Annotated in this window: 44 protein-coding genes and 2 pseudogenes (1 of these 46 running past the window's edge); 25 read left to right on the forward strand and 21 right to left on the reverse strand. The window is 70.3% G+C overall.

The window, feature by feature from the left end; genetic code table 11:
• Window positions 1-89: 89 nt before the first annotated feature.
• From ACWDA7_RS22210 to ACWDA7_RS22270, 13 genes and pseudogenes are all read right to left on the reverse strand, one after another.
• Window positions 90-677 (reverse strand): annotated as a pseudogene (locus tag ACWDA7_RS22210) (ISAzo13 family transposase); the annotation flags it as partial.
• 54 nt (window positions 678-731) lie between these two features.
• A complete protein-coding gene (locus tag ACWDA7_RS22215) occupies window positions 732-1,529 on the reverse strand; it encodes a GNAT family N-acetyltransferase (RefSeq protein WP_450605967.1) in 798 nt (265 codons plus the stop codon).
• Between the two features lie 306 nt (window positions 1,530-1,835).
• Entirely contained in the window at window positions 1,836-3,605 is a 1,770-nt protein-coding gene (locus ACWDA7_RS22220; protein ID WP_450606004.1) for an MFS transporter, read from the reverse strand.
• 62 nt (window positions 3,606-3,667) lie between these two features.
• Window positions 3,668-4,132, reverse strand: coding sequence for a MarR family winged helix-turn-helix transcriptional regulator (locus tag ACWDA7_RS22225; RefSeq protein ID WP_450605968.1), 465 nt, complete (start codon window positions 4,130-4,132; stop codon window positions 3,668-3,670).
• A gap of 325 nt (window positions 4,133-4,457) precedes the next feature.
• The gene (locus ACWDA7_RS22230; protein ID WP_450605969.1) at window positions 4,458-5,048 is read right to left on the reverse strand and encodes a LutC/YkgG family protein; all 591 of its coding nucleotides are present in this window, start codon (window positions 5,046-5,048) and stop codon (window positions 4,458-4,460) included.
• A gap of 2 nt (window positions 5,049-5,050) precedes the next feature.
• Entirely contained in the window at window positions 5,051-6,472 is a 1,422-nt protein-coding gene (locus tag ACWDA7_RS22235; protein WP_450605970.1) for a lactate utilization protein B, read from the reverse strand.
• Window positions 6,469-7,215, reverse strand: coding sequence for a (Fe-S)-binding protein (locus ACWDA7_RS22240; RefSeq protein WP_450605971.1), 747 nt, complete (start codon window positions 7,213-7,215; stop codon window positions 6,469-6,471). Before ACWDA7_RS22240 ends, ACWDA7_RS22235 begins: the two co-directional genes overlap by 4 nt.
• A gap of 222 nt (window positions 7,216-7,437) precedes the next feature.
• Entirely contained in the window at window positions 7,438-9,618 is a 2,181-nt protein-coding gene (locus ACWDA7_RS22245) for an FUSC family protein (RefSeq protein WP_450605972.1), read from the reverse strand.
• Between the two features lie 99 nt (window positions 9,619-9,717).
• Window positions 9,718-9,936, reverse strand: coding sequence for a YozE family protein (locus tag ACWDA7_RS22250; RefSeq protein ID WP_432935109.1), 219 nt, complete (start codon window positions 9,934-9,936; stop codon window positions 9,718-9,720).
• 630 nt (window positions 9,937-10,566) lie between these two features.
• Window positions 10,567-11,490 (reverse strand): LysR family transcriptional regulator, encoded by a 924-nt coding sequence (locus tag ACWDA7_RS22255; protein ID WP_450605973.1) that lies wholly within the window; start codon window positions 11,488-11,490, stop codon window positions 10,567-10,569.
• 54 nt (window positions 11,491-11,544) lie between these two features.
• Window positions 11,545-13,299: an FUSC family protein gene (locus ACWDA7_RS22260; RefSeq protein WP_450605974.1), complete on the reverse strand. Its 1,755-nt coding sequence runs from the start codon at window positions 13,297-13,299 to the stop codon at window positions 11,545-11,547.
• Window positions 13,300-13,528: 229 nt separating this feature from the next.
• Window positions 13,529-15,232 carry an NAD-dependent malic enzyme gene (locus tag ACWDA7_RS22265; RefSeq protein WP_450605975.1) on the reverse strand — a complete coding sequence of 568 codons (1,704 nt, stop codon included), beginning with the start codon at window positions 15,230-15,232 and terminating at the stop codon, window positions 13,529-13,531.
• A 319-nt stretch (window positions 15,233-15,551) separates the two neighbouring features.
• Complete coding sequence (locus tag ACWDA7_RS22270; RefSeq protein WP_450605976.1) at window positions 15,552-16,772, reverse strand: molybdopterin molybdotransferase MoeA; 1,221 nt, start codon at window positions 16,770-16,772, stop codon at window positions 15,552-15,554.
• Window positions 16,773-17,375: 603 nt separating this feature from the next.
• On the opposite strand from ACWDA7_RS22270, the gene ACWDA7_RS22275 reads away from it, so the two are divergent.
• Entirely contained in the window at window positions 17,376-19,664 is a 2,289-nt protein-coding gene (locus ACWDA7_RS22275) for an FdhF/YdeP family oxidoreductase (protein ID WP_450605977.1), read from the forward strand.
• A 100-nt stretch (window positions 19,665-19,764) separates the two neighbouring features.
• Complete coding sequence (locus ACWDA7_RS22280) at window positions 19,765-20,742, forward strand: LysR family transcriptional regulator (protein ID WP_450605978.1); 978 nt, start codon at window positions 19,765-19,767, stop codon at window positions 20,740-20,742.
• 372 nt (window positions 20,743-21,114) lie between these two features.
• Here the strand turns inward: ACWDA7_RS22280 and msrA are convergent, their stop codons facing one another.
• From msrA to ACWDA7_RS22295, 3 genes are all read right to left on the reverse strand, one after another.
• The gene (gene msrA / locus ACWDA7_RS22285) at window positions 21,115-21,627 is read right to left on the reverse strand and encodes a peptide-methionine (S)-S-oxide reductase MsrA (RefSeq protein WP_450605979.1); all 513 of its coding nucleotides are present in this window, start codon (window positions 21,625-21,627) and stop codon (window positions 21,115-21,117) included.
• Between the two features lie 210 nt (window positions 21,628-21,837).
• Window positions 21,838-23,337, reverse strand: coding sequence for a long-chain-fatty-acid--CoA ligase (locus tag ACWDA7_RS22290; protein WP_450605980.1), 1,500 nt, complete (start codon window positions 23,335-23,337; stop codon window positions 21,838-21,840).
• A gap of 388 nt (window positions 23,338-23,725) precedes the next feature.
• Complete coding sequence (locus ACWDA7_RS22295; protein ID WP_450606005.1) at window positions 23,726-24,007, reverse strand: nuclear transport factor 2 family protein; 282 nt, start codon at window positions 24,005-24,007, stop codon at window positions 23,726-23,728.
• On the opposite strand from ACWDA7_RS22295, the pseudogene ACWDA7_RS22300 reads away from it, so the two are divergent.
• From ACWDA7_RS22300 to ACWDA7_RS22315, 4 genes and pseudogenes are all read left to right on the forward strand, one after another.
• Window positions 24,002-24,247: pseudogene (locus tag ACWDA7_RS22300) on the forward strand (ABC transporter substrate-binding protein); the annotation flags it as partial. The gene ACWDA7_RS22295 and the pseudogene ACWDA7_RS22300 sit on opposite strands and share 6 nt — an antisense overlap.
• 99 nt (window positions 24,248-24,346) lie before the next feature.
• The gene (locus tag ACWDA7_RS22305; protein WP_450605981.1) at window positions 24,347-25,147 is read left to right on the forward strand and encodes a thioesterase family protein; all 801 of its coding nucleotides are present in this window, start codon (window positions 24,347-24,349) and stop codon (window positions 25,145-25,147) included.
• Between the two features lie 194 nt (window positions 25,148-25,341).
• A complete protein-coding gene (locus tag ACWDA7_RS22310; RefSeq protein WP_450605982.1) occupies window positions 25,342-25,893 on the forward strand; it encodes a beta-class carbonic anhydrase in 552 nt (183 codons plus the stop codon).
• 135 nt (window positions 25,894-26,028) lie between these two features.
• Entirely contained in the window at window positions 26,029-26,823 is a 795-nt protein-coding gene (locus ACWDA7_RS22315) for an acyl-CoA dehydrogenase family protein (protein WP_450605983.1), read from the forward strand.
• Window positions 26,824-26,908: 85 nt separating this feature from the next.
• On the opposite strand, the gene ACWDA7_RS22320 is transcribed toward ACWDA7_RS22315, so the two are convergent.
• Window positions 26,909-27,598 carry a GntR family transcriptional regulator gene (locus tag ACWDA7_RS22320; protein ID WP_450605984.1) on the reverse strand — a complete coding sequence of 230 codons (690 nt, stop codon included), beginning with the start codon at window positions 27,596-27,598 and terminating at the stop codon, window positions 26,909-26,911.
• Window positions 27,599-27,886: 288 nt separating this feature from the next.
• Here ACWDA7_RS22320 and ACWDA7_RS22325 point away from each other — a divergent pair, with 288 nt between their 5' ends.
• From ACWDA7_RS22325 to ACWDA7_RS22350, 6 genes are all read left to right on the forward strand, one after another.
• Entirely contained in the window at window positions 27,887-28,366 is a 480-nt protein-coding gene (locus ACWDA7_RS22325) for a formate dehydrogenase subunit gamma (protein WP_359407494.1), read from the forward strand.
• Window positions 28,363-29,976 (forward strand): formate dehydrogenase beta subunit, encoded by a 1,614-nt coding sequence (locus ACWDA7_RS22330; protein WP_450605985.1) that lies wholly within the window; start codon window positions 28,363-28,365, stop codon window positions 29,974-29,976. The genes ACWDA7_RS22325 and ACWDA7_RS22330 overlap by 4 nt, the downstream gene beginning before the upstream one ends.
• A complete protein-coding gene (gene fdhF, locus ACWDA7_RS22335) occupies window positions 29,973-32,792 on the forward strand; it encodes a formate dehydrogenase subunit alpha (RefSeq protein WP_450605986.1) in 2,820 nt (939 codons plus the stop codon). Before ACWDA7_RS22330 ends, fdhF begins: the two co-directional genes overlap by 4 nt.
• Window position 32,793: 1 nt before the next feature.
• On the forward strand, window positions 32,794-33,006 hold the full coding sequence (locus tag ACWDA7_RS22340) for a formate dehydrogenase subunit delta (protein ID WP_359407485.1): 213 nt from the start codon (window positions 32,794-32,796) through the stop codon (window positions 33,004-33,006).
• A gap of 241 nt (window positions 33,007-33,247) precedes the next feature.
• Entirely contained in the window at window positions 33,248-34,261 is a 1,014-nt protein-coding gene (locus ACWDA7_RS22345) for a 2-dehydropantoate 2-reductase (RefSeq protein ID WP_450605987.1), read from the forward strand.
• A 238-nt stretch (window positions 34,262-34,499) separates the two neighbouring features.
• A complete protein-coding gene (locus ACWDA7_RS22350) occupies window positions 34,500-35,435 on the forward strand; it encodes a LysR family transcriptional regulator (protein WP_359411234.1) in 936 nt (311 codons plus the stop codon).
• A 445-nt stretch (window positions 35,436-35,880) separates the two neighbouring features.
• On the opposite strand, the gene ACWDA7_RS22355 is transcribed toward ACWDA7_RS22350, so the two are convergent.
• A complete protein-coding gene (locus ACWDA7_RS22355; protein WP_450605988.1) occupies window positions 35,881-37,473 on the reverse strand; it encodes a FadD7 family fatty acid--CoA ligase in 1,593 nt (530 codons plus the stop codon).
• Window positions 37,474-37,741: 268 nt separating this feature from the next.
• Here ACWDA7_RS22355 and oxc point away from each other — a divergent pair, with 268 nt between their 5' ends.
• Both oxc and frc read left to right on the forward strand, forming a co-directional pair.
• Entirely contained in the window at window positions 37,742-39,493 is a 1,752-nt protein-coding gene (gene oxc / locus ACWDA7_RS22360) for an oxalyl-CoA decarboxylase (RefSeq protein ID WP_450605989.1), read from the forward strand.
• A gap of 250 nt (window positions 39,494-39,743) precedes the next feature.
• Complete coding sequence (gene frc / locus ACWDA7_RS22365) at window positions 39,744-41,000, forward strand: formyl-CoA transferase (RefSeq protein ID WP_450605990.1); 1,257 nt, start codon at window positions 39,744-39,746, stop codon at window positions 40,998-41,000.
• Window positions 41,001-41,148: 148 nt separating this feature from the next.
• Here the strand turns inward: frc and ACWDA7_RS22370 are convergent, their stop codons facing one another.
• A complete protein-coding gene (locus tag ACWDA7_RS22370) occupies window positions 41,149-41,589 on the reverse strand; it encodes a PAS domain S-box protein (protein WP_450605991.1) in 441 nt (146 codons plus the stop codon).
• A gap of 269 nt (window positions 41,590-41,858) precedes the next feature.
• Entirely contained in the window at window positions 41,859-42,221 is a 363-nt protein-coding gene (locus ACWDA7_RS22375; protein WP_450605992.1) for a hypothetical protein, read from the reverse strand.
• Window positions 42,222-42,442: 221 nt separating this feature from the next.
• On the opposite strand from ACWDA7_RS22375, the gene ACWDA7_RS22380 reads away from it, so the two are divergent.
• From ACWDA7_RS22380 to ACWDA7_RS22425, 10 genes are all read left to right on the forward strand, one after another.
• On the forward strand, window positions 42,443-43,087 hold the full coding sequence (locus ACWDA7_RS22380) for a hypothetical protein (protein ID WP_450605993.1): 645 nt from the start codon (window positions 42,443-42,445) through the stop codon (window positions 43,085-43,087).
• 484 nt (window positions 43,088-43,571) lie between these two features.
• Window positions 43,572-44,831: a serine hydrolase domain-containing protein gene (locus ACWDA7_RS22385; RefSeq protein WP_450605994.1), complete on the forward strand. Its 1,260-nt coding sequence runs from the start codon at window positions 43,572-43,574 to the stop codon at window positions 44,829-44,831.
• A 421-nt stretch (window positions 44,832-45,252) separates the two neighbouring features.
• Window positions 45,253-47,346: an elongation factor G gene (gene fusA, locus ACWDA7_RS22390; RefSeq protein ID WP_450605995.1), complete on the forward strand. Its 2,094-nt coding sequence runs from the start codon at window positions 45,253-45,255 to the stop codon at window positions 47,344-47,346.
• 386 nt (window positions 47,347-47,732) lie between these two features.
• Window positions 47,733-49,196, forward strand: a complete 1,464-nt coding sequence (locus ACWDA7_RS22395; RefSeq protein ID WP_450606006.1) for a hypothetical protein — start codon at window positions 47,733-47,735, stop codon at window positions 49,194-49,196.
• 190 nt (window positions 49,197-49,386) lie between these two features.
• Window positions 49,387-49,920 (forward strand): hypothetical protein, encoded by a 534-nt coding sequence (locus tag ACWDA7_RS22400; protein WP_450605996.1) that lies wholly within the window; start codon window positions 49,387-49,389, stop codon window positions 49,918-49,920.
• 547 nt (window positions 49,921-50,467) lie between these two features.
• Complete coding sequence (locus ACWDA7_RS22405) at window positions 50,468-51,274, forward strand: DUF2690 domain-containing protein (protein WP_450605997.1); 807 nt, start codon at window positions 50,468-50,470, stop codon at window positions 51,272-51,274.
• 170 nt (window positions 51,275-51,444) lie between these two features.
• On the forward strand, window positions 51,445-52,089 hold the full coding sequence (locus tag ACWDA7_RS22410) for a hypothetical protein (RefSeq protein WP_450605998.1): 645 nt from the start codon (window positions 51,445-51,447) through the stop codon (window positions 52,087-52,089).
• Between the two features lie 212 nt (window positions 52,090-52,301).
• Window positions 52,302-54,134: a phosphatidylglycerol lysyltransferase domain-containing protein gene (locus tag ACWDA7_RS22415; protein WP_450605999.1), complete on the forward strand. Its 1,833-nt coding sequence runs from the start codon at window positions 52,302-52,304 to the stop codon at window positions 54,132-54,134.
• A gap of 129 nt (window positions 54,135-54,263) precedes the next feature.
• Window positions 54,264-55,280 (forward strand): permease, encoded by a 1,017-nt coding sequence (locus ACWDA7_RS22420; protein ID WP_450606000.1) that lies wholly within the window; start codon window positions 54,264-54,266, stop codon window positions 55,278-55,280.
• The gene (locus ACWDA7_RS22425) at window positions 55,277-56,056 is read left to right on the forward strand and encodes a TIGR03943 family putative permease subunit (protein ID WP_450606001.1); all 780 of its coding nucleotides are present in this window, start codon (window positions 55,277-55,279) and stop codon (window positions 56,054-56,056) included. Before ACWDA7_RS22420 ends, ACWDA7_RS22425 begins: the two co-directional genes overlap by 4 nt.
• Before the next feature lie 28 nt (window positions 56,057-56,084).
• Here the strand turns inward: ACWDA7_RS22425 and ACWDA7_RS22430 are convergent, their stop codons facing one another.
• The gene (locus tag ACWDA7_RS22430) at window positions 56,085-56,666 is read right to left on the reverse strand and encodes a TetR/AcrR family transcriptional regulator (RefSeq protein WP_450606002.1); all 582 of its coding nucleotides are present in this window, start codon (window positions 56,664-56,666) and stop codon (window positions 56,085-56,087) included.
• A gap of 315 nt (window positions 56,667-56,981) precedes the next feature.
• Here ACWDA7_RS22430 and ACWDA7_RS22435 point away from each other — a divergent pair, with 315 nt between their 5' ends.
• Window positions 56,982-57,671: the 5' portion of an MFS transporter gene (locus ACWDA7_RS22435; protein WP_450606003.1), read on the forward strand. It continues 762 nt past the right edge of the window; the window shows 690 of its 1,452 coding nt (coding positions 1-690); the start codon lies at window positions 56,982-56,984; its stop codon lies beyond the right edge, outside the window.

Consider the following 57,671-nt stretch of genomic DNA (forward strand, 5'->3'; position numbering starts at 1 on the left):
GCCTTGAGCACTGGCCAGGAACACGCTGCCGACGTCAGTCGTCGAGCCTCTGACCAGCGCATTCACTCATCTCGTGCAGCATCGTGTCGCACCTCTTTCTTCTTGGTGTCCACGCTGATGACCGGCTGGCCGGCGTCCCTGTGATCGCGGGCCTGCTCGTTGAGATAGCGGAAGGGGGCATCCCGGTCCGGGTGCTGGCTGCCCTCGATTGTCTTGGCATTGGCCTGCAGACTGAACCCCTCCTCCCGCAGCAGGTCGGCGACGGTGTCGGCACTGACGCGGTGCCCGGCCCGGGTCAGCTCCTGCGCAAGCGTGCGAGTGGACTTCACCGTCCACCGCAGCGGAGACGTCGGGTCACCCCGCACATCCGGCTCAACCAGCGCCAACAGTGCCGGCCGCAGCCCCGGATTCAGATCCGCGACCCGCTTGCGGCCCCCCCCCCCCCCCGGGCGCCGCACCCGCCCCAGAGGCCCCTCACCGGACTTGAGTTCCAACACGCCCTTGTGGACCGTCGTCTCGCTGACCGCAGCGGCCTGCGCCACGGCTCGAACACCGCCGTGCCCCAGGCCTCGGGCCTCCGCAGCCATCAGCAGCCGTCGCTGCCGCTCGTCCAGATGTGGAAGCAACCCCGCAAACTTCACGACGAGTTGGTCTCGAGTCTCATCCGGGATGCGCACACCACACCAACGAGCTTCAGGACGAGAAGCAACACCTTGATTCCCTGCAAACCCTTAGTCCGTGAAGTAGGTCCAGTGCTCCGCCACGGTGAAGCCGAGCGAGGCGTAGACCGGGAGGCCCATGTCGCTGGACCGCAGGTAGGCGGTTGAGGCTCCGGCGGCATGCCCCCGGGCGACCGCCTCCTCCGTGATGCGCCCGCCGTAACCGCATCGACGGTGGTCAGGACTGGTGGAGATGTTGAAGATCCCGACGTGCCCCTCCGTGACAACGGTCATCGCTGTGCTGACCACCTCCCCCCGTACCTCGCCGACGTAGGCGGTGACGTCCGGGGCGGCGTCCAGCACCGGGGGAGTGAACAGCGGCGCGAACAGCTCCTTCGGGACTCCGAAGCCGTCGGCGAGGGCGCGTACGTAGAGGTCCTGCTCCGCTCCCGAGATGGCGCGCACCGTCATCGCGCCCGCGTCACCGAGGACCGGAGGGGCGCTCGTCAGGTCCCTCACCATGAAGGGCTCTTGACTCTGCTTGGTGAGTCCATGCCTCAGGGCCACGTCGCGGACGCGGTCGCCGGGGTCCGAACGCACCTGCACGCTCCACGGCAGCGTCCCGGGAAAGGACCGGGCCGCGTCGGCCGCGCGGGCCGCGAGACGCTCTATCTGCGCTGCGTCCGGCGTGCGGTCGAAGGCGTACACACCGTTGAGGCTGTAGGTCGGGCTCCCGGTGACGACCATGTACGTCTCGTTCGCCCCCGCCTCCTGGCGTACGCGCGGTTCGGCGACGGCGATGCGCCGCAGAGCGGCACCCCAGGCGCGGGCGGCGGCGTCGATACGGGCATCAGGCAAGTTCGAACTCACCACCGGACTCTAACCCGCCTCCGCAGGGTGAGGAAATGTCTGGCGGGTTGACGAACTCCGCGGCGGTCAGGGGCGTGTGCCCGTGCGTGAGTGGCGTTGCGCGGAGCACTCTGAGGCCGACCGCGACGGGCGTGCCCGAGGTGCCGCCAGGATCTCTACGGCAAGTGCGGTACATGAGCCACTGCCTCAGGCGGCCTGGTCGAGCCCTCTTTCGCGCTCCGTCCGCGGCCTTGGCCTTGAAGAAGAACCCCGGCGCGGTGACGAAGCGCCGGGCCGGGGTGGGGGCGTGTGGCAGGTCGGCCGCCGTCAGGGTGTGTTGCGGGAGTGCTGCGCAGTCTCCTGGGTGCCGGTCGTGGCGGGTTGCCTGCCGCTGGGCGGGGTGTCGTGGGCGGGACGGTGGCTGCCGCGCAGGGCCGAGGCGAGGGCGGAGACGAGGGCCATGCCCGCGGCGACGCTGAAGACGATGGTCAGCCCGTGGTGGAACGGGCCGGAGACCAGTTGCGGGAAGAAGGTGTGGCCCGTCAGGGCGGCGCGCTGGGCCCCGGAGAGGTGGACGCTCGGGTCGGATGTGAGCAAGTGCTCGATGGGGTTGTTGCCGAGGAACGTGGCGAAGAGCGTGCTCACCGGTGGCAGTGACGCGGCATGCGCGGCCGCGCCGGCCGGGACTCCGTGCGCCTTGAGTCCGTTGCTCAGTGCCGCCGGCAGCGACGAGGCCAGGCCGGAGACCATCAGGGAGAAGAACACACCGATGGACAGGGCGGTACCGGAGTTCTGGAAGGTGGAGCGCATACCGGACGCGACACCCCGGTACTCCGCGGGCACGCTGCCCATGATGGAGGACGTGTTCGGCGAGGAGAACATGCCCTGACCCAGCCCGTTGAGTAGGAGCAGTGCGGCGAACGCTCCGTAGTCGAAGTTGATCGGCAGCACGAGCAGTCCGAAGAAGGACGCCGCGACGATGATCAGACCGGCCGTGGAGAACATGCGGGCGCCGAATCTGTCCGACAGATAGCCGGACAGGGGACCCGCGATCAGGAAGCCCAGCGTCAGCGGCAGCATGAAGATGCCGGCCCACAACGGGGTGTCCTCGAACGCGTAGCCGTGCAGCGGCAGCCAGATGCCCTGCAGCCAGATGATGAGCATGAACTGCAGCCCGCCGCGCGCGATCGCCGTCAGCAGGGCGGCCACATTGCCCGCCGCGAACGCGCGCAGCTTGAACAGGGCCAGGTTGAACATGGGTTCGGCGATGTGCGTCTCGACGTAGCAGAAGACCAGCAGCAGGACGGCACCGCCGATCAGGCCGCTGAGAACCCACGGGTTTCCCCAGCCGGTGGCGCTCGATCCATAGGGCTGGATCCCGTAGGTGATGCCGGCCAGCAGGATTCCGGCGCCCGCCGCGAAGGTGAGGTTGCCGAGCCAGTCGATGTGGCCACGACGGCCCGCTGCGGTCTCCCGCAGGCTCAGGTACGACCAGATGGTGCCGGCGATGCTGACCGGGACGCTCACCCAGAACACGGCGCGCCAGTCGACGGCGGCGAGCAGTCCGCCCGCGAGGAGGCCGAGGAACTGGCCCGCGAGCGCGGTTATCTGGTTGATGCCGAGGGCCATGCCGCGCTGGCGGGCCGGGAAGGCGTCGGTGAGGATGGCGGCCGAGTTGGCGGTCAGCATCGAACCGCCGAAGGCCTGCACGATCCGCCACAGGATCAGCCACAGGGCGCCCGCCCCCGCGCAGAAGGGGTCCAGGGACAGCGCGACGGAGGCGCAGGCGAAGATGAGGAAGCCGATGTTGTAGATCCGTACCCGGCCGAACATGTCGCCGAGCCGGCCGAGGACGACCACGAGTACGGCCGAGACCAGCAGGTAGCCCAGGATCATCCAGAGCAGGTAGCCGATGTTGCCCGGGGCGAGCGGGTCCAGCCCGATGCCGCGGAAGATCGCCGGCAGCGAGATGATCACGATGGAGGCGTCCATCGTCGCGATCAGCACGCCGAGCGTGGTGTTGGACAGGGCGACCCACTTGTAGTTCGGGCCGGCCGGTGCGTCCTTCCCGCCCGCGGATCGCAGGGCACTCAGCATGGACGGGCGGCCGCCTCGGGGACGGCTCCCGTGCTGGTTGCCGTCAGGGGTGCTGCGCACGGTCACAGTCGCTCCACCAGTCGGTCGAGGAGTGGCAGGGCGGACGCGAGCGTGGCGCGCTCCTCGGCGGTGCACTCGTCGAGCGCGGCCGAGAGGCGGTGCACGGACTCGGAGCGTCGCTCCGCCAGCATGGCTTGTCCTTCCTCGGTGATCGCCACGATGCTCCGTCGCCCGTCCGTCGCGTCGGGGGTACGGCGAACAAAGCCACGCTGTTCCAGGAGGGCGAGCGTGCTCGCCATCGCCTGCGGACGTACACGCTCCATCTCGGCGAGGGAGGTGGGGGAGTCGGGGCCGTCGGAGGAGAGTCGCGCGAGTACCGACACGGCGGAGAGCGAGACGTCCCCCACGGCGTGAGCCTGTCGCAGTCGCCGCGTCACGCGGCTCACAGCGAGCCGTAGGTCGGACGCGAGTCGGGCGGTGTCGCTCAGGTCGTGGCCGAGATCGCGGCCGACTTCTGTAACGTTCACAGATACTTACAATAGACTTATCAGTCTGGGCTGCTCAATCTGTTGTTAGTAAATTAGAGCCGCGAGGACTGGCGCCTGCCCGGGTGGAACTCCCAGTGACGGCCTGGTTGCGTTCGATGACGGACGGAACGCTGGCGAGGACCACGACCTTCAGATCGCGGTCCTCGTCGCGTGCCATACGGCCGTGCCGCTTCCCCCCTGGCCCGCCCGGCCGTGGCCGGCGTCGCCACCCGACCCGTGTCCATAGCCCGGCCCCGCGGTGCACGGGCGTCCCGGCATCGGAAAATCCCCGGAGGCGTGACGTCACGCGTGCAGCGTGTCCGTCTCAGTTCCCGTGGCGGGCTGCCAGAACCACCGTCATCGTGGTGACCCCCTGCGCGGGGTGCACGGTGACCCCGCCGATGTCGGCGGAGCCGGACGGTCCGGAGAGCAGTACCGCGTAGGCGGTCTGCTGGAGGCCGGGGTGTCGGTAGGCCATGTGGATGTTCTCGACGATGTCCGCCGGGTCGAGCAGCACGACCAGGTGCTCGGCCAGGACGGCGATGGTGTTGACGCCCAGTTCCTTCTCGGTGAGGAGGATCGAGCCGGTCTCGGCGACACCGAGCGGTGTCCGCACGACCGTGACGTCCACGTCGGAGGGAGCCGACCAGTCGGAGAACTCCGCGACGGTGACCGTGCCGGTCACCTCGGGAGCAATGGAGCAGATGCGGCGTGCCTGCGGGAATGTCGCGGTCGTCCACTGCTGCAGATCGACGGGCGGCTCGGTGACCGTGGAACCGTCGAGCCGTTCGAGGGCGGCGGTGAAGAGGCCGACGAGGTCGGCGGACCCGCGTCGGAAGTCGGGTACCTTCGGCCGTTCCCGCGGCGCGGGGCCGTGGCTGCGGATGGCCTGCAGGATGTCCTCGCGTGCCGCCATGGTCAGCCTCCTGTGGTCCCGTCGCTGCCGTGTTCCGGGTGGTCGGCGGGATGCGGCCCACGGTTTCGGGCGTACCACTCGTGGAAGGTCTCATCCGGTGGTTCCGGCAGGTCGCGACGCCGGCCCCAGGCGTTGAGCCGGTTGTAGAGCGCGAAGTGCGGCAGCACCTTCAGCGCATCACCGCCGACTTCCGCGGCCGCCCGGTAGGCCTCGGGGCGGCTGAGCACCGCGCCCGCCACTCTCATGGCCGCCTTCTTGGTGGTGGAGAGCTGTCCGGCGGCGTCCATCACCTCGCGCCACTGGTAGATCTGCTCGTGGATGTTGATCTGCACTGGGCAGACGTTCGAGCAACTTCCGTTGATGGTCGAGGAGAAGGGCAGCTCGCGGTAGCGGCGGACGTCGACCATGGGCATGGTGATGATGCCGATGGGGCCCATGTACGTGGCCCCGTAGCTGAGTCCGCCGCTGCGCCGGTAGACCGGACAGGTGTTCATGCACGCCCCGCAGCGGATGCACTTGAGCGACGGCCAGAACCGCTCGTCGGCCAGCCGCTGGGTACGCCCGTTGTCGACCAGCACGACATGCATCTCGCCGTCGGCGCGGGGGCCGGCGAAGTGCGAGGTGTACTGGGTGATGCGCTCTCCGGTGGCGCTGCGGGTGAGCAGCCGGATGAAGACGGCGAGTTCCTCGGTGCCGGGGACGATCTTCTCGATGCCCACCGAGCAGATCCGCAACCTCGGTACGTTCCCGGAGAGGTCGGCGTTGCCCTCGTTGGTGACCGTGACGACCGCCCCGGTCTGGGCCACCGCGAAGTTGGCACCCGTCATGCCCGCGTCGGCGCCGAGTATCAGAGGGCGGGTGTTCTCCCGCATCACGCGGGCGAGGTAGACGGGGTCGGCGTTGGCGGCGTCGGAGCCGAAGACGCGGTGGAAGAGTACGGCGACGTCCTCGGTCGTCTTCTGGAAGGCGGGGCCGACGATATGGCTGGGCGGCTGGTCGTCGACCTGCTGGATGCGTTCGCCCAGGTCCGTCTCGGTCACCTGGATGCCGCGCCGTTCCAGGAAGGCCCGGGTGTCGCACTCCTCGGTCAGCATCGACTTGGACTTCACCAGGCTGCGCACATGGTGGGCGTCCAGGATCTCGTGGACGATCTGGTTGTGCTCGTGCGCGTCCCGTGCCCAGTGGACGTGTGCGCCGTTGCGGGTGGCGCGCTCCTCGAACACCTCCAGATAGTGGGCGAGGTTCGTGAGGGTGTGTTCCTTGATGCGCGAGGCGAGTTCGCGCAGCTCCTCCCATTCGGGCACCTCTTTGGCCGCCGTGTCGCGCCGTTCGCGCAGGCCCCAGATCAGCTCGTCGAAGGCACGCTCGTGAGGCTCGTCCTCAAGGAACGCGAGGGCGTTGTGTGCCTGGTCCACCGCTTTCATTCGGCGTCTCCGTTCAGTACCTGCGCCAGGTGCAGGAAGCGGAACTCGTCGCGGTTGCGGTGTGCGCAACCCTGAAGGTGCATCAGGCAGGACATGTCGGGGGAGACGATGTAGCGGGCGCCGGAGGCGCCGATGCGTTCCAGCTTGTCGTTGCCCATGGCGACGGAGACCGCCTCCTCGGTGACGGCGAACGTCCCGCCGAAGCCGCAGCATTCGTCGGGCCGGTCGAAGTCGCTCACGGTGACGCCCTTGACCGACTCCAGCAGCTTTCTGGGCTTGGAGAACCATGGGTCGTTGGGCCGTTCGCTCATCGCCTGCTCGTCGAGTCCGCGGATCGCCGAGCAGCTGACGTGCAGCGCGACTTCATGGGGAAACTCGGCCCACGGGAAGTGCTCGACCTTCAGTACGTCGCAGAGGAACTCCGGAAGGTCCCATACGTGGGCCCGGACGTGCCGGCGCTCGGGCGTGTCGTCGGCCGCGGTGAACTTGTTGCGGATGTGGTGCACGCAACTTCCCGACGGCGCCACGACGTACTCGTATCCGGAGAAGTTCCGGACGAACAGTTCCTCGGTGGCCTTCGCTTCCCGGTAGGCGCCGCTGTTGGCCATCGGCTGCCCGCAACACGTCTGGTCGAACGGGTAGTCGACGTCAACGCCCAGCTTTTCCAGCAGTTCCAGCGTGGCCACGCCGACCTGCGGATAGAACGCGTCGACGTAGCACGGAACCATGAGAGCTACACGCACCGTTCGACCTCTCCTGGGCGTCCCGGCGCGCGACCGGTGCAGCCCCGACGGCGAGATAAGGGGTTGTGCGGCCGGTGGGGGTGTTGTGCGGCACGCAGCACCTGGAGGCAGGGGCCCGCATGGGCACCAGCCCTGCACGGGGACCGGACGCTCACGGCGCTCCCTGCAAAGCAGCGCCATTTCAGGCTAGCCACCGGGCAGCGGTCGCGCGACTTCGCTCCTCTACGGTGCGCGGCCTCGCCCTTGGGCCGCTTGATCCTCGACCAGCCGGCGCACCACGTCGGTGAGCGTGTCCGTGGCGTCGACCAGACAGTCCGTGAGGACGACGGTGTGATGACCGGCCGGCAGTGGCTGGTCGCGCAGTGCCGCCTGAAGCCTGCGCAGGGGAGGAAGGCCGCGCGGCGTGTCGAGGGTGACCAGCGACCCGGCCAGCGTCTCCAGCGTCGTACCGAGGGCGGCGCCCAGGGCGTCCAGCGGGGTGCGGCGGCCGTCGTCCTGGCGCTCTTCGCGTTGGACGGCTGCGGGGCGCTGGACGACCAAGGCATGCAAGGCGAGCTCCGCATGCGCCAGGCGCATGACCACGGCGACCAGGGTCCGGGCGACGGCCGGGGTGAGGGGCGGCTGCGGAGGCTCGGCCGTCAAGCGCACCGTGGACGCCTCGGCGTCGGTGCGGGCACGGCGGGCCGCGGTCTGCAGGACGTGGAGCTTGGCGGGGTCGAGCTGTGCGGGGTGGGCGAGCTGCTGGAGCAGACAGATGGCGTACCGGCTGTGGGAGGTCAGCAGCCGGGTGAACTTCTGCTGCGCCGAGAGACCCTCCCAGGTGGGCCACAACGTGTAGGCGATGATCGCGAACGCCGCCCCGACAGCGGTGTTGGCCAGGCGGGCGGTGGCGGTGGCGTCTGCCGGCAGCCCGAGGATGTCCAGCAGGACCACGATGAAGACGGTGAGGGAGACGCTGAAGAGCAGGTAGTTCACGTCGAACAACGCGTAGGCCGCCGCGACGGCGATGGTGGCCGCGACGATCAGCCCGCTGTCGTCTGGGCGTGCCAAGGTCACCGCGGCCGCGCCCAGACCGGCTCCGACGGCCGTGCCCACCGCTCTGTGAACGCTCCGGGACAGCGTCGAGGCGAAGTCCGGCTTGAGCACCAGAAAGATCGTCAGGACGACCCATCTGCCCTCGTAGAGACCGCCGGCCTGGACCACGAGCTCGGCGACGCCGGTCACTGCCGCCAGGCGGAGTGCGTGTCGCCCCGTCTCACCGGCCGCAGTGAGGTTGGCCCGCACCGTCAGGGCGGTCCACTCCACGCTCCTCCCGGGAGCGGGCCGTCCCTGCGACCCGGATCCGGGGTGCACGGCGGGTACGTTCTCCGTACCCGCCTGATCCAGGATGCGGTCCACGGCCCGCAGCTGACCCAGGAGCGCCTCGGCAGCCCACTGCCAGCCGCTGTCGCCGGCGGCGGCCTCTGCGGCGGATTCCCTGTCCGGCATCCGTACAGGTGGGGCACGGTCTTCCGGTCTGGCGTCCAGCGCGTCGGCGATGCCGTCAAGGGCCCGGGCGGTGCGGGCGGCGAAGCGTCGGGCGGCGGCCCCACGAGGGGCGTCGGCCGTGTGCGCGGCCAGCGCCGCGAGTGAGGCGCGAATGCGCTCGGCCTGCTCCAGCAGGTTGAGCGCATTCGCACGTACGGCCTCCGGGAGCAGCGGATTGGGGTCGGCGACGACCCCGGTGGCAGCGAAGGCGGCTGGTGGCGGTGGACCTGCGTTGCCGGCGGCCAGGCAGGCGGCGTAGGTGGACAGGCTGCGGTAGGACTCGGCGAGTGCGGCCCGCTCGACGGCGCCGGGCCGCACCGTCCAGGAGACGGCGACCAGCGCGCACTGGAACAGCCCCCCGGCCAGCACCAGACCGGCGCGCAGCGCGGACCCCGAAGCACTCTGCGGGATGCCGACCGCAACCAGGAGTGCCACAGGCCACTGGAGGACCGCCACGCTCACCCACTGCCCCAGAGAGACGGCCAGCCCGGTCACATAGCCCCACAGGGCCACCACAGGCACCAGCAACCAGGGGGCCGATTCCGCAACGAAGCCGCCCACGAACGTGGACACCGCCATCCCCGCGCTGGCCGCCGCCACAGCGAGGACACGCGTGCGGGCCATCCCCTGGAACGAGGCGAACCCCGCGGGCAGGGCGCCCAGCGACGCGAAGGCCCCATAGTCCAGGCGCCCGGTCAGCGCGCCCGCGACGAGCGGCACCGCCACACCCACCGCGACCCGAAGAGCCCTGCCGTACGCGAGTTCGTGCCAGTGGAAAGGGCCGAGCCGCCACATCCCCTGCCACTGGTCCCTTCCCAGGCGGGTGGGGAAGAGACGAGCCGTCGGCCGCGTGCCGCGGCGCGCGATGCCGAGCATGTCCGCTCACCACTCCAGGGCGGTGGTGTGCCACTGCCGAGTCGGACGATGGTCGGCTTGGTGCGCTGCGCTCACAGAACTGCCCTGCCTTCGGCGTCCTCACTGAGGCAGGGACTGGAACTCTGCCCAGGCCTTACGCAAAGTGTCGATCAGCTCCGGAGGCGCTCCGCCGTCCTCCAGATAGTCCCGGTACGTCTCGAGACTCCCCGCCGTGGGCCATCGAGGGTCACTCGCGATGGAGCGAGCGAGATCCCCCAAACGGTTCAGCTCCCCGACGTGGCCCATGAGCCACCGCGTGAAGTCGGCTGTGCCCTTCATCGCGTGTCCTCTCGCAGAAGGAACGCCCGCGAGTAGTCGCCGCGCCGCACACGGTCAGTGACACAAGAGGTCGGGCGCCCGGCATCATCGGCCTCGGCTTCGTCCGGCCGCGCCGTGTCCGGTGCTCGCCCTGCCGGTTCAGGTCTCTCCAGCCTCCCACGCGTGCACAGCAAGTCAAACCGGTCATTCGAACGTCAACCGGGCGCACCTGCCACCGGGCGCTCGCCGAAGTGCGGTCGCTTTCCATGAGTGAGATACCTGAGGCACGCATGCGGTGTGGGTTCCCGCCGGTCTTTCGGCCCTGTGCCTGGTCCTGCTCATCCACGACGAGCATGCGGATGGGCGTCATACGACATCTCACAGCGAGGCCGGCTGAACCGGACTCCCGCGGCTGACTCCTGCGGGGGACCATTCCGCGGCGGGTCCCCGGTGGGCAATGGAGCCGTCAGGTTCGTCGGCCCACAGTGCCGCACAGGCGGCGCGGCCGCCCGGCCAGTTCCTCGGCCGACACACGCACGTGCCGCTGCCAACTCTCCGTCTCCACCACGATCTCGAGCATGCCCAGACCTTGGCACATCCCTCTGACAACGGATCCCACGGGGCCCGCGACGCCCATGCTGCTCGAGTCCGTCATGAGTCGGCCGCGGTCGATGTGCGACTGCCGGCCGTCGCCTCCAGGGCGTGGTCCATGAAGCGCCGGGGCGCCGGTGGAAGGGTCCGGGAGGCCAGCCAGGCGATGCCGATGTCGCGGGTGGCAGGCACGTCGGTCACCTTGAGATAGCGGATGGGCAGGTCTGGGTTGGCCTCCGGCGCGGTGGTGCCGGACGAGGCGGGAATCAGGGAGACGCCGAGGCCGGCCGCGACCAGGCCGCGCAGGGTCTCGACCTCCTCGCCCTCGAAGCCGACCAGCGGGGAGAAGCCGGCCTGGCGGCACAGGGTTTCGGTGACGCTGCGCAACCCGTAGCCGGGCTTGAGCACGATGAACGGTTCCTCGGCGACCTCCGCGAGGCGGATCCGGTGGCGTTGGGCCATGCGGTGTCGGGCGGGGACGGCGAGCCAGAGGGGTTCGACCAGCAGGCGGCGCCAGGTGATCAGGGGGTGAGCAGGGTCCTTGCCGGTGATGATCAGGTCCGCGGTGGAGTCGAGGAGGTGCTGGGTCAGGCTGATCTCGTCGTTCTGGTGGAGCTCGAACTGGATCTGGGGAGAGGACTCGCGGAAACCGGTGACCAGCCTCGGGACCAGCCAGGTGCCGAGGGTGTGCAGAAAGGCGAGGGACACGATCCCCGCATCGGGATCGACGACCTCGGCGACGGCCCTAAGGCCGCGGTCGTAGCTGTCCAGCACGGCATCGGCGTACTCCTTGAACACCCGTCCCGCGGGGGTGAGTTGGAGGACGCGGCCGACGCGCTGGAAGAGCTCCGCGCCGACCTCCTCCTCCAGCCGGTTCAGGGCCCGCGACAGGGCGGGCTGGGTGATGCGTGCTTCCGCCGCGGCTTCGGTCACCGTCGTGCCTTCGGCCACGGCCTGGAAGGAACGAAGTACCTGGAGTTCCATCCCCCTATTCTCGCATCACATTGATTGAGGAGTATTCAGGCGGTGAGGGCATGACTAGGGACCGGCGTCGAGAGAGCGGGCGGTCACGGCGTCGCACAGCTGTTCCGCCGTCGTGATGGTCTCCTCCCAGTCCGGCTGAGTCCGGCCGTGCCGAACCGGTTCGCGGCGGGCATGGGCGGCGGCCCTGCGTGCGTCGGCCAACTGCCGGTAGGCGGTGCGGCGCAGGGCCTGGCGCTCGGCAGAGGTGACGCCGGGGGAGAGGTCGCGGTAGCGCGAGGCGGCGGCCAGAGCGGCCTCGGTCTGGATGTCCGCGCGGCTCGTGGCGGAGTCGCGCCAGACGGCGAAATGGATGACGAGGACGATGGCCGCGGCGAGTGCCGTGTCCAGGATGCGCGGCCCGTACAGCGACCGGTGGTCACCGAGCAGGTCGACGAGGACGAAGACGACGGCGGTCAGCCCCGTTGTGGCGAGCGCGTAGTGGTGGCGTACGCCGACGGCCATGAGAGCGCCGAAGAACGCCACCTCGCCGATCAATGCGTACGTGCTGTGTGCCGGCAGCGACACCGCGCCGATGGCGGCCACGCCGACGACCGTGCCGACACAGCGGTGCAGCGCCCGGCGGAACACGGGGCCGAAGTCCGGCTTGTAGACGAAGACGACGGTCATGGGCAGCCAGTAGCTGCGCGGACCGTGCAGCAGTTCGGCACACACCTGCGCGGCGAGCACGCAGCCCGCGAGCAGGACGGCGTACCGCAGGTGTACCGACCGGCCCGGGCGTGGAGAGGCCGCGACATGCAGGGCCGCGTCGTCGATCCGTTCGCCGTCGGCCGTCGCGTACACGTGCGCGAGGGCACGCAGGCCCGGCGAGTCCGCCTCGAGGTCCGGCAGCCCGGGTACGGTCCCGTCTTTGCGGTCCGGCAGTCCGGGCACGGTCCCGTCCTGGCGGCCCGGCAGCAGGCGTACGGCCATCAGCATGGGCACGCTCGTCACCACGGCCGGGAGTCGGCGCCCCTCCCACAGGAGTGTGGTCACCGCCTCGGCCAGCCGCACGGCGAGGTGGAACGCAGTGACCAGACCGTCGACCCGTGCGTCCGACGCCGGACGTTGACGGGGCGTCCGATAGCGGCCCATGACGTGCTGGGCGTTGTCGAGGGCGTCCGTGAGCCGCCGCCGGGCATCAGCGGCACCGGAGGTACCGGCCGCCCCCAGCGCATCGGACGCCGCACGGTACACGGCGAACAAGGCGGCCCGCTCGACGTGGTGGCGCCGCCACAGCCACGGGGTCGCGGACAGGACGAGAACGAGGCCGACGCCGGCGAGGAGCGCGAGGGGTGCCTGCCACCAGGGTCCCGGCACCGGGATGCCGCTGCCGATCGTGGCGCCGAGCAGGAGATGCATGCCGGCCACCGACGCCACCCGTCCGCGCAGGCTGAACGCGCCGGCGACCAGCGCGGTCACGCCCAGGCAGGCCGCCACGGCTGTCGACTGCCCGCTGCGCAGGGCGACTTCACCGGCGGTCATGCCGACTGTCGCGGCCAGGCCCAGCGCGACGAACCGCAGGACGCGCGACCGGTAGGGGTCGGAACCGTCCTGGCCCACGCCCCACAGGGCACCGATCGCCGCGATCACAGAAGGGATCACCCATCCCGTGAACACGCCGACGAGCAGCGGCAGGGCGAGTGCGACGGCTCCTCGCACCGCCGCAGCGACGGGCAACGAGGCGAGCAGCGGGCGGACGGCGCGACGCAGCCGGGTCGGCGCAAGCCTTCCCGGTTCGTGGTCGGGGCGTGTGCGTACTGCCGGTGTCACGCGGCTGTCTGCCTTTCACGGTGCGCTGGCGGGTGGTGCCCGGGTACCCAGCTTGTCGTCCGGGTGACCAAGACGCCTGCGCCGGGGCCCGAGTGAGACCGGATGCAGAACACTTCGGGACGGAGTATCCGACCGGGTTGACGATGGGTGGAAGGGCGATGGGCGGGGGGACGAGGCCGACGACGGCGAGGCCGACGAGGGCGAGGCCGATGGCCTTCTGGCCGGAGTGTCACACGGCCTTCACCGGCGGGTAGACCGGCTGCCACATGGCGGCGCGGACGCGCTCCTCGATCGTGTCGTCGACCGTTTCGCGGGCCACGCCGTCGTGGGCTGCGGCCCAGGCCACGGCGACCGCCACGGCGACCGAGGTCTCGTGCAGCTGGTCGATGAGGGGGAGGATCGGGGCGCCGGGGGCGGTGGCGTCGGTCCGCCGGGCGACGGCGTGGGCGGCCGCGACCAGCATCCGGTCGGTGACGCGGTCGGCGCCGGCGACGATGACGCCCAGGCCCAGGCCGGGGAAGACGAGTGCGTTGTTCGCCTGCCCGATCCGGTAGGTCACGCCCTGGTGCTCGACCGCGGCGAAGGGGCTGCCGGTGGCGATCAACGCGCGGCCGTCGGTCCAGGCGAGTAGGTCGCCGGGGACGGCCTCGGCCAGCCGGGTCGGGTTGGACATGGGCAGGATGATCGGGCGGCGGGTGTGCGCGGCCATGGTGCGCACGATCTCTTCGGTGAAGGCGCCGCCCTGTCCGGAGGTGCCGATCAGGATGGTCGGGCGCACCCGCCTGACGACCTCGGCCAGCGGGATGCCGCCCCCCGCGTCGTCCCGTTGCCAGTCGGCGACCTCGGAGGAGTGGCGGGCGTAACGGATCTGGAAGTCGCGTATGCCGTCCTGGCCCTGGGTGAGCAGGCCGTGCCGGTCGACGGCCCAGATACGGGAGGCGGCCTGCTGCGATGAGAGGCCTTCGGCGACGAGCGCGTCGTGGAGCTGGTCGGCGATGCCGATGCCGGCGGTTCCGGCGCCGAAGACGACGATGCGGTGATCGCTCAGCGGGACACCGCCGGCCCTGACGCCGGCGAGCACCGCGGCGAGGTTGACGGCGCCGGTGCCCTGGACGTCGTCGTTGAAGGTGAGGACCTTCTCCCGGTAGCGGTCCAGGATGCGGCGGGCGTTGGCCGGGCCGAAGTCCTCCCAGTGCAGCATGGCGCCCGGGAACAGCTTCGTGGCGGCGGTGACGTAGGCGTCGATGAAGGCGTCGTAGGTGGCCCGGTCGACGCGTTCGTGCCGGTTGCCCAGGTACAGCGGGTCTTCGAGGAGTTCCTTGCGGTCGGTGCCGACGTCCAGCATGACCGCCAGGGTGCGGTTCGGGTGGATGCCTGCGGCGGCGGTGTAGACGGCGAGCTTGCCGACCGCGATGTCGATGCCGCCCACGCCCCAGTCGCCGATGCCGAGGATCGCCTCGCCGTCGGTGGCCACGATCAGGTCCAGGTCGTCCGGACCGAGCCCCGTGGCCTTCAGCGCACCCTCGATGTCCTCGGGCGCGTCGACCGACAGATAGACGCCGGCGGGGCGGCGGTACTCGTAGCTGTAGCGCTCGATGGCGGTGCCGACGGTGGGGGTGTAGACGACGGGCAGCATCTCGGCGAGGTGGTCGCTGAGCAGCCGGTGGAAGAGCACCTGGTTACGGTCGTGCAGTGCCGTGAGGTAGACGTTCTTGGCCAGGTCGGTCGGCTGCGCCTCGTACTGCTGGTAGGCGCGGGCCGCCTGCTGGTCCTGGGTCAGCACCTGCGGCGGAATCAAGCCCACCAGGCCCAGCTCCCGCCGCTCCTCCTCAGTGAACGCCGTTCCCCGGTTCAGCCGGGGATCGGCCAGCACGGCACGCCCCCGGGCCTTCGTCTCCAGTTGTCGCTCCGTGCTGTTCCACTTCGTTGCCATGATCGGCTTCCTTTGGTCTCCGTCGTCCGATGTGACCAGAGTCGGGGGGAGCCAGACATGAGTCCAATGCCTCAGTTTCCCACGATCCATGAATCTGGAGAATTGAACGTCTTTGACGTGCGCCTTTTGCCGAAAGCCGGGCGCTTGCGGGGGAACGCGGTGTGACGGAGACCGCACGTCGCTGCCGTGGTCATCCTCCCTTCCATTACCTGCCGGCATGGTTGTCCCGTTCGCGGTGCATGTCTTCCTCGCCTGCCGGGCTGCCCGATGTCGCCGCCCGAGGCCTGCCCGGCGGGGGCGGACGCGGCTGGGGCGGGGCTCATCGGGGAAGCGGGAGCACCTCCACCAAGGAGCCGGTTGTGGTGCCGCCGGGCGGTACGACCGCCAGGCCGTCGGCCGCCGCGATGCCCCGGAGCATGGCCGAGCCGTCGAACGCGAGGGCCGCGGCACGTCCGGCTTCGACCTTCACCGGGACCAGGCGGACGTCGTGCGCGTGGCCGTGGATCGGCGTGGCCGCGGCACAGATGTCAGGGGCGGTCTGCGGATGGCCGCCGAGGCGGGGCAGCAGGGGAACCGCGAGCGTCACCATCCCGGCGACGGCGGCGAGCGGGTTGCCGGGCAGTCCGACGAGCCACCGCCCGATCCCGTCGGTGGCCGGCGGGAGCTCGGCCAGCAGCATGGGATGCCCGGGCCTGACGGCGACGGAGTCCACGATCACACGCGCGCCCACCTCGCTCAGCAGCTCATGGAGAAGGTCGGTCGGGCCGACGGACGTTCCTCCCGTGGTGATGACGACGTCGGCCGACGAGCGCTGCAACTGCTCCCGCAGCGGTGCGGCTTCGTCGCCGGTCAGACGTTGTCCCGACAGCCGGGCACCACAGGCACGCAGCGAGGGAGCCAGCATGGGGCTGAGTGCGTCACGCACACGCCCCTGGGCGGGAAGTCCCGAACTGACCAGCTCGCCACCCGTCACGAGCAGCTGAACCGTCGGCTGCCGGTGGACGCGCAGATGGTCGTGTCCGGCTGCCGCAGCCGCCCCCACGACCGCCGGCGTGACCGTTGAGCCGGCCTCGAGGAGCATGGCCCCCGCGACGCATTCCTGGCCGCGAGGGCGGATGTCCTGGCCCCGCGGCAGCGGATGGGCGCAATGAACGAGACCATCGGCCTCGACACCGCGCTCCCGGCGCAGGACGGCGGTCGTGCCTGCGGGAACAGGGGCACCGGTGGCGATGCCTACGGCGGTTCCCGCGTGCAGGGGCGCGGGCAGTTCGCCGGCCAGGACGCGGCCTTCGAGCACCTTCCAGGGACCGGACCCGCACACGGCCCAGCCGTCCATGGCCGAGGTGTCGAAAGCGGGGAGATCCGTCAGTGCTGTCAGGGGAGCGGCCAGAGCATGCCCGATTGCGCCGGACAGCGAGCGGATGACCGGCGGCAGGGGCGTGGCGGCCGTCCTGGCACTGGAGCGGGCCTGCTCCCAGGAGACGTGTGCTGTGCCGGTGGCCTCCTGCCGGCCCATGGGGGTGGCGTGCTGCACGGGCATGGTCGCGACTCCTTCAGGGGTTTCAGGTATTCGTCCGCCCGAGGGGGAAATGCCGGAAAGGCGGCCGATCTATTCCGGAAGGCAGCGCCCTTGACCAGCGGTTCGCCTCCGGTGATCCGAATGGGTCGAAAGCCGAGTCGGGCGACCGCGATGCGCGCGAGACGGTGGATCTCGTCGTCGGTCAGGGGCCTGTCACGGAAAAGCGGATCCAGCTCTTCGGTCGGCGTGCAGTACGAGCGCCGGAGGTCGCACCGGTCGGTCACGGAGAGCCGCGGATCGGTGTGGACCCGGTCGAACCCGTCGACGAGGCGTGCGCCGCCGTGCCCGTCCGGAGCGGCGGCGCACGGCGTGCAGTGCGGCGGAATACGGCGAGCGGCTCTCCATGAACAAAGAGCCTGGAGTCTTTCCGGTGAGAAAGTCAAGAAAGCGTGCGGTGGTGAGGTCTACGCGGCTTCACGGACGAAATGTGGTTTCATCGGCGGTGCCTATCAGGGGAAAGGGGAGGCCTCTTTGACGGCGTTTCCGGGGCGGGTTTAGTTTCTCCGGGAGAAATGCATTCACGTCGGTTTCTTCGGGTCGGAAGCCGGGAAGGCAGGCCGCATCATGGGTGCTCTGGAAGACCCCACTGACGATCGCTTGGAGATTACGCCGCCCAAGACCTGGGCGACCGGCGTCCCCGCGGTCGCCCACGCCCTGCAGTACTCGCTGAGCCAGACGTCGCCCCGCAGGACGATGCTGACCCTGCTGAACATCAACCAGGCCAAGGGCATCGACTGCCCCGGCTGCGCCTGGCCGGAGCCCGGCAAGCGGCACATGAACGAGTACTGCGAGAACGGCGCCAAGCACATCAACGACGAGGCGACCTCACGGCGCGTGCGCCGTGAGTTCTTCGAGCAGTACACCGTCGAGGAACTGGGCCGTAAGTCCGACTACTGGCTCAACCAGCAGGGCCGGCTGACCGAGCCGATGGTCAAGCGGCCCGGATCGGAACACTACGAGCCCATCGAGTGGGACGCCGCCCTCTCCCTGATGGCCGAGGAGCTGCGCGGCCTGGGCTCTCCGGACGAGGCCCTGTTCTACACCTCAGGCCGGCTCAACAACGAGGCGGCCTTCCTGCTCCAGCTCTTCGCCCGCGCCTACGGCACCAACAATCTGCCGGACTGCAGCAACATGTGCCACGAGTCCAGCGGTTCAGCGCTGATGGAGACCCTCGGCATCGGCAAGGGCAGCGTGAGTCTGGACGACATCCACCAGGCCGATCTGATCTTCGTCGTCGGTCAGAACCCCGGTACGAACCACCCGCGCATGCTGTCGGCCCTGGAGGAGACCAAGCGCAACGGCGGGAGCGTCGTCGCCGTCAACACGCTTCCCGAAGCCGGGCTGATGCGGTTCAAGCACCCGCAGCGGCCCCGCGGCGTGGTCGGCCGGGGCACGGTCATCGCGGACCAGTTCCTCCACATCCGCGCCGGCGGCGACCTCGCCCTCTTCCAGGCCCTCAACCTGCTGCTGCTCGAGGCCGAGGACGCAGCCCCTGGCGCCGTACTGGACCACGACTTCATCCAGAAGAACTGCAGCGGCTTCGAAGCCTTCGCCGAACACGCGCGCAAGACCTCCTGGGAGGATGTCCTCGCGGCCACCGGTCTCACCCGCGAGGAGATCGAGGAGGTCCACGAGCGGGTCCTGAAGGCCAAGAGCGTCATCGTCTGCTGGGCGATGGGCGTCACCCAGCAGAAGCACGGCGTGCCCACCATCCGTGAGATCGTCAACTTCCTCATGCTGCGGGGCAACCTCGGTAAACCCGGAGCCGGTGTATGTCCCGTTCGCGGTCACAGCAACGTCCAGGGCGACCGCACCATGGGGGTGTGGGAGCAGATGCCGCAGAGCTACCTCGACGCGCTGGGACGGGAGTTCGGCTTCACCCCGCCCACGAAGCGCGGCTACGACTCCGTCAACGCCATTCGTGCCATGCGCGACGGCAAAGCGACGTTCTTCCTGGGCGTGGCCGGCAACTTCGTCCGGGCAACCCCGGACAGCGAGGTGACCGAGCAGGCCATGCGCCGCTGCCGGCTGACGGCCCACATCTCCACCAAGCTCAACCGCTCCCACACCGTCTGCGGCGAGACCGCGCTGATCCTGCCCACCCTGGGCCGCAGTGACCGCGACATCCAGGCCGGCGGCGAGCAGTTCATCACGGTCGAGGACTCCATGAGCATGGTCCATGCCTCCCGAGGACGGCTCACCCCGGCCTCGGACGGCCTGTTGAGCGAAGTGGCGATCATCTCGAGGCTGGCCCGCAGCACCCTCGGCCACTCCCCGGAGATCCCCTGGGAGGACTTCGAGGCGGACTACGGCACCGTCCGGGACCGCATCTCGCGTGTCATCCCGGGATTCGAGGACTTCAACGAGCGCGTCGCCGAGCCCGACGGCTTCCAGCTGCCCAACCCGGTCAACTCACTGACCTTCCGCACCCCGACCGGCAAGGCCGTCTTCACCTGCAACGACTTCGAGATGCTGCGGCCGCCCGAGGGGTATCTCATCCTGCAGTCCATGCGGTCACACGACCAGTGGAACACCATCCCGTACGCGATGAACGACCGCTACCGCGGTATCCACAACGGCCGCCGGGTGGTCCTGGTCCATCCCGAGGACATCAGCGAACTGGGCCTGAACGGAATGCAGATGGTGGACCTGGTCAGCGTGTGGCACGACGGCAGCGAGCGCCGGGCCGAGTCGTTCCGGCTGGTGCCCTACCCCACCTCTCGCGGTTCGGCCGCCGCCTACTACCCGGAGACCAACGTGCTGGTCCCCCTGGACAGCGTCGCCGACATCAGCAACTGCCCCACTTCCAAGGGCATCGTGGTGCGTCTGGAGCCGGTGGCATGGGCCGGGTGACCGCGCGCCGACGGGTGCTGCGCATGCGCCGATCGGCCACCGGACTGAGATGCCACAATGAGCCCGACCGGGATCTCACATGGCGAGAGGTGTTCAGCCCGTGCTCTTCCGGCAGCTCGAATACCTGGTCGCTCTGGCGCGGGAGCGGCACTTCGCCCACGCCGCACAGAGCTGCGGGGTGTCCCAGCCCTCCCTGTCCGAGGCCATCCGCAAGCTGGAAGAGGAACTCGAAGTCCCGCTCATCCAACGGGGACGCCGCTTCGACGGCCTGACCGCCGAGGGCGAACGCGTCGTCGTATGGGCGCGCCAGATCCTGGCCGACCGGGACGCTCTGCAGGACGAGGTCGCCGCCATGCGGACGGGCCTCGACGGCCGGATCCGGATAGCCACCGTGCCCAGCGCCGCCACCGCCGTACCGCGCCTGGTGGATCCGCTGTGCACCCGGCACCCGCTGCTCACCGCGCATGTCATGGCCGACCTGACGTCGATAGAGATTCTGACGAGGCTCAGGGACTTCTCCGTCGACGCGGCTCTGACCTACCTGGACGACGAGGTACGCGCCGCGTTCCAGGTGGTGTCGCTGTACCAGGAGAAGTACGTCCTGCTCAGCGATGCGTCCTGGGCCCCGATCGGCGGCGAGACGGTGTCCTGGGCCGAGGCGGCGGCGCTTCCGCTGTGTCTGCTCACGCCTGCCATGCGGGGCAGGCGTACCCTCGACGCCCTCTTCGCCGACGTCGGGGCCGAACCGGTGGCAAGGGTGGAGACCGACTCGTTCGCCTCGCTGATCGCCCACGTGGTCCCAGGGCGCTGGGCCGGGATCGTCCCGCTGGCCTTCGTCCACGCACTCGGTGTGCCGCCCGGGGTGCGTGCGGTCCCCATGGCCGAGCCCTCGCGAGCAGTCGAGATCGGCCTCGTGACCTGCCGTCGGGAGCCCGAGTCGGTGACGGTGCGCGCGCTGGTGGCCACCGCGCGCCAGGTCGACCTCACGCCCCTCGAGCGCCTGCCCCGGATGCCCTCAGGGTTCGGCGCCGCGTCGGGCGTGCGAGGCGACGCGGCCCCACGGCCTTCGGCCGGCTGAGCGGTACGCGCACTTCTCGGCCGGTCCCGCCGCTCGTGGCCACTCATCGACGCGGGCCCCGTCCTTCAGATCGACACCAGGCTGTGCGATGCCATACGCCATGGTCCGAAACGAGGCGTCTGCCATACCCGGCATACGCGGGTGGCCGGCGCCCGACCGGGCGGGCGCCGACTCACAGAGACCCTGGGGGCAGGGCACGACCTGTCGCACCTTGAGAGCCCGAGGCGATCATCATCTGTGCGCGGGCACCCGACCGGGCGCCCGCGTTCAAGACCTCGCATGATCTGCGAAGCGGCTTCCACACGGGAACGCGTCCATCCGGGGACCCGTGGCCGAGGGACGAGCCCTCGGCGCCCCGGTCGGCTCGGGCGGTCAGCCCTCCGTGCGAGCGGGCAGTCGCCATCCCGGGCGCGGGAAGTGGCAGGTGTAGCCCTCCGGGTAACGCTCCAGATAGTCCTGGTGCTCGGGCTCGGCCTCCCAGAAGGGGCCGACCGGCTCGACCTCGGTGACGACCTTGCCCGGCCACAGTCCGGAGGCGTCCACATCCGCGATGGTGTCCTCGGCGATCCGCTTCTGCTCGTCGTCCACGAAGTAGATCGCCGAGCGGTAGCTGAGACCGATGTCGTTGCCCTGGCGGTTCTTGGTGCTCGGGTCGTGGATCTGGAAGAAGAACTCCAAGATCGCGCGGTAGTCGGTCTTCTCGGGGTCGAAAAGGATCTCGATGGCCTCGGCGTGGGTCCCGTGGTTACGGTACGTAGCGTTCGGCACGTCCCCGCCGGTGTAACCGACCCGGGTCGCCGTCACGCCCGGGAGCCGGCGGACCAGGTCCTGCATCCCCCAGAAGCATCCACCCGCCAGCACGGCCCTCTGCGTCTGCGCTGCCATTTCGGCCCCTCCAATATCTTTCGCCTCGGTCACTCGGGCTGCCCGCCTCGCACACGATCGACAACCCGTACTTCTGGCTACATCAGCGTGTCAGGGTCCCAAACAATTCCGGGCCCCCGCGGCTGCCGGCCGCCGCGCGGGCGAGCCGCGCGGACGACGCCGGAACCACTGCCGGTCCACCGGCCCAGTGCCCCTCCCCGCGACGCCGGCTCACCGCCCGTCCGGCTCGGCCGGCGGAACGATCTCCCGCTTGAGGATCTTGCCTGTGGGCCCTTTCGGCAAGGTGTCCGCGATCCATACCTTCCGCGGATACTTGTACGCGGCGACCTGGCGCTTGACGTAATCACGCAGCTCGTCCGGTGTGGCCCGGGCGCCCGGCTTGAGGACGACCGCCGCGCCGACCTCCTCACCGAGATCAGGACTGGGCAGACCGACCACCGCGGCATCGGCCACCGCCGGATGCTTGTACAGCACGGCTTCGACCTCGCGCGGGTACACGTTGTAGCCGCCACGAATGATGAGGTCCTTCTTCCGGCCGACGATCCAGAAGTATCCGTCCTCGTCGACCCGGCCGATGTCGCCGGTGTGGAACCAGCCGTCCCGGACCGCGGCGGCGGTCTCCTCGGGGCGTTGCCAGTACCGCTTCATCACGTTGTGGCCGCGAATCGCGATCTCGCCCGATTCCCCGGGCGGTACCTCCTGGTCGTTGTTGTCGACCACCCGCATCTGGACACCCCGGATCGGGGTACCGACCGAACCGGGCTTGGGCCCGGTCTGCGGGTTGTTGAGCGAGGCGACGGGCGAGGTCTCGGACAATCCGTACCCTTCGAACACGACGCAGTCGAACGCGGCCTGGAAGTCGCGCAGCACCTGGACCGGCATCGCCGCGCCGCCGGAGAAGCAGTACCGCAGCCGGGAGACGTCGTAGGCGTCCCGGCCGGGCTGCCGCAACAGCCTGCTGAATATCGTCGGCACCCCGACGAAGGCCGTCACTCCGTGCCCGGCGAGGATGCCCAGGGCCTTCTCGGCGTCGAAGCGCGGCAGCAGCGTGACGCACGCACCGGAGGCGACGGCGGCGTTGAGAGTGCAGGTCTGCCCGAACGCGTGGAAGAGCGGCAACCCACCGAAAATCACGTCGTCGGGGGTGAGCAAAAGCAGCTCGGTGGCCACGATGTCGCAGTTGCGGGTCAGGTTGGCGTGGGTCAGCTCCGCCCCCTTCGGCTGACCGGTCGTCCCCGAGGTGTAGAGAATCACCGCCGTGTCGTCGTCCCGGTCAGTGAGGTCCTCGGCGGGTGTCCCTGACGCAAGCAGCCGGTCGAATCCGGCGGGATCGACGACGACCGCGTCGGCCCCGGTCTGCTGCGCACCGGCCCGCGCCTCGTCGCCGAAGGTGTGCCAGGCGAACAGCAGCCGGGCACCCGAATCGCCGAGGTAGTAGGCGACTTCCCGGGACTTGAGCAGGGGGTTCATCGGAACGACGATGCCGCCGGCCCGGAGTATGCCGAAGTAGACGATCGCGAACTCGGGGGTGTTGGGGAGCATGATCGCGACTCGTTCGCCTGGTTTCACGCCGCGGTCGCGAAGCAGTCCGGCCATACGGGCGCTGCTCTGGTCGAGCGTGCGATAGGAGGTGGTGTCGTCACCGAGACGCAGCGCGGTGCGATCGGGGTGAGCGCGGGCGCTGCGGACCACGTTGGACGCGAGATGCATGCCGGATCCTCCTTCCGAGGTCTCGGCCTTCCCACGGCCACGTAGCCCCCGCGTGATCGGGGGCTTGCCGCCGCGGCCCTCGCCCTGGACGGGATCTGGAGATGATCAGCAGGGCGAGTCTCACTGGTCGGGGCTTGCGCTCAGGGAGTCCAGCGCGAGGAACTCGAGTCCGTCGCGCCTGAGCCGCTTCAAAGACCCATGATGAGGCCGACGCTACGCCCCGAGCAGGTGCCATGCCACCGACGGCGGGCCGGGGGCGTCGCGTGCTCGTCCACCTTTCGGCCATGGCGCTGCCCACCGCGCAGCTGCGGGTTCGGCGTCGGGAGCGCGGCGGCTCCTGGCCGTGTCACCGCCTGCCAGGACCTTCGCCGTTGGGTGCGGCTCGTCCTCAGTGAGTCTCCGCTCCGGCTGCCTCGGGGGACGTGAGAGCGGCCTGCATCGCCACCCCGTCCACGTAGGAGTGCTTCTCCTTCACCGCACCGTTCTCGACCAGGACGAAATCCGCGAGATCCACGTCGACCGCGGCTCCCGACACGGACGTCCCGGTCGGCTTCCACTGGACGACCCAGAAGTCCTCACCGGTGCGCAGCGAGATGAACTCGAAGGCCAGATCCGGGACGAGCGCGAACATCCCGGCCACCGTCTCGCGGATGGCCGCGCGCCCCCGCACCCCGCGGCCGCCCGGCTGTGGCTGGAGTACCTCTTCAGCACCGAAGGCCAGAATCTCCGGCTCGCCGGATACGCCCGCCCCGTGCTGATGGACGCCATGCGGCGCAGCGGCACCCTGGACACGGCCGCCGCCGCGAGGCTGCCGACGGTCGAGGGGACGCCGCAGTTCCCCACGGACGCGCAGTTGGAGAAGTCGCAGCAGACGGTCCTCCAGCCGTGGGAGCGGGCCGTCGGGGGCTGAGCGCGCGGTTGTGGAGAAGAGGGCCGGCCGCCGGGACCTGCACAGTACCGACGGGTAACATGGCGGCCTCGCCCGCCGGAAGGAAGGGAAGCCGTGGCCATGCCCGTCAGTGACGTCGAGGCATTCTTCGAACGGGTGGCGGGGGATCGCTTCGTCCCCACCGCCTGCGCCCGGGGCCCCTGGGACGAGCACAGCCAGCACGCGGGGCCGCCCGCCGCGCTGCTCGGGCGGGCTGTCCAGTCCCGCCCCGGGTCCCGAGAAAACATGCGCCTCGCCCGGATCACCTTCGAGATCCTGCGGCCGGTGCCCTTGCGCCCGCTGTCGGTGACCACGCGGGTCCTCAGGGAGGGCCGGAGCGTGGAGCTGGTCGAGGCGTCCCTGACCCCGGACGGCGGGGACGAGGTGATGCGGGCGAGGGCACTGCGCATCCGGACCGCTCCCGGTTCCGTGACCCCGACGATGGACGTTCCTGTCGTCCGCGCCCCTGAGGAGTCCAGTCCCGAGGCGTTCTTCCCCGTGCCATGGGACATCGGCTACCACACAGCCATGGAGACGCGGTTCGCGGAGGGTTCCTTTCTCGCGCTTGGGCCGGCGACCTGCTGGATGCGCATGCGGGTTCCCTTGGTGGCGGGGGAGGCGATCACACCGCTGGACCGCGTCCTGGTGGCGGCGGATTCCGGCAATGGGCTGAGCAACGTGCTCGACTTCGCGTCGCAGGTGTTCATCAACCCCGACCTGACAGTCCACCTGCACCGCCACCCCATCGGGGAATGGGTCTGTCTCGACGCCCGCACCAGCATCGATGAGGACGGGATGGGCATGGCCGAAGCCGCGCTCCACGACGAACGCGGTCCGATCGGCCGCAGCGTGCAGAGCCTCTTCGTCGGCAGCCGGGGCTGAGGAACGTGAGCCGCGGCTTGGGGTCTCGTGCGTCCCGGCCGGCGGGCGCGGGATGGGCGCACCACTGTTGGCGCGCCCACCCAGCGCCTGCATCACTGTTGGCGAAACACTGGCTACTGAATACCGTATACACAAGCCCGCCTCCCCGGCGGTCAGCGGTTCTTCGGATTTCGCAGCGGATTGAGGTGGCCAGCATGCTCGTACCAGCATCCCGTCCCGCCCAGCCCACCACCGGCCCCACCGGCGACGAGACGGTCATCGACCGCCTCGTACGGTCCAACAGGGGCTACGCCGCCGGATTCGCCGACCCGGGCATGGGTGCCCGGCCGGTCCTCGGCGTCGCCGTCGTGGCCTGTATGGACGCCCGGCTGGATCTGCACGCCGCGCTCGGCCTCGAACTGGGCGACTGTCACACCATCCGCAACGCGGGCGGCGTCGTCACCGACGACACGATCCGTTCTCTCACGATCAGTCAGCGGGCGCTCGGCACCCGCAGCATCGTCCTGATCCACCACACCGGCTGCGGTCTCGAGTCCCTGACCGAGGAGTTCCGGCACGAGTTGGAGATGGAGGTCGGCCAGCGGCCCGCCTGGGCGGTCGAGGCCTTCCGCGACGTCGACCAGGACATACGGCAGTCGATGCAGCGGGTGCGCACGTCGCCGTTCCTGCTGCACACGGACGACGTGCGCGGCTTCGTGTTCGACGTGAAGACCGGAGCGCTGCGGGAGGTCGGCGCACGGTCCTGATTCGGCGTCAGCTCTGCCGAGCCTCTCGGCCGCGAGCTGCGCGAGAGGCCAAGAGCAAATTGCTCCGGTTCCCCTCTGGTGCATCCACAGCACGCTTCGGCATACTGTATGCAATCTTCTCCAGAGGGGGTCCCCGTGTCGTATCGCAGCACTCTCTCCCGTCTCCTGGACGCCGTCATCGCCCCCTCCGCCGAGAGGGTCCGGGCGCAGGGCAGGTTCCCGCGCAGTTCGCTGACGGCCCTGGGGCGGGCGGGACTTCTGGGACTCACCGTCTCCACCGACCTCGGGGGCGGTGGGCGTGGGCTCGCGGACGCCGCCGACGTGGTGACGCGGGTGGCCGGCGCCTGTCCGGCGACCGCCGCCGTGCTTCAGTCCCACTATGCGGCAGCCGCCGTCGTCGAGGCGTACGGCAGTCGCTGGCTCCGTGGCGAGATCGCCGCCGGGCATCACCTCAGCAGCCTCGCTCTGGATGAGCCCGCGGCCGAAGGTCGCCGAACGCGGCTTCAGCCGGGAGCCCCTGACGCCTCCGCGACCCGCTCCGGTGGCGTGGTCGCCCTGCGCGCCCGCAAGCACGACGTGGTCGCGGCCGGAGAGGCGGACAGCTACATCTGGTCCTCACGGCCGCTCGCCGCGCGGGACGGGCTGACCCTGTGGGTGGTCCCGGCGCACGCCGCCGACCTGTTCGTCCCGGCGCGTCCGGACCGGGCGGGCCCGTACGGCAGCGGGACCTCCACGGTCTTCGCCGACCCGGTGCTGATCCCCGCCGATGCGATGCTCGGGCCGGACGGCGAGGGGTTCGGCATCGTGCAAGGCATCGTCGAGCCGTGGCTGCTCGAGTTGCAGACCGCCGTGGGCGCCGCAGCCACCGGCCCGGTGGCGGTCGGCGGCTCCTTCGGGCCCGCTCGCCTCGCCACGGATTCTCTTGCCTGACGCAGGGAAGCCGACTCGTCGACCGGCCGGGACCGGGCCGCTCGTCGGGACGCGGGTGGGTGGAGGCCGTGCGCCTGGCGGCCCGTCAGCTCTGGTCCGTCTCCGCGGCGATCGCGTTCCGGTACTCGGCGACGGTACGGCGGGTGTGCTGCCGCATGATCTCGCAGGCGCGGTCGGGATCGCCGTCGGCGATGGCCTGGATGAGCTGGGCGTGCTCGTTCCACGCGTCCTTGCCGCGGGGCTTGGCGATGGGGGTGTAGTACCACCGCACCTTCTGGCCGACCTGCGCGATCAACTCGGTGAGTACGGAGTTGCCGGCCACGGAGGTGATGTGGGCGTGCAGGGCGGTGTTGGCCGCGACGAGCCGTTCGACGTCGTCCTCGGCGAGGGCGTCGACGCCGGCCTGCTGCAGTGCCCAGAGCTGTTCGACGTCCTTGGGCTTCGCGTGCTGGGCGGCGAGTTCGGCGGAGTGGGTCTCCAGCACCGAGCGGACGCTGAGGAGTTCGGTGGCTTCTTCCGGGGTGGGGGAGTGGACGAAGGCGCCCTGCGCGGGGCGCAGATCGACCCAGCCGCTGGTCTGCAGGCGCTGAAGGGCTTCGCGAACGGGCTGGCGGCTGACGCCGAGGTGTTCGGCGAGTTCGGCCTCGACGAGATGCTGTCCTGGCTTGAGCGAACCATTGATGATCAGTTCGGTCAGAGCGTCGTAGACCGCCTGGCGCAGCGGAGCCGGGCGAGCCACGCGGCGGGTCGCCGCGGCTGTCAGAGCCTCGCGCATGGGACCCCCGTTCTGCCGTCCACCGGTGCGTCGGACGGCTCTGCCTGTGGTGGCGCCGGAATGATCGTTGGCGGCTTTCTCAGCATACAGGTTTTGGTATGCAAGATGGCGTGTGCCGCTGGCCTGCGGCGATGTCATGCCGGTCCGGTCACTCGGGCGCCGTCGACCAGCTTTGTGCCCATTTGTCGAAGCCGGGCAACGGCCCGCGCATCTGCGTATTTTCCGCTGCGGAACTTCTGTATACAGAAACCTGTATGGGGTATGGTCGAACGAGGAGGCGCAGCGATCATGACGATTCGCGGGAGTGACGTGACGATCGAGGACGTGGTCCGCAGGGTGGTGGCCGGTCACCGGGATCAGCGCGGTTCGCTGCTCCCCGTACTGCACGCCGTACAGGCCGAGTTGGGCCATGTGCCGCAAGAGGCGATTCCGGTGCTCGCCGACGAGCTCAACCTCTCCCGGGCCGACGTCCACGGAGTGGTGACCTTCTACCACGACTTCCGCCGCGAGCCCGCCGGGCGCACGACCGTACGGATCTGCCGTGCCGAGGCGTGCCAGGCCCTGGGCGCCGGCGAACTCGAGGACTACGCCCGCGAGGCCGGGCTGTCCCTGGGGGAGACGTCTGCGGACGGGTCGGTGACCGTCGAGCAGGTCTTCTGCCTCGGCAACTGCGCCCTCGGGCCGTCCGTAGAGGTGAACGGACGGCTGCACGGGCGCGTCGGCAAGGCCCGGCTGGGCGCGATCCTGAACGAGGCGGTCTCCTCATGAACGACGCATCGCACTCCACGGCCAAGGTCTACGTCCCGCGCGACTCGGCCGCCCGCTCCGTCGGCGCGGACGAGGTCGCGGACGCCCTGCAACGCGTGGCCGCCCGCGGAGACTTCGACATCGACGTGGTGCGCAACGGATCGCGCGGCATGCTGTGGCTGGAGCCGCTGATCGAGGTGGTCACCCCGCAGGGGCGGATTGGCTACGGACCGGTGGCCCCCTCGGACGTGGAGGACCTCCTGGCCGCCGGCATGCTCGACGGGGCCGACCATCCGCTGCGGCTCGGTGTCGTGGACGAACTGCCCTGGCTGGCCCGCCAGACCCGCGTCACCTTCGCCAGAGTCGGCGTGACCGACCCCTTGTCGCCAGAGGACTACCTCGCGCACGGTGGGCTGACGGGGCTGCGCACGGCTCTGGGGCTCAGGCCCGAGGATGTGGTCGCCGAGGTCACCGAGTCGGGGTTGCGGGGCCGGGGCGGCGCGGGATTCCCCGCGGGCATCAAATGGAAGACCGTCCTGGAGTGCACGGACGAGCTGAAGTTCGTCTGCTGCAACGCCGACGAGGGCGACAGCGGGACCTTCGCCGACCGCATGGTCATGGAGGGCGACCCGTTCATGCTCATCGAGGGCATGACCATCGCCGCGCACGCGGTGGGCGCGAGCGAGGGATACGTCTACATCCGCTCGGAGTATCCCGACGCGGTGGCCACGATGCGCTCGGCGATCGGGATCGCGCGCGAGCACGGCTGGCTCGGCAAGGGAATCCTCGGCTCGGCGCTCGACTTCGACCTGCACGTCCGCGTCGGCGCCGGCGCGTACATCTGCGGCGAGGAGACCTCCATGCTGGAGAGCCTGGAGGGCAAGCGGGGCACGGTCCGCTCGAAGCCGCCGATCCCCGCGAGCCAGGGCCTGTTCGGCAAGCCGACCGTGGTGAACAACGTCCTCACCCTGGCCACCGTGCCGACCGTGCTCGCCCACGGGGCGAAGGCCTACCAGGAACTCGGTGTCGAACGGTCGCGCGGCACCCAGGTGTTCCAGCTGGGCGGCAACGTCGCGCACGGCGGCATCGTGGAGACCGCGTTCGGTGTCACCCTGCGCGAACTCGTCGAGGACTACGGCGGCGGCACGTTCTCCGGACGGCCCGTGCGCACGGTGCAGGTCGGCGGGCCGCTCGGCGCCTATCTGCCGACCTCGATGCTCGACCTGCCCATGGACTACGAGGCCTTCGCCGCGGCCGGTGCGATGGTCGGCCACGGCGGCATCGTCGTCTTCGACGACACCGTCGACATGGCCGCCCAGGCGCGCTTCGCCATGGAGTTCTGCGCCGAGGAGTCCTGCGGCAAGTGCACACCCTGCCGGGTCGGTTCGGTACGCGGTGTCGAAGTGATCGACAAGATCGTGGCCGGGCAGCACCGGGACGAGAACCTGGCGTTGCTCGAGGACCTGTGCGACCTGATGACCGATGGCTCCCTGTGCGCCATGGGCGGGCTGACGCCGATGCCCGTGCGCAGCGCCATCGCGCATTTCCCGGACGACTTCCTCGCGCGCACCCCCGGCCGGGAGAACCAGCCCCAGCACGCGACTGGCGCGAGGACGGAGGGCACGGCATGACACTTCTCAAGGAACCCGACTTCGGCACCCCGGACCGGCCCGGCGAGGCGACGGTGTCGGTGGAGGTGGACGGACTGCCGGTCACCGTCCCCGAGGGCACGTCGGTGATGCGGGCCGCCGCGCTGGCCGGCGTCGACATACCCAAACTGTGCGCCACCGACAGCCTCGAGCCGTTCGGCTCCTGCCGGCTGTGCGTGGTGGAGATCGACGGCCGTCGCGGCACCCCTGCGTCCTGCACCACACCGGTGGCCGACGGCATGAAGGTGCGCACCCAGACCCCGAAGGTGGAGAAGCTCCGCCAGGGCGTCATGGAGCTCTACATCTCCGACCACCCCCTGGACTGCCTCACCTGCCCGGCCAACGGCGACTGCGAACTGCAGGACATGGCGGGCGTCGTCGGGCTGCGGCAGGTCCGGTACGGCTACGAGGGCGCCAATCACCTCGACGCCGAGAAGGACACGTCCAACCCGTACTTCGACTTCGACGCGTCCAAGTGCATCGTCTGCTCCCGCTGCGTACGCGCCTGCGGCGAGGTGCAGGGCACGTTCGCGCTGACCATCGAGGGGCGCGGCTTCGACTCCAAGGTCTCCCCGGGCGCCGGGGAGACGTTCATGGACTCCGAGTGCGTCTCCTGCGGGGCGTGCGTGCAGGCCTGCCCGACCTCGACGCTCCAGGAGCGTTCGGTGGTCGAACTCGGCATGCCGACCCGATCGGTGGTGACCACCTGCGCGTACTGCGGCGTCGGCTGCTCGTTCAAGGCCGAACTGCGCGGCGATGAGCTGGTGCGGATGGTGCCGTACAAGGACGGCGGGGCGAACGAGGGCCACTCCTGTGTGAAGGGCCGGTTCGCCTTCGGCTACGCGACGCACCCCGACCGGAAGCTCAAGCCCATGGTCCGCGACAAGATCACCGATCCATGGCGTGAGGTCGAGTGGGACGAGGCCATCGGCACGGTCGCCCGGCGGATGCGCCAGATCCAGGAAAGGTACGGATCGGGTTCGATCGGTGCCATCTCCTCGTCCAGGTGCACCAACGAAGAGGTCTACGTCGTCCAGAAGATGGTGCGCGCGGCCTTCGGCAACAACAACGTGGACACCTGTGCCCGCGTCTGCCACTCCCCGACGGGATACGGCCTCAAGCAGACCTTCGGCGAGTCGGCGGGCACGCAGGACTTCCGTTCGGTGGCGCAGGCCGACGTGATCATGGTGATCGGGGCGAATCCGACGGACGGTCACCCGGTGTTCGCGTCGCGGATGAAGCGCCGGCTGCGCGAGGGCGCGAAGCTGATCGTGGTCGACCCCCGCCGCATCGATCTGGTCCGCTCGCCGCACATCGAGGCCACGCACCATCTCCAGCTGCGGCCGAGCACCAATGTCGCGGTGGTCAACGCCATGGCGCACGTCGTGGTCACCGAGGGCCTGGTCGACCGGTCCTTCGTGGAGCAGCGGTGCGAAGGTTTCGACGAGTGGGCGGAGTTCGTCGCCCGCCCCGAGAACAGCCCGGAGGCGACCGAGGCTCTCACCGGTGTTCCGGCCGAGGAACTACGGGCCGCGGCCAGGCTGTACGCCGAGGCGCCCAACGGGGCCATCTACTACGGCCTCGGCGTCACCGAGCACAGCCAGGGCTCGACCATGGTGATGGGTATGGCCAACCTGGCGATGGCCTGCGGCAACATCGGCCGTGACGGCGTGGGCGTGAATCCGCTGCGCGGCCAGAACAACGTGCAGGGCTCCTGCGACATGGGCTCGTTCCCGCATGAGCTGCCCGGCTACCGGCACGTCTCCGACGACGCGGTGCGCACTGTGTTCGAGAACCTGTGGGGCGGCACCATCCTCGCCGAGCCCGGGCTGAGGATTCCCAACATGTTCGACGCGGCGATCGACGGAAGCTTCCGCGGTCTGTTCGTGCACGGCGAGGACATCGCCCAGTCCGACCCGAACCTCAAGCACGTCACCGCCGCGCTCGAGGCGATGGAACTGGTGGTCGTACAGGACCTGTTCCTCAACGAGACGGCCAAGTTCGCGCATGTCTTCCTGCCCGGCGCGTCCTTCCTCGAGAAGGACGGCACGTTCACCAACGCCGAACGCCGGATCAACCGGGTGCGCGCGGTGATGAAGCCGAAGTCGGGCAAGCACGAGTGGCAGATCGTGTGCGAGATCGCCACCGCCATGGGCTACCCCATGTCCTACGACCATCCCGGCCAGATCATGGACGAGATCGCCGCGGTCACACCGACCTTCGCCGGCGTCTCCTTCGCGCTGCTGGACAAGCTCGGCAGCATCCAGTGGCCGTGCAACGAGTCGGCACCGGAAGGCACGCCGGTCATGCACGTGGACGAGTTCGTGCACGGCAAGGGCAAGTTCGTGGTGACCGCCTATGTGCCGACGAACGAACGCAGCACCCGGCGCTTCCCGTTGGTGCTCACCACCGGACGCATCCTCAGCCAGTACAACGTCGGCGCCCAGACCCGCCGTACCGGCAACGTGGCCTGGCACCCCGAGGACATCCTGGAGTTGCACCCCCACGACGCCGAGGTACGCGGCATCTCGGACGGTGACCTGGTGACGCTGGCCAGCCGGGTCGGGCAGACCACATTGCGCGCGGAGATCTCCGACCGTATGCCGACGGGCGTGGTGTACACGACGTTCCATCACCCCGTGACCGGTGCCAACGTGGTGACCACGGAGAACTCCGACTGGGCGACCAACTGCCCCGAGTACAAGGTGACCGCCGTACAGGTCGGGCTCGCGCATCCGCTCCGGCGCGGCGACGACACGGAGGAAGTCGAGGACGACGTGCTGACGGTGGTGGACTGAGATGACCGCCACCGTGCCACCGGAACGCCGTATGGCGAACGACATCGCCGCGAATCTCGCACACCTCCCGAAGGACCGGGCCGTCGAGGCGGTCGCGGGGCACATGGACAGGTTCTGGGACCCACGGATGCGCACCCGGCTCTTCGAGTACGTCGACACCGGAGCGGACGGACTGGACCCCCTGGTGGTCGCCGCGGTCCGGCTCATGCGCTGACCCGCGCCCCCGAAGGTGCCTTCCGCGCCCGGATGACGAGGCTTCCCTCTGCCTCTGCCACCGGAGCCGGGAGGCCCTTCGGCATGCCCGGACTCGCCACGCGGCAGGCCTGGTTGCCACGGTCGCGGGCGTCCGTCCCTTCCCCGACGCCGGGTTAGGACGCGGTGCGCGGAGCCTGTACACCTCGCGAGGATACTGCATACAGTATCCATCTACGCCGTCCCTTTCAGGAGGAGTCACCGTGAAAATCGCAGTCCTCGGAGCCGGCGCGATAGGCGCCTACGTCGGAGCGGCACTGCACCGGGGTGGCGCTGAGGTCCACCTGATCGCCCGGGGCGAGCACCTGCGGGCCATGCGCGCACACGGAGTCCACGTCCGCAGCCCCCGGGGGGACTTCGTGGCGCGGCCGCACGCCACGGACGACCCGGCCGAGATCGGCCCGGTGGACTATGTGTTCTTGGGGCTGAAGGCGCACTCCTACCCGTCCAGCGGACCGCTGGTCGCCCCGCTGCTCGGCGACCGGACCGCGGTGGTGGCAGGGCAGAACGGCATTCCGTGGTGGTACTTCCACAAGCTGGCAGGCCCCTACGAAGGACTGAAGATCGAGGCGGTCGACCCGGGCGGCGCCACCAGCAAGGTGCTGCCGCCGGAACGGGCCATCGGCTGCGTCGTCTACCCCGCCACGGTCATCGAGTCCCCCGGCGTCATCCGGCACTTGGAGGGCACGCGCTTCTCCATCGGTGAGCCGTCGGGGGAGGTCTCCGAACGGTGCACGGCGCTGAGCGAAGCCATGGTCGCGGGCGGACTGAAGTGTCCCGTGGAGTCGAATCTCCGCGACGACATCTGGATCAAGCTGATGGGCAACGTGGCGTTCAATCCGATCAGCGCGCTCACCCGGGCGACGATGGCCGAGATCTGCCGGCACCCCCTCACCCGCCGGCTGGTCGCCCAACTCATGGAGGAGACCCTCGACATCGCGGCCCGGGTCGGCAGCCGCCCCGCCATCTCGATCGAGAAGCGGCTGCGCGGCGCAGAAGGAGTGGGGGACCACAAGACCTCGATGCTCCAGGACCTGGAGGCCGGCAAGCAGCTCGAACTCGACGCCATCGTGACCGCGGTGGTGGAGATGGCCGACATCTGCGGCGCCGAGGCGCCCACGCTGCGTGCGATCCACGCCGCCACCGACCTCCTCGCGCAGCGCGGTGTGGTCGGCCCGGGCAGCGGCAGCAGCGCCCCGAAGCCGGCCTCGGCCTAGCGCGGACCGTTGCGGCAGCACCGGTGCGGCACAGCCGCGCCCGCCGCAACGGCTCCGGGGCAGGGGCGTAACAGAAGACCCCGGGGTGTCGCGCTCGTGTGCCGGGCTGATCACACGGCATCTTGTCCGCCTTCGGCCGGCTCAGGGATGATCTTCCCGTCCCAGGTGCCGACCGGTGCGGGCGGCCCTGTGACTCCGCCGGAGGCCGGGCGCGGCCCCGGGCAGAGAGGAGTCGTTCATGCTGTTCCGCCAGCTGGAGTACTTCGTGGCGGTGGCCAGGGAGAGGCACTTCGCCCGCGCGGCCGAGGCCTGCTACGTCTCGCAGCCCGCGCTCTCGGCGGCCATCGCCAAGCTCGAGCGGGAGCTGAACGTCACGCTGATCAACCGGGGCCACAACTACCAGGGCCTGACCCCGGAAGGGGAACGGCTCGTCGTGTGGGCCAAACGGATCCTCGCCGAGCAGGACGCCTTCAAGGCCGAGGTGGCGGCGGTCCAGTCGGGCATCACCGGCACGCTGCGGCTGGGCACGGAGCCCACGGCGTCGACGACGTTGGCGCTGCCCGTGGCCGCCTTCTGCGCGGCCCATCCGCTGGCCAAGGTGCAGGTCCGCTCCCGGCTGTCGACGAAGGAACTCCTGCGCCAGCTCCGCGAGTTCGAACTGGACGCGGCGATAGCCCACTTCGCTCCCGGCGACCGCGAGAACCTCCAGGTGATGCCGCTGTACGAGGAGAGGTACATGCTCCTCGTCTCGGGCGACCATGTGATCTCCCAGACCAGCACCATGACATGGACGGAGGCGGCCCAGCTCCCGCTCGCGCTGCTGACGCCGGACCACCGGATCCGCGAGCTCATCGACAGCGTGTTCGCGGACAAGGGGGTCGTGGTCACCCCCCAGGTGGAGACGGACTCGATCGCCTCCCTCTACGCACACGTGGGCGGTGGCGAGTGGGCGAGCATCGTGCCGCACTCATGGCTGCGGGCGATGCCGGTCATCGGCAGGACCAGGGCGGTGCGCCTGGTCGACCCCGATGCCAGGGCCCAGGTCTCGGTGGCGATCCACGCGGCGACCCCCGGTTCGGTCGCCGCCCGGGCCTTCGTCAACGCGGCGACGAGCCTGTCGCTCGACGACTTCTTCGACCAGCCGCTGCCCACCGAGCACCGGGTGGTGCGGTGACACGGCCGCCCGGGACACCTGGCGACATATGCGCGGTGAGCGGGGAGCAGCCGTCACCTGAGCAGCCGGCAGGGTGAGCGGAAGCGCTGTGTGGCGCAAGCCCCGTGTCGCGAGAGCCGTGCGTGTGAGGCAAGCCCCGTGTGGCGGAAGGCCGGTGTGGAGACGGAAGCGCCCGTGACGGAAGCCCCGTGTGGCGAGAGCCGTGCGTGTGAAGCAAGCCCCATGCGGCGGAAGCCCGGTGTGAGACGCAAGCCCTGTGTGGCGAGAGCCGTGCGTGTGAAGCAAGCCCCGTGTGGCGGAAGGCCGGTGTGGAGACGGAAGCGCCCGTGACGCAAGCCCCGTGTGGCGAGAGCCGTGCGTGTGAGGCAAGCCCCGTGTGGCGGAAGGCCGGTGTGGAGACGGAAGCGCCCGTGACGGAAGCCCCTGTGACACACAAACCCGTCCGTCATCGCGCGTACCGGGCCTCCACCGCCCGCCGGTCGAGCGCCCCCTGGGCCGTGTGCGGCAGCGCGGCGACGACCTCGAGCCGGTCGGGCACCTCGAAGGCGGTCAGCCGGTCCCGGCAGTACTGCAGGATCTCCTCGGCCCCGACGCCCTCGCCCTCGTGCACGACGACGGCGGCGCCCACGCGCTGGCCGTAGGCCGCGTCCGGCACGGCGAACACGGCCGCCTCGGCGACTCCGGGGCATCCGGCGAGGATGTCCTCGACGTGTTCGGGCGAGACCTTCTCGCCCCCGCGGTCGATGAGGTTCTTGATGCGCCCGCTGAGGTACAGGTGGCCGTCCTCGTCCAGCGTGCCGAGGTCTCCGGTGCGGAACCAGCCGTCGGTGAAACTGCGCGCGGTCTCGGCCGGGTCGGCGAGGTAGCCACGCGTGACGGTGAGTCCCTGCACCCACACCTCGCCCTCCACACCTACGGGACAGGTGCGCCCCCTCGCGTCCACGACACGAAGGTCCACTCCGGTCGGGCCGCCGACCGACGCCTGCTTCAGGGGCCCCCGCTGGTGCAGTGGCTCACTCGTTGCCTGGTGCGTGGCCTCGGTCATCCCGTACGCGGACAGCAGCGGAGCGCCGAGCGTACGCTCCAGGGCCCGCTGCGTGGCCGTGTTGAGCGGGGCGCTGGAACTCCGCACGAATCTCAGCGGCGGGACCCTCGGCCCGGGGAACTCGATTGCGGAGCTGTCCAGCAGGATCTCGTGGACGGCAGGGACCGCGGTGAACCATGTGGCGGTCGCGGCCCGCAGGTCGGCCCAGAACGTCCGGGCCGAGAACCGGCCCCGCTCCGGCAGCAGTACGCACCCTCCGCTGGCGAGTGTCGCCAGGAGCGCCGCGAACAGCCCGTGACCGTGGAAGAACGGCATCACCGCGACCGTCGCGTCGCCGGGGCCCAGCTCGTACGTGGCGCAGATGCCTCGCACGGAGGCGGCCACATTGGTGTGTGTGAGCGGGACCATCTTGGCCCGGTCGGTGGTGCCGGCGGTGAACAGCACGAGGGCGTCATGGGCGCGGAGTTCGTGTGCCGCGCCACGGACGCGCCGTACGGTGCGGACGCCGGTGTCCAGGAGGGCCGCCGCCGTACCGGCACGCGACACCTCGACCCGCAGGGGCCAGACCGGGACCCGGACCTGTTCGGCCGACCCGGCGCCGGCCGCCGGGGGGCCGGCGAGGACCGCCTGCGCGCCCAGCGCCTCCAGCCGCGCGGACAATTGTGGCGCGGGCAGGGCGGGATCCATGGGCGCGACCACCAGCCCGGCACGCGCCGCACCGAGCAACGCGACGACGAACTCGGCGGTGTTGGCGCAGATCAGTCCCACCGCGTCGCCACGGTCGAGCCCCGTGCGACCGAGCCGGGCCGCCACGTCGTCGACGAGGGTGGACAGGGCGCGGTAGGACAGCGGCACCCGGTCCCCGGTGACGACGAGGGCCCCGGCGTGCGGACGGTCGCGTACGTGCCGGTCGAGAACATCGCTCAGGCCCGCGATCGCCGGGGGCCGGTACCGGTCCGCGTTGCGCACCGATGCCGCGGCCGGAACGGCCATGACCCCACCTCCTCGTGCGCCTTCCGATGAAGCAGTCCCCTGTGAGCCTGCGGTGGCGCACAGCACCCGTCCAATACGCGCTTGCGAACGCCCGATAGCAGCCGTTTATCAAGGGTGTTGAAAGGCCGTGCGGCCCGCCCCGACCAGGGCTCGATAGATGCTGTTTATCGGCTGGTCGCCGATGGGTCTTGGACGCGGCGATGCGCGCTGCGGAAGGTGAGAACAGAAGCCGCAGCAGCACGACTTGCCCCAAGGAGGACCTCGGACCATGACCGCCCCCTCACCACTGGAGACCGCGGCGAACGCCGACGTGCCGGCCGAGCTCACCGATGGGTACCACCTGGTCGTCGACGCACTGAAGATGAACGACGTCGACACCATCTACGGGGTGGTCGGCATCCCGATCACCGACCTGGCCCGCCTCGCACAGGCCCAGGGCATCCGCTACATCGGCTTCCGTCACGAGAGCAACGCGGGACACGCGGCGGCGGCGGCCGGGTACCTCACGAAGAAGCCCGGCGTATGCCTGACCGTGTCGGCACCGGGCTTCCTCAACGGGCTGGTCGCGCTGGCGAATGCCACCACCAACTGCTTCCCCATGGTGCAGATCTCGGGCTCCAGCGAGCGCCACCTGGTCGACCTCAAGCAGGGCGACTACGAGGAGATGGACCAGCTGGCCGCCGCGCAGCCGTTCTGCAAGGCCGCGTACCGGGTGAGCCGGGTGGAGGACATCGGCCGCGGTATCGCCCGCGCCCTGCGCACCGCGATCTCGGGGCGCCCCGGCGGTGTCTACCTCGACATCCCGGCCGCGGTGCTCGGCGCCATCATGGACGCGGAGGAGGGAGCGAAGACGCTGAGCCGTCTCGTCGACCCCGCGCCGCGCCAACTCCCGTCCGCCGAGGCCGTGGACCGGGCGATCGAGCTCCTGGCCGGCGCGCAGCGGCCGCTCGTGGTGCTCGGCAAGGGCGCCGCTTACGCACAGGCGGACGCCAAGATCCGCACGTTCATCGAGTCCACCGGTGTGCCGTACGTACCGATGTCGATGGCGAAGGGGCTGCTGCCCGACGACCACCCGCAGTCGGCGGCCACCGCCCGTTCGCTCGCGCTCAAGAAGGCCGATGTCGTGATGCTCGTGGGCGCGCGCCTCAACTGGCTGCTGAACCACGGCGAGGCGCCGCAGTGGAACCCCGACGCGAAGTTCGTCCAGGTGGACATCGAGCCCAAGGAGATGGACAGCAACCAGCCCATCGCCGCGCCGCTCGTCGGTGACATCGAGTCCGTGCTCGACGTACTGGCGGAGCGGACCAAGCCGGGCCAGATCGCGGCCCCCACGGCCTGGCGGGAGGAACTGGCCGCACGCTCGGCGCAGAACGTCGCCAAGATGGCGGAGCGCCTCAAGGCCGACCCGCATCCCATGCAGTTCATGGGTGCCTTGAAGGCGGTGCGCGATGTCGTGCACGAGCGCCCCGAGACGTACATCGTCAACGAGGGCGCCAACGCACTGGACATCGCGCGCAACGTGATCGACATGCGGGTGCCGCGCCACCGCCTCGACAGCGGCACGTGGGGCGTCATGGGCATCGGCATGGGCTACGCCATCGCCGCCGCCGTGGAGGGCGGCGCGCCCGTCGTGGCCGTGGAGGGCGACAGCGCGTTCGGCTTCAGCGGGATGGAGATCGAGACGATCTGCCGCTACAACCTGCCTGTCGTCACGGTCATCATGAACAACGGCGGTGTCTACCGGGGCGACGACGTCAACCCCCTCGGTGACGCCCCGTCCCCGACGACCCTCATGCTCTCGGCTCGCCACGACCAGATGATCGAGGCGTTCGGCGGCAAGGGCTACCGCGCGACCACGCCCGCCGAGGTCACCGCCGCCCTCACCGAGGCGCTGGAGTCGGGCGGTCCGGCGCTCATCGACTGCGTGATCGACCCGTCGGCCGGCACCGAGAGCGGCCACATCTCGCACCTCAACCCCAAGGGCATCACGGTCGGCAACATCACGCCGGCGAAGAAGTAGCGCCTGCGACGCGAGCGCCACAGACGCGAGCGCCGCCGAGGCGATCCCGCCGACGCGAGTGCCGGCCATCCCGGGCCCGCGAACCGCGAATTCGGCGTCCGCGGGCCTGGTAGCCCGAGCACCCGCAATCGGAGGGCCTGCCGCCCCAGGACTCGCCGTCCCGGTGCCTGCCGTCCGAACGCCTTTGAACCCCGAACTCCCGTCCCACACACCCACCCTCGCACCAGAGCATTCAGGAAAAGGAAGCCACATGAGTGAAAAGCCGCTCGCCGGAATCAAGGTGATCGACTTCACCGGGGTCCAGGCCGGTCCCGCGTGCACCCAGATGCTCGCCTGGTTCGGCGCCGATGTCATCAAGGTCGAGCGCATCAGCGGCGGAGATGTGACCCGCCGTCAGCTGCGTGACATCCCTGACATCGACGCCCTCTACTTCACGATGCTGAACAGCAACAAGCGCTCGCTGGCCATCAACACCAAGACCCCCGAGGGCAAGGAGGTCATGGAGAGACTGATCCGCGAGTCGGACATCCTGGTCGAGAACTTCGCGCCGGGCGCCATGGACCGTATGGGTCTCGGGTGGGACCACATCCATGAGCTGAACCCGCGCCTGATCTTCGGTTCCGTCAAGGGCTTCAACGACGACTCCAAGTGGAACGACCTCAAGGTCTACGAGAACGTCGCGCAGGCCGCCGGCGGCGCCGCGTCCACCACCGGGTTCTGGGACGGCCCGCCCACCATCAGCGGCTCGGCCCTCGGTGACAGCAACACCGGTATGCACCTGCTGATCGGCCTGCTGACGGCGATCATCCAGCGCAACCAGACGGGCCTTGGGCAGAAGGTGTCGGTGTCGATGCAGGACGCCGTGCTCAACCTGACCCGGGTCAAGCTGCGTGACCAGCAGCGTCTGGAGCGGGTCGGCTACCTGGAGGAGTACCCGCAGTACCCGCATGGCGAGTTCGGCGACGCGGTGCCCCGCGGCGGCAACGCAGGTGGCGGCGGCCAGCCGGGCTGGATCCTGAAGTGCAAGGGCTGGGAGACCGACCCCAACGCCTACATCTACTTCACGGTCCAGGAGCAGAACTGGGCCCGCACCTGCGAGGCCATCGGTCACCCCGAGTGGAAGGACGACCCGGAGTACACCTCCGCCCGGGCCCGCCAGCCGCACATCATGGAGATCTTCGGCGAGATCGAGAAGTGGCTCGCCGACAAGACCAAGTACGAGGCGGTCGACATCCTGCGCGAGTGGGAGGTGCCCTGCGCCCCCGTGCTCAGCATGAAGGAGCTCGCCGAGGACCCCGACATGCGCAAGAGCGGCACGATCGTCGAGGTCGACCAGAAGGAGCGCGGCACCTACCTGACGGTGGGCAGCCCGATCAAGTTCTCCGCCTTCAAGCCCGACGTCGCCGGCGCGCCGCTGCTGGGCGAGCACACGGACGAGGTGCTTGCGGACCTCGGCTACGACGTGGAGTCGATCCGCAAGCTGCACGAGAACGAGGTCGTCGCCTGACCCGAACTACTACGGGTGCCCTGCGCGCGAGTATCGCGTGCAGGGCACCCGTGCGTATGAGGGGACGTCAGCCGAACGCCCACCCGGCGGGCCGCAGACGCGAGGTCGGCCGACTGCGGCCCGCACCGGGTGTGTCTCGCCGATCGCGTCAAACAGTCGTACCGGCCGACGCGGACTGAAGTTGCCGGCGGATCTCCTTCTCCCGGGCGCGTCGCGCGGTGACGTCCCGGATAACCGCTCCGACGTGACTTGCGTTGCCGTCGGCGTCGGTCAACATGACCACGCTGAACTCGATGGAAATGGTCCTGCCGTCCGCGGTCACTGCGGGAACCGCCAGGAGGTCGTCCTGCCCGTACTTGCTGGACCCACTCGCCATGGACGCATCGAAGCCGTCCCAATGACGCCGCCGGTGCTTCTCGGGGATGATCGCGTCCAGGCTCTGCCCGGCAACCTCGGCAGCCGAGTATCCGAAGATCCGCTCCGCCCCCTGATTCCAGTAGCGGATCAGTCCTTGACGATCGACGATCACGATGCCGTCGGGTGCCTGGGCCGCCATGTCCAGCATGACCGCAGCGTCCAGAAGTTCCATTCCGCGTCTCCTTCGAGCGGGGCGAAATCGATCCGTGTGTGCAGCATACAAAATACGGTATCCATCCGGGCCTGGGCCAGGTTCGGACGGCGATGGTGTCGTGATGGGGAAGGGTGTTGCCCGACCAAGACTCCACACCCGCGCCGCGCGGTGAACGGGCCGGCATGGATCGCGATGTTCGCGTTGTCGCCTGGAGGGTGCCGCTGTTCGTCGGAGTACTGCGGGCAGCAATGATCAGCCAGCGGACCTGACCGAGGTCACGAGAGCCGTCACACCGTCCGCATGAGTCGTTCAGCGTGCTCCAACTCGTCCTGCCGGATGGCGCTGGGCTGTGCCCCGCAGAACTGCCATCGCGTGGTGACACCGTCGGGACCCTCGAACTCGCCCCGGGACAGAGCGGTTTCGATCCGGCTGCGAACGTCGGCCTCGGATTCGGGTGCGGCAGCGAACAGCACTCGCAGCGCCACTTCGTCGCCAGAGCGCTCGGTCGAGGTGTGGTGCGGCGCCAGCGGGCACGGAGGCTCGTGGTCCCAGTGCCCGCACAGCGCGACCGTGATGGCTGCGCCAAGGGCTCGTACATCACCGTCGGCTGCCATCCGGACGACCCCGTCATGGGCGAAAGCTCGGCGCATCGGCTCAGTATGGACCTGGACATCGAGGCGCGTTGTTAGACACACTCCCGTCGCCCGCGACCAGATCACCGGCGGCATGGTTCTGCCTGACGCGTGGCCTGATCGGACCGCCACCGGTGTCATCTGTCCGCGTCCGGCTGGAGTCAGATGACCTGAAATGGGGTGATCCAGAAGGAAGTTGGGTAGCAGGGTCAAAGCCGCGAAGAAGGGGAGACACTCGTATGACGCCGTGGGAAGTGGCCGTCGCACAGGCCGACGTGACCGGCCACGTGATCCTCTTCACACAGGCACCGATCGTGAAGAAGCTCCGCGTGCGCGGTGTCCTCCCGGGCCCCCACCAGTCGCCGGCCGTACGGATCGCCCTCGGCGGACGCAAGGCGGACGTCCACGATCTCCTCACCATCTACGAGTTGCCGCTCCTTCAGCAGGACGAGCTGCTGAGCCCATGGGAGGCGGTCAGTCGCGTACGGCACGAGGCTGGTGAATTGCGCTTCTACTCAGGTGACCAGGTGGACACCGTGCTCGGCACGCCGCTGATCAGGCTCGTGGAGGACGCGCCCTACCAGGAGAGTCTGGAGGACCGGGCGCATGCCCTGCTGACCACGCTGAACTGCCCGGCTCCGGGCGATGAGGAGCGGGAGAAGGCGCCGTCGCTGCTGGTCGGCTTTCTGTACCTGGGCGAGGGCCGGATGCGGCTCTACGTGCGGCACCAGGATGGTCTCGACGTGGTGGGCTGCGATGTGCGGCTCGCGGAGGCGGGTCCGGCCGTGATCGCGGAGGTGTTCTCCCGGTCGCAGGAGCGGGAGCTGTTCGATGTGCCGGAGGACGATCCGCACTGTGCGGCTGTGGTGGATCTGACGCGCTGACCGGATCAGGGGAGCCTCTCGGCGAAGTTCGACCGCGCGTTGCCCTCGGCCACCACAGAGGTCCCTCATTCTCAAGGCACGACCGTGCGGAACCGGTGACGACGATCACCGCCCTCAGCGACTCCCAGCGGATTGCGTCGACTGGCCGCTGCGTTGAGGTCGCAGTGACCGCTCCCCGGGCGGGACGGTGAATCCGAGCAATGGGGGGACCGCCAATGTCACCCGTTCGGCGGGACTCGCCATCGGCCGGCTCATGACCCGTTTGGGGGTTGCACGTACATCGGCCGGAGATCTGCATCGCCCCCGCGTCACGTCGTGCGCGCCGCCGCCCCGCGCCGATCAGGGCCTTGCGTCAGGCCTCGGGGTTTCGGCGTGCGCCCGGCGCCGACGGGCGGGCGAGTGCGGTCGCTCATAAGCTCGGTTCCACCTCGCGGCTCGAGTCCCACGACCCGGCCGTCTTCCGCGGCTCACCTGGAGTCAGTCCATGACGCATGTGCGCAGACGGTTGCGCAGTGGGGCCAAGACCGCCGCCATGCTGGGGGCCCTCGCGCTGCCGGTCGTGGCGGGGGCCGCGTTCGGCGTGCCCGAGCCGGATGCCACCGAGGTGCCCGTCGCCGTACCGCACTCGTTGTCGGATCAGGGGCCCGATCCCGGGGTGCTGCAACTCACCTCAGACGTGAAAGAACGGCTCGACGACGCCGTTCAGGGGGTCATGCGCGAGGCCGACGTGCCCGGTGTGACCGTGGGGCTGTGGACGCCCGACCGGGGCAGTTATGTGCGGTCGTTCGGAGTCGCCGACCAGCGCGACGGGCGGTCGATGGCCGCGGATCTGTACATGCGGATCGGCAGTGAGACCAAGACGTTCACCGTGACGGCGTTACTCCAGTTGGCCGACCGGGGCAGGGTGGGTCTTGACGATCCCATCGCGAAGTACGTCGACGGGGTGCCGAACGGGGGCAGGATCACCCTGCGCCAACTGGCAGGGATGCGCAGTGGCCTGTTCAACTACACCAGGGACGAGACCTTCAACAAGGCGCTGACCTCCGATCCGAGGCGGTCCTTCACACCGCGGGAGCTGCTCGGCTACGCCTTCGGGCACCCCGCCCTGTTCCCGCCCGGGGAGAGGTTCGACTACAGCAACACCAATCTCGTCCTGCTGGGCCTGGTCGTCGAGAAGGCCGGTGGCCTGCCGCTCAGGGACTTCATCCGGAAGAACGTGCTCGCACCGGCCGGGCTGGACCACTCGGTGTTCCCGACCGACGCCGCGTTCCCCGTTCCGCACGCGCAGGGGTACACCGACCAGACCGCGAGCGGGAAGGTCGAGGACGCGGCCGACTGGAATCCGTCGTGGGCCTGGGCGGCCGGCGCGATGATCTCCGATCTGCGGGATCTGCGCACATGGGCGCGGACGGTGGCCACCGGCACACTTCCGGACGGCGGCACCCTCGTCAGCCCCGCTGTGCAGAAGCAGCGGCTGACCACGCCATCGCCTCCGGACCCGGGCTCCGGGTACGGCCTCGGCATCTTCAACGTCCATGGCTGGATCGGGCACAACGGTTCCATGCCGGGATACGGGTCCCTGACCGTGTATCTCCCCTCGTCCCAGGCGACTTTGGTCGTCCTGCTCAACACCGACATCGACCACGACGGCGAGGAGCCCAGCACCCTCTTCGGCGAGGCCATCACCGGCATCGTCACGCCGAGGCACGTCTTCGACCTGCCCGCGCAGCCCGCGGACCGCTGAGGGTCCCCGCCGCGAATAATCCGGTGCCGAGCGGCCGTCCCGCTTCCTACACTCACCACGTATCGCGCGCCGCCCCGTCCTCGCGGCGCGTGTCATGACGAGTGAGGGGAGCCGGGCCGTGCGTGAGCGCACCGCTGTCGTCGTCCCCTCGTCACGCTACGAGGTGATCCTCGTGTCCTCGTTCGTCCGGTGCCGGCTGCGCGGCCGGAACCGGATGCCCGGGACGAACCTCTGATCTCTGTCCGCCCCCGCCCGTGCGTGCCATGGCGGGCCCGGGCGGATGTCCGAACCCGTCCCGGTCACGGACGCGTTGTGCGGGCGTGCTGCTCCGAGCAGGACGCCACGACCTCCAGGCAGGAGGGCACCACGTGCGTCCTGCAATCGCGCCGCCCCGTCGGATCATCCCGAAAGGCCATGGGCCGTGCGCACCGACCTGCACCGTCAATCCATCAGTCCCCTCACCGCCGTTCGCAACCTGGGCATCCTCGCCCACGTCGACGCCGGGAAGACCACCGTCACCGAGCGGATCCTGTACCTGACCGGGACCACGCACAAGCGCGGCGAGGTCCACGAGGGCACGACCGTCACCGACTTCGACCCCCAGGAGCGCGACCGTGGCATCACCATCTTCGCCGCTGCCGTCAGTTGCAGCTGGGACGGCCACCGGATCAACCTGATCGACACCCCGGGCCACGTGGACTTCGCCGACGAGGTGGAGCGCTCGCTGCGTGTGCTGGACGGCGCGATCGCCGTGTTCGACGCGGTCGCGGGTGTCGAGCCGCAGAGCGAGTCGGTGTGGCGGCAGGCCGACCGGTACGGGGTGCCGCGGATCGCCTTCGTGAACAAGCTGGATCGCGCCGGCGCCGACCTCGACACCGCGGTCGACTCCATCAGGAGGCGGCTGCATCCGGCCCCGCTGGTCGTCCAGTTGCCGATCGGCGCGGAGGACGGCTTCACCGGCGTGGTGGATCTGCTGCGTATGCGATCGCTGATCTGGACGGAGGGCAGCGACACGGCCGCGGAGGGCCCGGTGCCGGCCGCCCTGCACGACGAGGCGCTACGACGCCGCAGGCTGCTGGAGGAGGCCGTGGCCGAACTCGATCCCTCGGCACTGGAGGAGTTCTGCGCGCGCTCCACGCTGGACGAGCGGACCCTGCGTCGTGCGCTGCGTGAGTTGACCCGGACCGGTGAGGGCGTGGTCGTGCTGTGCGGTTCCGCTTACCGCAACCGGGGGATCGAACCGCTGCTCGACGCGGTCGCGGACTACCTGCCCTCGCCGCTGGACGTGCCCGCGGTGCGCGGCACCGTGGGCGGCGCCGAGCAGGAACGGGCGGCCGACCCGGCGGCGCCGTTCGCGGCGCTGGCGTTCAAGGTGAACGCGGGTGCCACGGGCCGGCTCACCTGTCTGCGCGTGTATTCGGGCACGTTGAGGAAGGGAGACACCGTGCTGGACGCGAGCACCGGGCGCACCGAGCGGATCGCCCGGATCCTGCGGGTGCGGGCCGATCGCCACACGGAGCTGGAGACCGCCGTGGCCGGGGACATCGTCGCGGTGATCGGGCCGAAGCGGGCCCGCGCCGGTTCGACGCTGTGCGCACCGGGGTCACCGCTGGTCCTGGAACCGCCGGTGGTCGCCGATCCGGTGGTCTCCGTCGCGGTCGAGGCCCGCAGGAGCACCGACAGCGACCGCCTGGTCCCGGCGCTTGCGCGGCTGGTCGAGGAGGACCCCTCGCTGGTCCTGCGCACCGACGCCGAGACCGGTCAGACGGTGCTGTCCGGCATGGGCGAACTGCACCTGGAGGTGGCGGTCGAGAAGGTCCGCCGCGCCCACGGTCTCGACGTCAACGTCGGCCGTCCGAGGGTGACATACCGGGAGACGGTCGTCCGCGGGGTGGCGGGGCAGCTGTACCGCCACGTCAAACAGGACGGCGGCGCGGGGCAGTTCGCGCATGTGGTCCTCGATGTGGAACCGCTGGAGGCGGAGGGAGACGGTGGTGCCGCGAGCGGATTCGAGTTCCGCTCGGTCGTCGTCGGCGGCCGGGTGCCGCAGGAGTACGTCCGGGCGGTGGAGGCCGGATGCCGGGACGCCCTGGCGGAGGGGCCGCTCGGCGGCCATCCGGTGACCGGGCTGCGCGTCGTCCTGACCGACGGCGCGACCCATCCCAAGGACTCCTCGGAGACGGCTTTCCGCACGGCCGGCCGGCTCGGGCTGCGTCAGGCGCTCAGAGCCTGCGCCTTGGTCCTGCTGGAACCGGTGGCGGAAGTCACGGCCACTGTGCCCGACGACGCGGTCGGCTCGGTGCTCGGTGACCTGGCGGCACGCCGGGGGCGGGTGTCGGGCACGGAGGCGCGGGCGAGCACGACGGTGCTCATCGCCACCGTGCCGCTGGCCGAACTGTTCGGCTACGCGACCCGGTTGCGCAGCCGCACCCAGGGCCGCGGCGCCTTCACCAGCCGGCCCGCCGGCCATGCCCCGGTCCCGGGGTCGATGTCTGACGGGACGTCGACCCGGTAACCCGGTCCTGGTGAGGGGTCGGCCCCGCTCACGGGCGGGGCCGGCCTCCGATCGGACGGCGGCCCGTTGACCCGGCGACGGTTCGGTCCTGCGTGCGGGAGACCGGTGCCTGAAGGATGCCCCCAGCACTCCGCTGCACCGCTGGCCCGGTGACGGTTCCTTCGAGAGCGGGACCGTCACCAGGTCAACGGGCAGGCACCTCCAACTCCCCTCTGCCACAAGCCATTTAACCCTCTACGCCGTGGCTCACATCACACCCCGCGGTGATCGGAATGTGCATGCGGCTTCACATGTTCATGGCATGCTCACATCTTGTTACTCGCCGGTATTTCTGAACCGGCGGGTCTTTTCCGCTACCCCCCACCACCTCAGGACAGGTCTTGCGAATCCGCAAGTGGCGCCTGCGGGCCGTCGTGCCCGCACTCACAGCCTCCACACTCCTGCTCGCCTCGGGCTGCTCGTCCGGCCCCGGTCCGTCCTCCGCCTCTGACGCCGCGCGCGCCGGACAGGCCGAGGCCGCCGTGCAGGCGACCAGCGACACCGATCGCCCGCTCGCTGTCGCCGCCGCACCCGCCGCGACGCCGACCGCACTCGCTCGGCCGGGCAAGAGCGGCGGACAGGCCCGGCCGAGCACGCTCAAAGTAAGTTCGTACGACCGTCACACCCGGCGGGCCGTCATCTCCCATAGGAGTAAAGGAACTGTCCCTCCGTCAGGTACCCCCACCACAACGACTCCTTCGAGCTCCCCGAGTGGCTCCTCCGAGTCGGGGCGCATCGCGGTCGGCGACGTGATCGCCAGCGCGCCCGCGCCGGGCGCCCCGGACGGTCTGCTCGCCAGGGTCACCGAGGTGCTGGGCGAGAAGGGCGACGGCACCGAGGTGCAGACGGCGCCGACCACCCTCGACGCCCTGCTCGGTGACGACGATGCCAAGGGCGCGGTGCCGGTGGACCCGGCATCTTTCGACATCGAACGGCTGCTGCCCGATGTGAAGGTCTCCTGGGCCAAGACGGGCGACCTCCACTCCGGACCCGAGGGCACGAAGGTCCCGTTGGGCAGCCTGCGCGTGGACGTTCAGGCCGATGTGCCCGTGGCCGCAGGTGCACCGGTGCCGGCGAACGCGACCGTGGCCGGATACGTCCAGGTCGCGCCCGAGGTCGACTTCTCCTACGGGGGAGGCGGTTCGGGCGCCTCCGCCGGGGATGCCGGGCCCGCCGGGCCCGCCTCGGCGTACCTCGGGGTCTCGGGCGACTGGACCTCGCAGTGGTCCCTGAAGGGCCGGGCCTCGGCGTCCGCGAAGCCGGTGCGGGTGCCGTTCGCCAAGCTCCACGCCGATCCCGTCCTCCAGGTAGGCCCCATCCCCGTTGTCGTCAACCTCGATTTGACCTGCTACTTCGAGATCAGCGGCGACGGCCGGGTGACCGTCTCGGTCGAACAGGACCTCAAGGGCGACTTCAAGGCCGGCGGCACCTTCGGCGCGGCCAAGGGCTGGACGCCCGTGAACGAGTCGACGATGACGAGCACCCCGGTCCGCGCCTCCGTCACGACCGCGGGCGGCGTCAAGGCGGTCCTCGGCGCGGAGGCCGCAGTGGGTCTGTACGGCGCGGTGGGCGTCACCGCCGACCTCGCACCGTATCTGCGGGGCGAGGCCTCGGCGACGGCGACGGCCGCCGCCGGCTCGGGCACCCAGCCCACGGCCGCCGTACTCGGGTCATGGGCCCTGTACGGCGGTGTCGACCTGAGCGGGGCGCTGCAGGTGCAGTTGGCCGTGTTCGGCACGCCCGTTGTCCGGCACACCGTTCCGCTCGGCGCACTGCACCGGGAGTGGAGGCTCGCCGGCAGCAGCGCGTAGGAGCGGCGCGAGCGCGGTAGGGCGGGCGTCCCGGGCGGGTGGCGACGCCCGCCCGTGCTGCCCGTCCCGTCCCGTGGGACGTCCCTCGCGCTGTCCGGAACAGCGAAACGGAATTCCCGGCCGCCGCCACGGAAACGCTGGGCGTCGTGAGATCACGCTTCGTGATCGCACTGTCAGCACGGAGGTTTCCATGATTCGTCGGACACTGCAGGGCGGCCTGGTGGCCGCGGTCGCGCTCTTCGCGCTCGTGCCCACGGCGGCCGTGGCCGTCGAGGGCGACCAGGCCATTCCGGCGCCGGTCGTCGCGACGGTCCCGCACCGTCCGCACACGCTGCTCCCCGTCGCCCCCGCCCGGCACGCACCGGTCCGTCACCGGGCACACCACTCCAAGCGGTGCCATCACCACCTCAAGCGCGCGCGACATCTTCGTCACGTTCGTCACGCGAGCCGCACCCACCACATCACCGGCACTGCCTACCACCGTGGTGCCGTGCGGGTCGTGGGGCGCGTGACCACGCGGCACGTCCGGCTGAACATCCGCTCCGGTCCCGGCCTCGGGTACCGGGTGGTCGGCCACCGTCACGCCCAGGGTCGGCTGTTGCTGGTCTGCAAGAAGCACGGCTCGTACGTCTACGGGAACGGGCGCTGGTACAGGCTCGCGGGTGGAAGGGGGTATGTGTCCGCCCACTACGTCCGTGCGCGGAGCGCCGTGCCCTGGTGCTGACGCGCCCCGTCCCGATCTCTCCCGAAGATGCGGTCTGCCCGGACACCCGAGGGTGTCCGGGCAGGCTGTCCGTGTGTCACCGACTTGATGGTTTGCCGATCTCTTTCCGGAACCAATGTGTGGCGGCCCTATATTGACGGGAACACATCCCGACAACAGGGGCGAACTGCCCAAAATGGAATCGGCGTTGAGGGACAGGTCATGCGACATCCCCAAGGACCCAGACCTTGAACCCTCCCTCCGCTGAAGCAGGGGGATTCCTGGCTCAGGCTGCCTGCGGGCCCAGCGGACCTACGGGTCTTACACCCTCAACACCAGCCGGGTCGGAACCTGCCCGGTTCGGTACTATAAGCAAAGGAGTTGCTGTGCCAGCCTGGCTCTCGCTCGGCACGGTGTGCGCGCTTGGTTCTCGCAACGCACACCGAGCAGCTTACCCGGTCGCGTGGACGGGTTTTCGCCCTGGAGGCGAAACCCCGTTGCCTGCCCTGCTCCGCAGGAGTCCGATTCCTCCCCAGCCTGAAGGCCAGGGCATCCTCGGGGGAACCAGGTGAAAGCCGGCGCAGCGCGGACGGCGTGGGTCTCGCGGGCGGCGGCCACCCCGCCCCCGCAGACGGACGGGCCGTTCGTGACGGAACTGCGCGATCTGAAGGAACGAACCGGTCTCAGCCTCGCGGCCCTCGCCGCGCGCACCCCCTACAGCAAATCCGCCTGGCACCGGTATCTCAACGGCGCTCAGCGGCCTCCCCGTTCGGCGGTCGAGGCGCTCGCCCTGCTCGCCGGCGCGGATCCCGCCCCGTTGCTGGCCTTGTGGGAGACGGCCGACCGTCCGCCCGCCGTGGACGCCCCGGCCCGTCACGAGGGACCGGGGCGATGGCTCCTCAGCCTCCGCCGACCGCCGCTCACCGCACTCGCCCTGATCGTCACCGTCGCCACCGTGTCCATGACCCTCGTCACGGCCCACCGCTCCGGTGCGCCCGGCGGGCGGCAGGTGGCGGCTTCGCCGAGGTGCCGGGGCGCCTCCTGTCAGGGGCAGCTGCCCGACGTCGCCGCATGCGACCGGGACGCACAGACGAAGAGCTCGGTCTGGGCCGCCTCCTACGCGGTGCGGCTGGAGTACTCCCCGTCCTGCGGCGCGGCCTGGGCCGAGGTCCAGGCCCAGGCCTCGGACGCCCGCGTCATCTCCGTCCACTCAGGACGTGACGTGCTGTCGGCGGCGTACCCGGGGGACGGTTCCGGCGGCACGGCGAGCCCCATGCTCGCCGTGGCTTCACCAGAAGGAGTGGAGGCGTGCGCCGAGGTGGACGGCAAGCTGGCGTGCACCGGCCTGGACGCGCATCCCACCGGCGAGCACTGAGCCGATGATCCCACTGCAGTTCATCTCCTGGTGTACGGCGTGTCCTCGCACTTCCCCTGGCGGATGTCCTACATGTTGTAGGGTTTGGCTCGTTCGTCCGCCGGCCGGCAGCGGCCGGCGCGTTGTCGCCGATCGGGGGATCCGTGCAGGAGCCAGACGAGCCGTCACCCGTGAGCGGCCCGGTCTTCGAGTCGGTGGTGGACCGGGCCCTGGACCATCCGCAGGTCGCGGCCGCGATCGGCGCCGCCCCCATGCGCGAATGGCTGCGCTCGCAGGCGCTTCAGGCGCGCGATCGGCTGACCGGTGCCGCAGCCCATGAACTCGACCGCTATCTCGCGCTCCGTGCCGCCGCGGTAGCGCGCCGACGGCGTCGGTCGCGCGACGACAACCGGGCCGAGAGCAGACTCCTGCCCGTGTTCGCGGTGCTGGTGCCGAGCCTCGGGGCCGCGGCCACCGGTGTCTTCCTGCTGTGCGGATTCGGCCTCCGGGCCTTCGCCGTGCGCCCGCACATCGGCGACGGGCTCGTGATGGCCGGGGTGATCGCCGCCGCCGTGACGGCGGGAGCGGCCCTCGGGGACCTCGGCTGGATTCTGGCGACCCGCGCGCGCTGCCGGAACGGCCGTGACGACGATCGGGCGGAGGCTGATCCCGGGGTGCGCAGTGCCCGTGCGGACTGGGAGCGCGCCCTGCTGGAGCGGGCGCTGGTGCCGTTCCTGCTCGCGCATGTCGATCTCCAGCGGGCGGACCGCGGGCCCGCGGAGGGCGAGCCTGTGGGCTTCGAGCGGGTCGTCGGCGCGGAGGAGCGGGCCCAGTAGTGATACCACGGCTCCCCGCCCGGGGAACCGGTTCATGTCCCATGCGGTCGCCCTTGCCTGATTCCTACCTTTTGCCGGGCTCCGCTTTACCCCTACGAAACGTACGGTCGATGTGTTGGTCCGGGAGAACCGAGGGCAGACTGTCCCGCACTCTTGTGTCAGCTTCCGTCCACGCCGGTCGCTCCGGCTTCTTGTCAAGGTGAGTCATCGCGGTGCCCGCACAGCAACAACCACTGATCCCCCAGCAGCGCGACCAGCATGCGCGCGGTACGGCGGGGGAGGGCTCGGCCCTGCTCGCGCGCCTGCGCCCCGGGGCGGCCGCGGCCACGGTCTGGTACCTCAGGCTGCAGGCCGTGCTGAACATCGTTGCCGTCCTCTCCCTGCCCTTCCGAGAAGAGGTCCACGAGCACAACGTCGGCGAGTTCTTCACCCCGTACCTGGCCACCGCGGGACTGGTCTCCGCGGCGCTCGCGCTGTTCCTCGCGCTGGTGATGCGCCGCCGCAAGCGGGCCGCGTGGATCTTCAACATGATGCTGGCCGGCCCGCTGTTCGCGCTCTACGTACTCGCCCTGACCCAGGACGGCTACCGGCAGCACGCCTTCAACTGGATCTCGGCCCTGCTCACCGGACTGTTCGTGGCCGCGTTGCTGCTCGGCCGCAAGGAGTTCCGTGCCGTGGGCGACCGCTCCAACCCGCGGCTCGCGCTGATCGTCGGTGCGGCGGGCATCCTCGTCAGCGGCGGCCTCGGCGCCCTCCTGGTGGACGCGACCAACAAGGTCTCCGGCGCCTCCCTGACCGACAAGATCGCGTACACGCTGCTGCGCGGGGTCAGCGTCGGCCCGCTGGCCGACCGTATCGACACCGTGGACGCCCCGCGCTGGGTGGACATCGCCATCAACGTCCTGATCGCCGTCTCCTTCCTCCTCGTCCTGTACGCCTGCTTCCGCGCCCCCCGCGGCCGGGAACTCCTCGGCGAGGAGGACGAACGGCGACTGCGCGACCTGCTCGCCAGACACGGCGACCGTGACTCCCTCGGTTACTTCGCGCTGCGCCGCGACAAGGCCGTCATCTGGTCGCCGAGCGGAAAGGCCGCCATCACCTACCGGGTGGTCGGAGGCGTCACGCTGGCCGCCGGCGACCCCATCGGTGACCCCGAGGCCTGGCCCGGCGCCATCGAGGAGTGGCTGGAGGAGGCTCGCCGCCATGCCTGGACGCCCGCCGTGATGGGCGCCAGCGAGGAGGCCGGGACGATCTACGCCCGGCATGGCCTGGACGCCCTCGAACTGGGTGACGAGGCGATCGTGGAGGTCGCCGACTTCAGCCTCGAGGGGCGCGCGATGCGGGTCGTGCGACAGGCGCACAACCGGGTCCGCCGCGCCGGGTACACCGTGCGGATCCGGCGCCACGGCGACATCCCCGAGCTCGACATGGCCACCCTGATCGAGAAGGCCGACCACTGGCGCGACGGCGGCAGCGAGCGCGGCTTCTCCATGGCGCTGGGCCGCCTCGGCGACCCGGCCGACGGCTGCTGCATGATGCTGGAGTGCCGCGACGCCGAAGGTGAGCCCAGGGCCCTGCTCAGCTTTGTGCCCTGGGGTGAGCACGGCCTCTCCCTCGACCTGATGCGGCGCGACCGCGGCTGCGAGAACGGCCTGATGGAATTCATGGTCATCGAGCTGCTGACACGCGCCCGCGACCTCGGCATCGAACGGGTGTCGCTCAACTTCGCCATGTTCCGCGCCGTCTTCGAGCGCGGTTCCCGCCTCGGGGCGGGTCCCGTCCTGCGGCTGTGGCGCTCGGTGCTGACCTTCTTCTCCCGCTGGTGGCAGATAGAGTCCCTCTACCGCGCCAACGCCAAGTACCGGCCGGTGTGGGAACCCCGCTTCCTGCTGTTCGAGAAGAGCAGCGACATCCCGCGCATCGGGATCGCCAGCGCGCGTGCCGAGGGCTTCCTCACGGCGCCGAGCCTGCCGTCCCTCTTCAGGCGGCGGCACGCCCCGGCCGCGCAGGGGCGGCCGCAACTGTCCCGTGGGAAAGGTTGCTGAACGGGTACGGAAAGGGTCATCGAGCGGTAAAGTCCCGGGCCCGCGGTGAGACGCGGCACCCGGGACGACGTACAGGAGGCGAGGGGGTGAGACCCCCGCGCCGCCAGCCGCCCCGGAGGTACCCCGCTCGTGACGATCGTCAAAGCACCGCCGGCGCCGGTCGACCGGCCACGGGGCGACGAGGAGGCTCCGCAGGACCGCCGGTTCACCTCCTCCCACGGCCTGATCCTCCTGCTGCTCCTGCTGGTCGTCGGACAGGGCCCGATCCGGCGGGCGCTCGGCGCTCCGGTGATGCAGAGCTGGATGACCGTCTTCCTCGCCGTGGTCATCCAGGCGCTGCCCTTCCTCGTCCTCGGTGTGCTGCTCTCGGCGGCCCTCGCGGTGTTCGTCCCGCCGTCGTTCTTCGCCCGCGCCCTGCCGAAGCGGCCGGCCCTCGCGGTGCCGGTCGCCGGGGTGGCCGGAGCGGTGCTGCCCGGCTGCGAATGCGCCTCCGTGCCGGTCGCCGGGGCCCTGGTGCGCCGGGGCGTCACGCCCGCGGCGGCGCTGGCCTTCCTGCTGTCCGCTCCCGCGATCAACCCGATCGTGCTGACCGCCACGGCAGTCGCGTTCCCGCGCGACCCGGAGATGGTTCTGGCCCGGTTCGCGGCCAGCCTGCTCGTGGCATGCGCGATGGGCTGGCTGTGGCAGCGCCTCGGCCGCACCGACTGGCTGCGGCCGCCGGCCCGCACCTCGCACGAGGGGCAGAGCAAGGGCGCCGCATTCTGGGACTCCGTACGCCACGACGTCATGCACGCCGGCGGATTCCTGGTCGTCGGAGCCATGGCCGCGGCCACGCTGAAGGCCGTGGCGCCGGCGAGCTGGCTGCGTACGGCGGCGGGCGATCCGGTGGTGGCGCTCCTCGCGCTCTCGGTCCTCGCGGTGCTGCTGTCCATCTGCTCCGAGGCGGACGCCTTCGTGGCGGCGTCGCTGTCGCAGTTCTCGCTCACCGCCCGGCTGGCGTTCCTCGTGGTCGGCCCGATGATCGACCTGAAGCTGTTCGCGATGCAGGCCGGCACCTTCGGACGCGCCTTCGCGCTGCGGTTCGCGCCCGCCACCTTCGTACTGGCGATCCTGGTGTCGGTCGTGGTCGGGGCGGCGCTGCTGTGAACCGTCAAGCACAGGCGGCCGTCCTGTTCCTGCTCGGCGGGGCGATGCTGCACGCCGGAACGACCAGCCTGTACCTGCGCTATGTGAAGGCCGGGCTGCAGCCGCTGCTGCTCGCGGCCGGTGCCGTCCTGATCGCGGCGTCCGCCGCCACCGCCTGGTACGAGCTGCGCCGGGGGCGGGCGGCCCGGCGACAGCACAGCGGGGGCCGTACGCCCGAGGGCCACGCCGACGGTCACAGCGGCGACGGCGACGGCGACGGTCACGGTCACCGCGAGCCCCGAGTCTCCTGGCTCCTCGTGCTCCCCCTGTTCGCCCTCATCCTGGTCGCCCCGCCCGCACTCGGCTCCTACAGCGCTCTTCGCTCCGGTACGGCGCTCCAGCCGCCGCTGGCCTACCCGGCCCTGCCGTCGGGCGATCCGGCCCCGCTGAGCCTGGTGGACTACGCAGGTCGCGCGGCGTACGGGCACGGGCGTTCCCTGGGGGACCGCAAGGTCGAGGTCACGGGATTCGTCGCCCTCGACCCCGGCGGTACGCCCTACCTCGTCCGTATGGCCCTCAACTGCTGTGCCGCCGACGCCCAGCCGGTCAAGATCGGTCTGTCGGGGAAGCTGCCGCCCGTGCTGCAGCCGGACTCCTGGCTCCAGGTCACCGGCACCTACACCGGGAGGCGGACCAAGGACCCGGTCAACGGCGGGATCATCCCGTTCCTGGACGTCATCCAGGCCAAGCCGGTCCCCGAGCCCAAGGACCCGTACGACGAGAGCTGGAACCAGTAAGGGGAGGGTCCGCGGCCTCTGGGCCGGGTCAGTGGGCCGTCGCCCGGACCCCGTCCAGGGCCACGGCCAGCACCCGGTCCCGCTGCGCGTTGTCGAGGAAGTTCGTCGCCGTGATTCCGGCGACCATGCGCAGCAGGTCGTCGAAGCCGATGTCCGTACGGGCCTCGCCCGCCTTCTGTGCCTGCTCGAACAGCGGGCCGCCGGCCTGGTACATGGACTCCCGGCAGGCCAGGAAGACGTCCGACTCGTCGTCCATGGCCTCACGGATCGCCCGCTTGGTCACCGTGTAGTCCACGAAGCGGCGCAGCCACGAGGTGAGCGCCTGCCACGGCTCGAGTCCGGCGACCTCCCGGGCCACCCGGCACAGATCGTTCACCTCGCCCGCGTACACGCTCTCGAACAGATGGCGACGGGTGGGGAAGTTCCGGTAGAGCGTCCCGATGCCGACGCCGGCGCGGCGGGCGATGTCCTCCAGCGAGGCCTCCGCGCCGTGTTCCGCGAAGGCCTCGCGTGCCGCGGCGATCAGGGCGTCGTAGTTCCGGGCGGCGTCCTTCCGGTGCGGTCGCTGAGACGCGACGATCTCGCTGACGGGGAACGGCTGAACCGACACGTGTGCCTCCCTGGCCGGAACGAGCTTGAAGCGGAGGTGTGCCTCCGTTACACTGGAGGTGTACCTCCACTTTAGCAGTCGAGGTGCGCCCGTCGTGGAGGCGTGCGGCCGCAGGCATCCACGGCAGGCGCGCGACCTCTCGACCTTTTCGATCCGACGACGGGTCCGCGCAGTCCGCGCCGCCACCCGTGCCACCACCCGTCCCGCGACCGCCGCCCATGGCCGTCGGCGTGCTCCGCGCCGCCCGCAGCGCGACCGAGCCCGTACGACCGTGGCCGGACGATTTCGGCCGCACCCTGTTCGGAGAGGCTTTTGATGCCCCGCAAGTCCACCCGCCTCACCTTCGCGGTCCTGGCGACCGGTGCCGGCGTGTTCTCCATGCTGCAGTCGCTGATCGCGCCGGCCCTGCCGACCGTCCAGCATGCGCTGCACACCTCACAGTCCACCGCGACCTGGGTGATGACGGCCTATCTGCTGTCCGCCTCGATCTTCACCCCGATCCTCGGCCGGGTCGGCGACCTCGCCGGAAGGAAGCGCACTCTCGTCGCCGTCCTGCTGACCGTGCTGGCCGGCTGTCTGGTCGCCGCGCTCGCCCCGAACATCGGCGTGCTGATTCTGGCCCGGGTGATCCAGGGGGCCGGCGGCGCGCTGTTCCCCCTCTCCTTCGGCATCATCCGGGACGAGTTCGCCCCGGGCGAGGTGAGCGGGAGCATCAGCAACCTGTCCGCGGTGATCGCCGCCGGCGGCGGCGTCGGCATCGTCGCGGCCGGCCCCATCGTGTCCGCGCTCGACTACCGCTGGCTGTTCTGGATCCCCGTCGCCGTCGTCGCGGCGACCGCACTGATCGCCTTTCGCTTCGTGCCCGAGTCGCCCAACCGGGCCGAGGGGCGTGTCAACTGGCTGGGCGCCGTGCTGCTGTCGGCATGGCTGGTGGCCCTGCTGCTGCCGCTGAGCCAGGCGACCCAGTGGGGCTGGGGATCGGCCCGGGTGATCGGTCTGTTCGTC

Source organism: Streptomyces sp. NPDC001156, from assembly GCF_053598275.1.

Bases quoted from the DNA above. Each gene is read 5' to 3' on its own strand.
- ACWDA7_RS22220 (WP_450606004.1), bottom strand. From the start codon at position 3,605: ATGCTGAGTGCCCTGCGATCCGCGGGCGGGAAGGACGCACCGGCCGGC.
- ACWDA7_RS22230 (WP_450605969.1), bottom strand. From the start codon at position 5,048: ATGGCGGCACGCGAGGACATCCTGCAGGCCATCCGCAGCCACGGCCCC.
- ACWDA7_RS22235 (WP_450605970.1), bottom strand. From the start codon at position 6,472: ATGAAAGCGGTGGACCAGGCACACAACGCCCTCGCGTTCCTTGAGGAC.
- ACWDA7_RS22245 (WP_450605972.1), bottom strand. From the start codon at position 9,618: ATGCTCGGCATCGCGCGCCGCGGCACGCGGCCGACGGCTCGTCTCTTC.
- ACWDA7_RS22250 (WP_432935109.1), bottom strand. From the start codon at position 9,936: ATGAAGGGCACAGCCGACTTCACGCGGTGGCTCATGGGCCACGTCGGG.
- ACWDA7_RS22255 (WP_450605973.1), bottom strand. From the start codon at position 11,490: ATGGAACTCCAGGTACTTCGTTCCTTCCAGGCCGTGGCCGAAGGCACG.
- ACWDA7_RS22265 (WP_450605975.1), bottom strand. From the start codon at position 15,232: ATGGCAACGAAGTGGAACAGCACGGAGCGACAACTGGAGACGAAGGCC.
- ACWDA7_RS22270 (WP_450605976.1), bottom strand. From the start codon at position 16,772: ATGCCCGTGCAGCACGCCACCCCCATGGGCCGGCAGGAGGCCACCGGC.
- ACWDA7_RS22275 (WP_450605977.1), top strand. From the start codon at position 17,376: ATGGGTGCTCTGGAAGACCCCACTGACGATCGCTTGGAGATTACGCCG.
- msrA (WP_450605979.1), bottom strand. From the start codon at position 21,627: ATGGCAGCGCAGACGCAGAGGGCCGTGCTGGCGGGTGGATGCTTCTGG.
- ACWDA7_RS22290 (WP_450605980.1), bottom strand. From the start codon at position 23,337: ATGCATCTCGCGTCCAACGTGGTCCGCAGCGCCCGCGCTCACCCCGAT.
- ACWDA7_RS22305 (WP_450605981.1), top strand. From the start codon at position 24,347: ATGCCCGTCAGTGACGTCGAGGCATTCTTCGAACGGGTGGCGGGGGAT.
- ACWDA7_RS22310 (WP_450605982.1), top strand. From the start codon at position 25,342: ATGCTCGTACCAGCATCCCGTCCCGCCCAGCCCACCACCGGCCCCACC.
- ACWDA7_RS22320 (WP_450605984.1), bottom strand. From the start codon at position 27,598: ATGCGCGAGGCTCTGACAGCCGCGGCGACCCGCCGCGTGGCTCGCCCG.
- ACWDA7_RS22325 (WP_359407494.1), top strand. From the start codon at position 27,887: ATGACGATTCGCGGGAGTGACGTGACGATCGAGGACGTGGTCCGCAGG.
- ACWDA7_RS22330 (WP_450605985.1), top strand. From the start codon at position 28,363: ATGAACGACGCATCGCACTCCACGGCCAAGGTCTACGTCCCGCGCGAC.
- fdhF (WP_450605986.1), top strand. From the start codon at position 29,973: ATGACACTTCTCAAGGAACCCGACTTCGGCACCCCGGACCGGCCCGGC.
- ACWDA7_RS22340 (WP_359407485.1), top strand. From the start codon at position 32,794: ATGACCGCCACCGTGCCACCGGAACGCCGTATGGCGAACGACATCGCC.
- ACWDA7_RS22350 (WP_359411234.1), top strand. From the start codon at position 34,500: ATGCTGTTCCGCCAGCTGGAGTACTTCGTGGCGGTGGCCAGGGAGAGG.
- ACWDA7_RS22355 (WP_450605988.1), bottom strand. From the start codon at position 37,473: ATGGCCGTTCCGGCCGCGGCATCGGTGCGCAACGCGGACCGGTACCGG.
- oxc (WP_450605989.1), top strand. From the start codon at position 37,742: ATGACCGCCCCCTCACCACTGGAGACCGCGGCGAACGCCGACGTGCCG.
- frc (WP_450605990.1), top strand. From the start codon at position 39,744: ATGAGTGAAAAGCCGCTCGCCGGAATCAAGGTGATCGACTTCACCGGG.
- ACWDA7_RS22370 (WP_450605991.1), bottom strand. From the start codon at position 41,589: ATGGAACTTCTGGACGCTGCGGTCATGCTGGACATGGCGGCCCAGGCA.
- ACWDA7_RS22375 (WP_450605992.1), bottom strand. From the start codon at position 42,221: ATGCGCCGAGCTTTCGCCCATGACGGGGTCGTCCGGATGGCAGCCGAC.
- ACWDA7_RS22380 (WP_450605993.1), top strand. From the start codon at position 42,443: ATGACGCCGTGGGAAGTGGCCGTCGCACAGGCCGACGTGACCGGCCAC.
- ACWDA7_RS22385 (WP_450605994.1), top strand. From the start codon at position 43,572: ATGACGCATGTGCGCAGACGGTTGCGCAGTGGGGCCAAGACCGCCGCC.
- ACWDA7_RS22400 (WP_450605996.1), top strand. From the start codon at position 49,387: ATGATTCGTCGGACACTGCAGGGCGGCCTGGTGGCCGCGGTCGCGCTC.